46 protein-coding genes (2 of these 46 running past the window's edge) are annotated in these 57671 nt (G+C 70.5%); 19 read left to right on the forward strand and 27 right to left on the reverse strand.

Going from position 1 to position 57671, the window contains the following annotated elements; translation table 11 throughout:
• Together VZL07_RS26175 and VZL07_RS26180 are read right to left on the reverse strand one after the other, a co-directional pair.
• Positions 1-395: the 5' portion of a hypothetical protein gene (locus VZL07_RS26175; protein ID WP_426750425.1), read on the reverse strand. The gene continues 1909 nt to the left of window position 1, outside the view; the window shows 395 of its 2304 coding nt (coding positions 1-395); the start codon lies at positions 393-395; its stop codon lies off the left edge, out of view.
• A gap of 56 nt (positions 396-451) precedes the next feature.
• Positions 452-922, reverse strand: a complete 471-nt coding sequence (locus VZL07_RS26180; RefSeq protein ID WP_426750426.1) for an FBP domain-containing protein — start codon at positions 920-922, stop codon at positions 452-454.
• A gap of 213 nt (positions 923-1135) precedes the next feature.
• Here VZL07_RS26180 and VZL07_RS26185 point away from each other — a divergent pair, with 213 nt between their 5' ends.
• The 3 genes from VZL07_RS26185 (at position 1136) to VZL07_RS26195 (ending at position 4720) form a co-directional block, all read left to right on the forward strand.
• Positions 1136-2623: a flavin-containing monooxygenase gene (locus VZL07_RS26185; RefSeq protein ID WP_426750427.1), complete on the forward strand. Its 1488-nt coding sequence runs from the start codon at positions 1136-1138 to the stop codon at positions 2621-2623.
• A 219-nt stretch (positions 2624-2842) separates the two neighbouring features.
• On the forward strand, positions 2843-3931 hold the full coding sequence (rsgA, locus tag VZL07_RS26190) for a ribosome small subunit-dependent GTPase A (RefSeq protein ID WP_426750428.1): 1089 nt from the start codon (positions 2843-2845) through the stop codon (positions 3929-3931).
• Between the two features lie 597 nt (positions 3932-4528).
• Positions 4529-4720: a DNA methyltransferase gene (locus VZL07_RS26195; protein ID WP_426750430.1), complete on the forward strand. Its 192-nt coding sequence runs from the start codon at positions 4529-4531 to the stop codon at positions 4718-4720.
• A 76-nt stretch (positions 4721-4796) separates the two neighbouring features.
• Here the strand turns inward: VZL07_RS26195 and VZL07_RS26200 are convergent, their stop codons facing one another.
• Positions 4797-5216, reverse strand: a complete 420-nt coding sequence (locus VZL07_RS26200; protein ID WP_426750432.1) for a hypothetical protein — start codon at positions 5214-5216, stop codon at positions 4797-4799.
• A 51-nt stretch (positions 5217-5267) separates the two neighbouring features.
• Entirely contained in the window at positions 5268-5492 is a 225-nt protein-coding gene (locus VZL07_RS26205) for a hypothetical protein (RefSeq protein ID WP_426750434.1), read from the reverse strand.
• A gap of 763 nt (positions 5493-6255) precedes the next feature.
• Between VZL07_RS26205 and VZL07_RS26210 the strand changes: the two genes are divergently transcribed.
• The gene (locus tag VZL07_RS26210) at positions 6256-7623 is read left to right on the forward strand and encodes a TAXI family TRAP transporter solute-binding subunit (RefSeq protein WP_426750436.1); all 1368 of its coding nucleotides are present in this window, start codon (positions 6256-6258) and stop codon (positions 7621-7623) included.
• A 137-nt stretch (positions 7624-7760) separates the two neighbouring features.
• Here the strand turns inward: VZL07_RS26210 and VZL07_RS26215 are convergent, their stop codons facing one another.
• The 7 genes from VZL07_RS26215 to VZL07_RS26245 form a co-directional block, all read right to left on the reverse strand.
• A complete protein-coding gene (locus tag VZL07_RS26215; RefSeq protein WP_426750438.1) occupies positions 7761-9827 on the reverse strand; it encodes a spermidine synthase in 2067 nt (688 codons plus the stop codon).
• A gap of 542 nt (positions 9828-10369) precedes the next feature.
• The gene (locus VZL07_RS26220) at positions 10370-10867 is read right to left on the reverse strand and encodes a hypothetical protein (protein ID WP_426750440.1); all 498 of its coding nucleotides are present in this window, start codon (positions 10865-10867) and stop codon (positions 10370-10372) included.
• Between the two features lie 13 nt (positions 10868-10880).
• The gene (locus tag VZL07_RS26225) at positions 10881-12503 is read right to left on the reverse strand and encodes a carboxypeptidase-like regulatory domain-containing protein (RefSeq protein ID WP_426750442.1); all 1623 of its coding nucleotides are present in this window, start codon (positions 12501-12503) and stop codon (positions 10881-10883) included.
• A 124-nt stretch (positions 12504-12627) separates the two neighbouring features.
• Positions 12628-15087 carry a bifunctional aspartate kinase/homoserine dehydrogenase I gene (gene thrA / locus VZL07_RS26230; RefSeq protein WP_426750444.1) on the reverse strand — a complete coding sequence of 820 codons (2460 nt, stop codon included), beginning with the start codon at positions 15085-15087 and terminating at the stop codon, positions 12628-12630.
• 404 nt (positions 15088-15491) lie between these two features.
• A complete protein-coding gene (locus VZL07_RS26235; protein ID WP_426750446.1) occupies positions 15492-16517 on the reverse strand; it encodes an anion permease in 1026 nt (341 codons plus the stop codon).
• 1 nt (position 16518) lies between these two features.
• Entirely contained in the window at positions 16519-17145 is a 627-nt protein-coding gene (locus VZL07_RS26240; RefSeq protein ID WP_426750448.1) for a DUF47 domain-containing protein, read from the reverse strand.
• A 213-nt stretch (positions 17146-17358) separates the two neighbouring features.
• Complete coding sequence (locus VZL07_RS26245) at positions 17359-18369, reverse strand: zinc-dependent alcohol dehydrogenase family protein (RefSeq protein ID WP_426750450.1); 1011 nt, start codon at positions 18367-18369, stop codon at positions 17359-17361.
• 231 nt (positions 18370-18600) lie between these two features.
• Between VZL07_RS26245 and dusA the strand changes: the two genes are divergently transcribed.
• Positions 18601-19599 carry a tRNA dihydrouridine(20/20a) synthase DusA gene (gene dusA / locus VZL07_RS26250; protein WP_426750453.1) on the forward strand — a complete coding sequence of 333 codons (999 nt, stop codon included), beginning with the start codon at positions 18601-18603 and terminating at the stop codon, positions 19597-19599.
• Between the two features lie 301 nt (positions 19600-19900).
• Here dusA and VZL07_RS26255 read toward each other — a convergent pair whose 3' ends face one another.
• Both VZL07_RS26255 and VZL07_RS26260 read right to left on the reverse strand, forming a co-directional pair.
• Positions 19901-20617 carry a tetratricopeptide repeat protein gene (locus VZL07_RS26255; protein WP_426750455.1) on the reverse strand — a complete coding sequence of 239 codons (717 nt, stop codon included), beginning with the start codon at positions 20615-20617 and terminating at the stop codon, positions 19901-19903.
• Between the two features lie 10 nt (positions 20618-20627).
• Complete coding sequence (locus tag VZL07_RS26260) at positions 20628-22157, reverse strand: acetyl-CoA hydrolase/transferase C-terminal domain-containing protein (RefSeq protein WP_426750457.1); 1530 nt, start codon at positions 22155-22157, stop codon at positions 20628-20630.
• A 168-nt stretch (positions 22158-22325) separates the two neighbouring features.
• Between VZL07_RS26260 and VZL07_RS26265 the strand changes: the two genes are divergently transcribed.
• Positions 22326-24542, forward strand: a complete 2217-nt coding sequence (locus VZL07_RS26265; protein ID WP_426750459.1) for a M3 family metallopeptidase — start codon at positions 22326-22328, stop codon at positions 24540-24542.
• A 47-nt stretch (positions 24543-24589) separates the two neighbouring features.
• Here the strand turns inward: VZL07_RS26265 and thiD are convergent, their stop codons facing one another.
• Both thiD and VZL07_RS26275 read right to left on the reverse strand, forming a co-directional pair.
• Complete coding sequence (gene thiD, locus VZL07_RS26270) at positions 24590-25408, reverse strand: bifunctional hydroxymethylpyrimidine kinase/phosphomethylpyrimidine kinase (RefSeq protein ID WP_426750461.1); 819 nt, start codon at positions 25406-25408, stop codon at positions 24590-24592.
• 39 nt (positions 25409-25447) lie between these two features.
• Positions 25448-27220: a glycosyl hydrolase family 18 protein gene (locus VZL07_RS26275; RefSeq protein ID WP_426750463.1), complete on the reverse strand. Its 1773-nt coding sequence runs from the start codon at positions 27218-27220 to the stop codon at positions 25448-25450.
• Between the two features lie 208 nt (positions 27221-27428).
• Here VZL07_RS26275 and VZL07_RS26280 point away from each other — a divergent pair, with 208 nt between their 5' ends.
• From VZL07_RS26280 to VZL07_RS26290, 3 genes are all read left to right on the forward strand, one after another.
• Positions 27429-28889 (forward strand): M20 family peptidase, encoded by a 1461-nt coding sequence (locus VZL07_RS26280; protein ID WP_426750464.1) that lies wholly within the window; start codon positions 27429-27431, stop codon positions 28887-28889.
• Positions 28890-29093: 204 nt separating this feature from the next.
• A complete protein-coding gene (locus VZL07_RS26285) occupies positions 29094-30845 on the forward strand; it encodes a DUF4215 domain-containing protein (protein WP_426750465.1) in 1752 nt (583 codons plus the stop codon).
• 186 nt (positions 30846-31031) lie between these two features.
• Positions 31032-32486, forward strand: a complete 1455-nt coding sequence (locus VZL07_RS26290; protein ID WP_426750467.1) for a tetratricopeptide repeat protein — start codon at positions 31032-31034, stop codon at positions 32484-32486.
• Positions 32487-32537: 51 nt separating this feature from the next.
• Here the strand turns inward: VZL07_RS26290 and VZL07_RS26295 are convergent, their stop codons facing one another.
• The 3 genes from VZL07_RS26295 to VZL07_RS26305 form a co-directional block, all read right to left on the reverse strand.
• The gene (locus VZL07_RS26295) at positions 32538-33260 is read right to left on the reverse strand and encodes a hypothetical protein (protein ID WP_426750469.1); all 723 of its coding nucleotides are present in this window, start codon (positions 33258-33260) and stop codon (positions 32538-32540) included.
• A gap of 152 nt (positions 33261-33412) precedes the next feature.
• The gene (locus tag VZL07_RS26300) at positions 33413-34222 is read right to left on the reverse strand and encodes an SAM-dependent methyltransferase (protein ID WP_426750471.1); all 810 of its coding nucleotides are present in this window, start codon (positions 34220-34222) and stop codon (positions 33413-33415) included.
• Positions 34223-34248: 26 nt separating this feature from the next.
• The gene (locus VZL07_RS26305; RefSeq protein WP_426750473.1) at positions 34249-35349 is read right to left on the reverse strand and encodes a Kelch repeat-containing protein; all 1101 of its coding nucleotides are present in this window, start codon (positions 35347-35349) and stop codon (positions 34249-34251) included.
• 101 nt (positions 35350-35450) lie between these two features.
• Between VZL07_RS26305 and VZL07_RS26310 the strand changes: the two genes are divergently transcribed.
• Positions 35451-37736: a fused MFS/spermidine synthase gene (locus VZL07_RS26310; protein ID WP_426750475.1), complete on the forward strand. Its 2286-nt coding sequence runs from the start codon at positions 35451-35453 to the stop codon at positions 37734-37736.
• Position 37737: 1 nt separating this feature from the next.
• On the opposite strand, the gene VZL07_RS26315 is transcribed toward VZL07_RS26310, so the two are convergent.
• Both VZL07_RS26315 and VZL07_RS26320 read right to left on the reverse strand, forming a co-directional pair.
• Complete coding sequence (locus tag VZL07_RS26315; RefSeq protein ID WP_426750477.1) at positions 37738-38763, reverse strand: methyltransferase; 1026 nt, start codon at positions 38761-38763, stop codon at positions 37738-37740.
• A gap of 104 nt (positions 38764-38867) precedes the next feature.
• Positions 38868-39896, reverse strand: a complete 1029-nt coding sequence (locus tag VZL07_RS26320; RefSeq protein ID WP_426750479.1) for a kinetoplast-associated protein — start codon at positions 39894-39896, stop codon at positions 38868-38870.
• 261 nt (positions 39897-40157) lie between these two features.
• Between VZL07_RS26320 and asnS the strand changes: the two genes are divergently transcribed.
• The gene (gene asnS / locus VZL07_RS26325; RefSeq protein WP_426750481.1) at positions 40158-41558 is read left to right on the forward strand and encodes an asparagine--tRNA ligase; all 1401 of its coding nucleotides are present in this window, start codon (positions 40158-40160) and stop codon (positions 41556-41558) included.
• Between the two features lie 53 nt (positions 41559-41611).
• Here the strand turns inward: asnS and VZL07_RS26330 are convergent, their stop codons facing one another.
• Complete coding sequence (locus VZL07_RS26330) at positions 41612-43360, reverse strand: CotH kinase family protein (RefSeq protein ID WP_426750482.1); 1749 nt, start codon at positions 43358-43360, stop codon at positions 41612-41614.
• A gap of 153 nt (positions 43361-43513) precedes the next feature.
• Positions 43514-44185: an abortive infection system antitoxin AbiGi family protein gene (locus VZL07_RS26335; RefSeq protein ID WP_426750484.1), complete on the reverse strand. Its 672-nt coding sequence runs from the start codon at positions 44183-44185 to the stop codon at positions 43514-43516.
• Positions 44186-44490: 305 nt separating this feature from the next.
• Here VZL07_RS26335 and VZL07_RS26340 point away from each other — a divergent pair, with 305 nt between their 5' ends.
• On the forward strand, positions 44491-44787 hold the full coding sequence (locus VZL07_RS26340) for a hypothetical protein (protein WP_426750485.1): 297 nt from the start codon (positions 44491-44493) through the stop codon (positions 44785-44787).
• Between the two features lie 3 nt (positions 44788-44790).
• On the opposite strand, the gene VZL07_RS26345 is transcribed toward VZL07_RS26340, so the two are convergent.
• On the reverse strand, positions 44791-46167 hold the full coding sequence (locus VZL07_RS26345; RefSeq protein WP_426750486.1) for a cytochrome P450: 1377 nt from the start codon (positions 46165-46167) through the stop codon (positions 44791-44793).
• A 148-nt stretch (positions 46168-46315) separates the two neighbouring features.
• On the opposite strand from VZL07_RS26345, the gene VZL07_RS26350 reads away from it, so the two are divergent.
• The 4 genes from VZL07_RS26350 (at position 46316) to VZL07_RS26365 (ending at position 50477) form a co-directional block, all read left to right on the forward strand.
• Positions 46316-46729: an energy transducer TonB gene (locus tag VZL07_RS26350; protein ID WP_426750487.1), complete on the forward strand. Its 414-nt coding sequence runs from the start codon at positions 46316-46318 to the stop codon at positions 46727-46729.
• A 72-nt stretch (positions 46730-46801) separates the two neighbouring features.
• Complete coding sequence (gene deoD, locus VZL07_RS26355; protein ID WP_426750489.1) at positions 46802-47521, forward strand: purine-nucleoside phosphorylase; 720 nt, start codon at positions 46802-46804, stop codon at positions 47519-47521.
• Positions 47522-47766: 245 nt separating this feature from the next.
• Positions 47767-49500, forward strand: a complete 1734-nt coding sequence (locus VZL07_RS26360; RefSeq protein ID WP_426750490.1) for a penicillin-insensitive murein endopeptidase — start codon at positions 47767-47769, stop codon at positions 49498-49500.
• Between the two features lie 95 nt (positions 49501-49595).
• On the forward strand, positions 49596-50477 hold the full coding sequence (locus VZL07_RS26365; protein ID WP_426750492.1) for an alpha-ketoglutarate-dependent dioxygenase AlkB: 882 nt from the start codon (positions 49596-49598) through the stop codon (positions 50475-50477).
• Positions 50478-50495: 18 nt separating this feature from the next.
• Here VZL07_RS26365 and VZL07_RS26370 read toward each other — a convergent pair whose 3' ends face one another.
• Positions 50496-51752, reverse strand: a complete 1257-nt coding sequence (locus VZL07_RS26370) for a DEAD/DEAH box helicase (RefSeq protein WP_426757379.1) — start codon at positions 51750-51752, stop codon at positions 50496-50498.
• Positions 51753-51878: 126 nt separating this feature from the next.
• Here VZL07_RS26370 and VZL07_RS26375 point away from each other — a divergent pair, with 126 nt between their 5' ends.
• Complete coding sequence (locus tag VZL07_RS26375) at positions 51879-52352, forward strand: PIN domain-containing protein (protein WP_426750494.1); 474 nt, start codon at positions 51879-51881, stop codon at positions 52350-52352.
• 44 nt (positions 52353-52396) lie between these two features.
• A complete protein-coding gene (locus tag VZL07_RS26380; RefSeq protein ID WP_426750495.1) occupies positions 52397-53050 on the forward strand; it encodes a hypothetical protein in 654 nt (217 codons plus the stop codon).
• A 79-nt stretch (positions 53051-53129) separates the two neighbouring features.
• On the opposite strand, the gene VZL07_RS26385 is transcribed toward VZL07_RS26380, so the two are convergent.
• Positions 53130-54662 carry an NADase-type glycan-binding domain-containing protein gene (locus tag VZL07_RS26385; RefSeq protein WP_426750496.1) on the reverse strand — a complete coding sequence of 511 codons (1533 nt, stop codon included), beginning with the start codon at positions 54660-54662 and terminating at the stop codon, positions 53130-53132.
• Positions 54659-55663: a multiheme c-type cytochrome gene (locus VZL07_RS26390; RefSeq protein WP_426750497.1), complete on the reverse strand. Its 1005-nt coding sequence runs from the start codon at positions 55661-55663 to the stop codon at positions 54659-54661. Before VZL07_RS26390 ends, VZL07_RS26385 begins: the two co-directional genes overlap by 4 nt.
• A gap of 52 nt (positions 55664-55715) precedes the next feature.
• On the opposite strand from VZL07_RS26390, the gene VZL07_RS26395 reads away from it, so the two are divergent.
• On the forward strand, positions 55716-56729 hold the full coding sequence (locus VZL07_RS26395) for a zinc-dependent alcohol dehydrogenase family protein (protein WP_426750498.1): 1014 nt from the start codon (positions 55716-55718) through the stop codon (positions 56727-56729).
• A gap of 21 nt (positions 56730-56750) precedes the next feature.
• On the opposite strand, the gene VZL07_RS26400 is transcribed toward VZL07_RS26395, so the two are convergent.
• A protein-coding gene (locus tag VZL07_RS26400) for an RIO1 family regulatory kinase/ATPase (protein ID WP_426750499.1) crosses the window boundary here: on the reverse strand, positions 56751-57671 show its 3' end. 1269 nt of this gene lie beyond the right edge of the window; 921 of the gene's 2190 nt are visible here — the last part of the coding sequence; the start codon falls outside the window, past its right edge — the gene reads right to left on this strand; it ends in the stop codon at positions 56751-56753.

Here is a 57671-nt window from a genome sequence, read left to right on the forward strand (position 1 = left end):
GGCTGGCCGGACCAGGCGACGCCCACGTTCAGGAGCCCCACGCCCCGCAGCTCCAGCCGGCCTTCGTCCGGATAGAACGAGGTGCCCGACGCGTCGATGCGAGGCAGCGGGCCGGTGGCAATCACAGTGACGGTCTTCTCACTCGTCGCGCACTGCGCGGGCGTATCCGCGACCTTGAGGTCCAGCGTTCGCGCGCTCTCGTCCGGCCTGCCGGGCGGGTGGATGGAGCGCGCATCCGGGCCCAGGCTCCAGCCGTTGCGGACCGGTCCGCAGATGACCCCCTGGGTCAGCACCTCGACGGGCCTGCCGCCTTCCGGCACTTGCACGACGGGAGCGGCGGCGGCGAGCCCCGAGGCCAGCAACGAAGTGAGGACGAGGAGGCGGACAGGGCGCATCACTTCGCTAAAGAGCGAAGGATGTCGCCTCGGTCAAGCCCGATTGCCCTCGTGTATCAGGCGGCGGGCTGTGCCTCGATGCCCAGGGCCTCATGAGCGAACCGGAACATTCGCTCATTGAGCTTTCCAAGAAACTCGAGCGGGTGCCGGCCCGCGCGGTCGGCCGCGTCCTCCAGCTTCTCCTTGCACCGCAGGTCGGCGCAAAGGTTCACCCCCACGCGCCGCTTGTTGTCCACGGCTGTGGTGAGCAGGCACACCTCATGGGCCGAGCCCGAGGTGTGGCACCACTCGCACATGCGGGTGACGGGCTCGCCGCCCAGGGAGTCGCGGCGGAAGATGATGCCAATGGGCCTGCGACTGCCCGGCGCGGAGAAGATGAGGTACACGCGTGCGCCGGACGTCTCCGTCCAGGCGAGGTAGTCGCGCACGAAGAGCGGGAAGGTGATGCCCTCGGGCATCTCGATGACGCGACGGTCTCTCGGGCGGAAGGACTCGATGAGCGCCCGGTCGTTTTCGAATCGGAACACGGCTGCTCCTTGGCGAACGTGTGCCCCTAACAGCCACGCAGCGCCGATTCCACCTGAACCCACCTGCGAAGCAAGTGCCCGGCCGGTTGCACGGAGCGGCTTCCACGCGTCGACCCGGTGCGGCACGATTGCACGGTGGGTGAGCCAGCGCGCCCGGGCACCTGGGACACGGGCGTCCAGGGCCCCTGTTGCATCGGGGTGAGGGAGAGTCCCGTGACGCGTCCGCAGCAGCCTCCTCACGTGCGTATCGCCATCGTGGGCAGCGGCTTTGGTGGCCTGGGAATGGCCATCCGCCTCAAGCAGGAGGGCATCGAGGATTTCCTCGTCTTCGAGCGGGCGGGCTCGCTCGGAGGCGTCTGGCGCGACAACACGTATCCCGGGTGCGCGTGTGACGTCCCGTCCCACCTCTACTCGTTCTCGTTCGCGCCCAATCCCGACTGGTCCCGTGCCTACTCGCCCCAGCCGGAGATTCAGGCCTACCTGCGTGCCTGTGCCGACCGCTTCGGCCTGGCGCCCCACCTGCGCTTCGGACATGCGCTCGTCGAGGCGGCCTGGGACGAGCGCGCGCAGCGTTGGCGCCTCCAGACGTCCGCGGGGCGCTACACCGCGGACATGCTCATCACCGCCGTGGGCGGGCTGAGCGAGCCCGCCGTGCCGGACCTGCCTGGGCTGGCCTCATTCCAGGGCAAGGTGATGCACTCGGCGCGGTGGGATGCCGACTACGCGCTGGCGGGAAAGCGGGTGGCCGTCATCGGGACCGGGGCCTCCGCCATCCAGGTCGTTCCGAGCATCCAACCCCAGGTTCAGCGATTGCTGCTCTTCCAGCGCACGCCGGCGTGGGTGTTGCCGCGGAAGGACTACGCCCTGGGGCCCCTGGCCCGGTGGCTCTTCCGATGGGTGCCGGGAGCACGGTCGCTGCTGCGCGGAGCCCTCTACGTGGTGCGGGAGGCCTCGGTGTTCGGGTTCTTGAACCCGTGGTTCCTGCGGCTCGCCCAGCGCCAGGCGCTGCGGCACCTGCGCCGCTCCGTGGCGGACCCCGCCCTGCGCGAGAAGCTCACGCCCCGGTACGTCATGGGCTGCAAGCGCATCCTCCGTTCGGATGACTACTTCCCGGCCCTCGCGCGGGAGAACGTGGAGGTCCTCACCTCGGGCATCCGGGAGGTGCGCGAGCACGCCATCGTCACCCAGGACGGCCACGTGCATCCGGTGGACGCCATCATCCTCGGCACGGGGTTCCGCGTGACGGACATGCCCATTGTCCACCACATCCGGGGACGCGGCGGGCGCACGCTCGCCCAGGCCTGGGCTGGCTCGATGAAGGCGCACCTGGGGACCACGGTGAACGGGTTTCCCAACCTCTTCATGCTCCTGGGGCCGAACACCGGGCTGGGCCACACGTCGGTCATCCTGATGATGGAGAGCCAGATGGAGCACGTGCTCGGCGCGCTCCGCTATGTGGAGGGCCGTGGGCTGGCGGCGGTGGAGCCATGGGCCGAGGCCCAGGCCCGGTATGTCCAGCAGCTCGACGCCCGGATGGCCGGCACCGTGTGGGCCACCGGGGGCTGTGTGAGCTGGTACCAGGATGCCACCGGCCGCAACTCCACCCTGTGGCCGGGCTCCACGCTGTCGTTCCGCCGCCGCGTGGCGTACTTCGAACCTTCCGACTACGTGGCCATTCCCCGCCGGCCCGAGGCGGGGTAGAAATGCCGTGCCGGGCGGTGATGGACACCGCCCTTCGACCCTCTGGAGGCTTTGTGGATACGCCCCTTGTGCTTGCCGCGGTGGAAATCCTGTTCGCCTCGGGGGCGCAGGCCGCCTAGCCGGCCACGAAGGTCCCGCACAGCGCGGTGCCGTGCTCCTCGGGGTGCCCTGAAGAACCAGGTGCGCCACTGGCACCGTTGTGTCCGGAGTCCTTCAACCATGTCGCTCGAGTCCCTCGGCTGGGGTCCAGCCTTCATCCACGCCTTCACGTCCCTCGCCTCGCAGTCCACGCTTCCCCTCGTGCCTGGCCGCGTCGTGCGCCAGCAGCGAGGCCTGCTCACCGTCCAGACCCAGTCGCGCGCCCTGCTCGCGCGCACCGCCGGACGGCTCCTCCATCAAGCGCCCAGCGCCGAGGCTCTGCCCACCGTCGGCGACTGGGTGGCGCTGCAGCTCCCCGACGGGGAGGGCGAGGCGCTCATCCACGCGGTGTTGCCACGCCAGAGCGTGCTCGCCCGGCGCGAGGCCGGCAGCGAGCGCGACGGCCAGCTCATCGCCGCCAACCTCGATGTCGTCTTCCTCGCCGCGGGCCTGGACGGCAACTTCAACCCCCGCCGCATCGAGCGCGCGCTGGCCCTGGCCTGGAGCAGCGGCGCCTCGCCCGTGGTGGTGCTGACCAAGGCGGACCTCCACCCCGACGCGGCCTCGCTCGTCGCCGAGGTGGAGGACCTGGCGCCGGGCGTCCCGGTGCTCGCGCTGAGCGCGTGGACGGGCGAGGGCCTCGAAGCGCTGTACGCGTGCCTCCCCGCCGGGAAGACGGGGGCGCTGGTCGGCTCCTCCGGCGTGGGCAAGTCCACGCTGGTCAACCGGCTCCTGGGCGAGGCGCGGCTGGTCACCCAGGCCGTGCGCGCGGAGGACGACAAGGGGCGCCACACCACCACGCATCGGGAGCTCTTCGTGCTCCCGGGAGGAGGGCTGCTCATCGACGGGCCCGGTATGCGCGAGCTGGGGCTCCTGGGCGGCGAGGACGAGGGCATCCAGCAGACGTTCTCGGACATCCTCGAGCTGGCCGCGGACTGTCGGTTCTCCGACTGCCAGCACCAGCGTGAGCCGGGCTGCGCGGTGCGTGCCGCCGTCGCGTCCGGAGTGCTCTCTCAGGAGCGGCTGGCCAGCTATGAGCGGCTGCAGCGCGAGCAGGCATTCCATGCACGTCAGTCGAGCGTGTCCGCCGAGCGCGACCAGCGGCGGTTTGACCGGAGCCGGACGCTGATGGGGTGGGAGGCCACGCGCTCCAAGCGCCGCCGCGACTGAAGTCCGGTAAAGACGGGAGGCGGGTGGCGCCCCGGCGAATCTGCGCCACCACCTCCGTCTGGATGGCATACGTCAGCGAAGTGGCTGGCCCGTGGAGCTTCGCGGGCCGGCCACGCTTGCGCTGGTCGTGTCCCTATAAGTGTGCAGATGGCGAGGAGGGACGAGCGGGAAATAGGGAAGCTCCTCGGTGAAACCAACCGAGACGGTCCTCCTTTGGCGAGGAGGCCGAGGAGTTCCCCGACGTGATGGCTCCCGTCAGGGCATGCGGGTGCTGCGCCAGGCGCTCTCCGCGCCGAGCACGGCACTGGCCCCTGACGCCCACGCCTGCGTGTATTTCCACTGGGAGAGCTGGCCGGACTTCTACGACGCGGTGAGCGCCCACCTGCGCATCAAGGGGGCCTTGGTGTGGTGGAAGAACCGTGGCGGCATGGGCGACTGCACGGCCTCCTACGCCCCGGACTACGAGGTGGTGCTCCATGCGGCCGGGCCGAAGCGCCGGCCGCTGGTGGGCAAGCGCATGGGCGCCGTCCTCGCAGGCTACGAGCCGGTGCCGCCCCAGCAGCGGACGCACCCGAGGGAGAAGCCCGTAGCGCTGCAGTGCCTGCTGATCGCTCGTGCCCGGAGGGCGGCCTGGTGCTGGACCCGTTCGCGGGCACGGGCGCCACCCTCGTCGCCGCGCAGCTGCTCGGCCGGCGCGCGGTGGGCGCGGATCTCGAGGAGCGCTACTGCGAGGCCGCGCCCCGGCGGTTGGAGCAAGCCCAGCGCGAGGGCCTGGGCGAGGCTGCGTGACGCATCCGGTGGGGCGGCTGCGCGCGGCTGCCCCGCCGGGCCATGCCGGCATCCCCGGCGGCGACTCCTTGCGCGACTACTCCTGCACCGCGAGGATGCGCCAGGCGTTCACGTCAACCGCATAGGTGGCGCCTCCCTCCAGGGTGGGCGCCGTGCCGATGTCGCACTTTTTCGGGTTCGGGATGATGCTGACGAGCACAACCCCGGGGGAGGCCGGCGCTGTTGCGACCTCGTAGGACTCGCGGCGGTTGAGGCACTCATAGAGCGGTGTGGCGTCCTTGGGCAGCTTCCGGTCCCAAGGAAGGTAGTCCTCCATGGCGAGCTGGATGGCGCGCAGGGTGGTGCCGCTGATGACTTGCAGCCCCTCGGTTGGCATCGCGAGCGGGATTGCGAAGGCGGCAGCCTCTTCCGGCGGCGCATGCACCGGGCGCGGCGGCCGTTGGAACAGGGCGCATGCGGGCAGCACGCAAAGAAGGGGGAGCAGAACGCGCTTCATGGGGCCTCCGTGCGGGCCACGATTTCGGATGTGCATCGACACGCTCAGCCTTCAGTCATCCACCGTAGTGACGAGCCCGAGGGCCTTGTTCTCGTGCTTGATGATGCCCACCAGCTTCCAGTGCTTGCGTTGTCGGAGGTAGACCTCTCCGGGTTGTTCGCTGCCGAGATTCGGCACGAGCTTGGTGATAGTGCAGGCGCGGTCGAACTGGATGCGGATGGTCCAGATTTGCGTCTCGGCAAGCCGGTCCACGAGCGACAGTGGCGAGGGGCCCACGGGTGGCTGTGGAAGTCCGCGAGCACTATCGCCCGCCCTCTGGAATCGGCGACGTAACGAGGTGGGATGCACTTCTTCCTCTTCGAGGGGCCAACCGGTTCGGGCTCGCCCAGAGGTGAGGGCATGCTGGCGTGGTAGATGCCGTCTCCCAGCGAGTAGATGGCGCCGCAGTACTCTTGCCCATAGTCGCGCTCCATCGCGCGCGGCAGTTGCATGACGGCAGGACAGAGTTGGTCGATGACCTCGTCAACGTCGGACGACGGGGTGACGGCTGCCCAGGGGCCCCGCACGTGGACGTGAGGGCCTGAGCGCCAATAGTCCTTCGTGCCACTCGGTTCAGGCGCCCCGGCACAGCCAATGGCCACGCTGAACGCCGCGACGCGTCCCAGCCGAACTGCTGACATGGCCCCCCTGCCCTAAATCGTGAATTAGAGCCCATATAGGGAAATCTCCAAGTCATGACAATTCGGCTTGCCGCTTTGGGAGGATTTGCGCCCAAGGGGAACCAGGCCGGGCCGGCAGGGCCCGGGCAACGGCGCCCGCGCGGGAGGGAGGGCCGCCCTCCCGCACGGATGGCGCCGGACGCCAGCGCCGTGAGAACAACCCCGCCGGAGTGAAGACCGTTGCGGAGGGAGCCGGCCTTTCTTGGTGGCGCCGCCCTGGAGGAAGCGGGGGGAATGACCGCCTCTCGACTCCCCGGCCGTGGAGCTTGCGGCCGGGCGCCGTCTTCAGACGGGCGCCGCGTCTATACTCCGCGCCCATCATGAAGAAGGATTCGTTCAAGGCCCAGCTGCGCCGAACGTTGCGGTGGGACCTCTGGCTGACGGTGGGCCCCGCGGCCGTCATCGTCAGCATCGCGTTCGCCGTCACGTTCTACTTCGTCAAGCCCGCGCCGCCGAAGACGCTCGTCATCGCCGCGGCGGGAGACGAGGGCGGCTTCCGGTACTTCGCGCGCAAGTATCAGGAGTACCTCGCCAAGCACGGCGTCACGGTGGAAATCCGGCCGACGGAGGGTTCGCTCACCAGCATCAAGCTGCTGGAAGACGCGGGCTCGGGCGTGGACGTTGCCTTCGTGCAGAGCGGTACGTCCGACGCCACGAAGGCCCCCCACGTCGTCTCGCTGGGGAGCCTCTCCTATATCCCGCTGTGGGTCTTCTATCGGGGAGAACCGCTGCGCGATCTGAATGAGCTCCAGGGCAAGCGCATCGTCGTGGGCCCCGAGGAGAGCGGCACGCGGGAGCTGGCCATGAAGCTGCTGGCGGCCAACCGCGTGGGCGCCGCGCCCACGGAGTTGCTCACCTTGGGGCGCGACGAGGGCATCGAGTTGCTCAAACAGGGCAAGGTCGACGCGGTCTTCATCGTATCCCCGGCGGAGTCTCCGCCCATCCAGCGGCTGGCGGGCGTGCCGGACGTGCAGGTCCTCAGCTTCTCGCGCGCGGAGGCCTATGTCCGCCGCTTCCCGTTCCTGTCCAAGCAGCTGCTGCCGCGCGGCGTCTTCGACCTGGGCGCGGATGTTCCGGACCACGACGTGATGCTCCTGTCCCCCACCGCGAACCTGGTGGCGACGGACTCGCTCCACCCGGCGCTGGCGTACCTGCTGATGCGCGCCGCCAGCGAGGTGCATGGCAAGGCGGGCATTCTGGACCGCACGGGCGAGTTCCCCGCCGCGCTGGAGGCGGGCTTCCCGCTCAGCAGCGAGGCGCGCCGCTACTACGAGTCCGGCGTCCCGCTCCTGCACCGCTACCTGCCGTTCTGGGCGGCCAACCTGGTGGACCGGCTGTGGGTGATGCTGGTGCCCTTCATCGCCGTCCTGGTGCCGCTGGGGCGCGTGGCGCCGGCGCTGTACCAGTGGCGGGTGCGCTCGCGCATCTTCCGCTGGTACGCGCGGCTGAAGGAGATCGAGCTCCAGCTCGAGGAGAGCCCGGCCCGGGAGATGCTCGACGACATGCTGCGGCGGCTCGACGAGGCGGAGCGCGAGGTGAACCGCATCCCCATGCCCCTCGCCTACGCGGAGAACCTCTACTTCTTCCGTGAGCACGTCGACGTGGTCCGCCGCCGGCTCATCCGGCGCATCGCCGACTCGGGCGACACCGTCCCCGCGGCCATGTTGACGGCGGAGAAGACGGCGTAGCCACGCGCCCCGCCATTCCTCCGGTGCGGCGTCAGGGCCTCGCAGGTCGCCGCTCCTGGGCCCTGGCTGCCGTGCCTGTCCGGTGCGGCGTCAGGGCCTCGCAGGTCGCCGCTCCTGGGCCCTGGCCGCCCCGCCCGTCAGTTCGCGAGCGCGTGCAGGAGGTTGACGTAGCTGTCGGTCCAGACGCGCCGGTCCAGGACATCGGGAGGTGCTTGCACCTGCCGGAAGGGCAGCTCTCGAGTGAGGTGCGCGACGACGTCCGGAGCCGGGCTCATGGCGAACCAGACGCTGGGTGAGCGGCCCGACGCCAGCTCCTCGGGGGTGAGGCGCTCGGTCTGGCTCACGAGCCCCTGGACCCGCAGCTCCGCGCTCAAGCGGGTGAGGACGGGGACGAGGTCGAAGAGCCGGCTCGAGACATGGAAGAGCATGAGCCCGTCGGGGCGGAGCTTCTGGAGGTAGAGGGCCAGCGCCTCCCGGGTCAGCAGGTGCGTTGGAACGAAGTCGCTGGAGAAGGCGTCGAGGACGATGACGTCGTAGTGGCCATCCTCGGCCTCCTCCAGACGCAGGCGCGCGTCTCCGGCGAGGACGCGGATGTCCGCTGGGCTCGCGCCGAGCACGCTGAAGTGCTGGCGCGCGAGCCGCTCCACCTCCGGGTCCAGCTCGTAGAAGTCCCAGTGCTCGCCGGGGCGGCCATAGGCCGCGAGGCTGCCGATGCCGAGCCCTACGACGGCGACGCGTTCACGCACGATGCTGTCCGATGACAGCACCCGCCCCACGGCGGAGCCCCGGTGGTAGTACGAGAGCGGCTCTCCGCGCTCATCCGGATGGAGGTTCTCCACGCCATGCACGGTGCTGCCGTGCTGGAACAGCCGCAGGCCCTCCGCGTCCTTGACGGTGTAGAGCCCGTAGAAGGTGCGCGAGCCCTCAATCCGCCCACGAGAGAGCATCCACCCGGAGAGCGCGAGCACCGCGATGACGAACAGCGCGGCGCCCGCCGAGAAGTACGGCGCGACCCTGGACACCGGCAGCCCCTGGCCCCGGCGCATCGCGTCCCGCGCCGCCAGTCCTCCCAGCAGCAGCAGTCCCGTGAGGCCATGGTCCAGATAGGGGAGGGCCAGCGCGCCCAGCGTCAGGGGAACGACGAGGGCCAGCAGCAGGGTGCCAATCAGCCCGCCCAGGGAGACGTGGAAGTAGAACGAGCCCAGATGGCGAGGGTCGCCCGGGCGGCACCAGACGAGGTTGCCGTGCATCAACAAGCAGCCGACCCACAGCACCGCGCTGTGCAGCACCAGTGACGGCAGGGACGTCTGGGCGCGGGCCAGGGCGAAGAGGGCCGCGCCCGCGGCGACGATGAGGCTCCCCAGGGCGAGCCGGTGCAGGCCCCTGGGCGTTGGGGGCCGCTTCGAGAAGCAGACGATGAGCGTGAGCAGATACAGCGAGAGGGGGAGAATCCAGAGCAGGGGGATGGACGCGTCCAGCGTGAGGACGTTGGTGACGGCGAGCAGCAGCGCATTGGCGCTCGCGGACAGCAGCAGCCACGTGACGCGCGACGCGAGCGGGGCACGGGGCGCGGACGCCGCCTGGACATCCGCGGGGGCGCGCGGGGCTCCGTCCGCGAGGGCCGGGTGGACCCGCTGGATGCAGAGCAGCGCCAGGACGGTGAAGGCGCCGTAGCCCAGGTACCAGCACAGCAGCTGCTGCTTCAGGTCGAGCGCTGGCTCTACCAGGAAGGGGAAGGTGAGCATCGCCGAGAGCGCCCCCGCGTTCGACGTGCCGTAGAGGAAGAAGGGGTCGCTTCGCGAGGGGTGGTCCGTCCGCGTGAACCAGCCCTGGGCCACGACGCTGGTCGTCGACAGCGCGAGGAAGGGCAAGCCCAGGGAGAAGGTCAGCGTGAGCAGGATGGCCGCGATGGGATGCAGCTCGAACGGGTGCAGCCGGAACGGGAACACGGCCGCGGCGAGCAGCACGAAGAACACGTGCGTCCAGCGATAGCGGCCCTGGTGGGCCGCCAGCGCGACGCGGCTCGAGTAGAAGTACCCGAGCATCAGGACCGCCTGGTAGAAGACCATGCAGGTCGTCCAGATGGCCGCGCTGCTTCCATACGAGGGCAGCAGCAGGCGCGCGACGATGAGCTCCACCTGGAACAGCAGGAAGGAGCCGAGGAAGACCCACAGGTGGAACAGCGCCCCGGTGTAGGCGTGCATCGATGACTTCGGGGAGGGGGCGGCCAGCGGAGCCACTCCGGCTTGTGGATTCTCAGGGGCAGTCGTCATCGTCTGGCCGGGAGTCAACCCGCTTCCACCTCGGAGACCATCGGCCCGTCGGCCGCGCCAGGCCCGGCGTGGCCACGCGTCCGAGCCGGTCGAGGGGCCGTGGCGCGAGCCGTGGCCCATACGCATCGTGCGTGTGGGGCCTTGTGGGTGAGGCGCGGCTCCAGGCGCCTCGAAAAAAACGCAGGGCCTGCCTCAAGGTTTTCGGCGCCGCGCGTTTTGAATTTCGAAGTGGGGACGGGGAGGAAGCAAGCCCGGGGGGGCTGTTGCTTCTGGAGGGCGAGGGCGCACCTCAGTCGGGGCGCGCAGTCATTGGGAGCACGTCGAGGGGGCGTGCTCCCAGTGTTTTTTCTGGAGCTCTCGTCAGAGTGGCTCACGCGGCGGGGAGTGCGTCGGGGGGCGCGCTCCCCGCTGTGTTTTTCTGGGGTTGGCCGCGTGCCGGGCCCGGTTTCCCGGGCGCCGGCCCGCTGCCGTGGCTACTCGGCGTCGGCCGAGGGGAGCACCTTGATGGGCTGCCCGTCGTCGCCCGTCACCGTGGTGCCCGCGGCCTTCTGCTGCTCGGCCGTGGGCGTGCCGACGTTGAAGCTGGACACCTTCGACAGGTGCGTGCCCCGGAAGACGCCCGTGACGGTGACCACCAGGAGCGAGCGGCCTGCACCCGGAGTGAAGCTCACGTCGAACTCGGACACGGAGTCCTCGGTGAAGCTGCCCGTCACCGGGGTGGGCACGCTCGTCACCTTCAGGCCGTCCACGCCGCTGATGTTGACCTGGACGTCGGTCGCCGGGGCGTCGAAGCGGAGGACGATATGGGCCTGGTTCTCACCCACCTTCGCGTCCACCTGAACGGGGGCAGCGACCTTCTGGGTGTCCCCACTCTCGGCGGGCGTGGGGTTCGACTTCGACTGGGAGGTGCAGGCCACCGGCGCCGTGAGCGCGAGGAGGCTGGACAGGGCTGCGATTGCCTTGAGGTTCATGTGCGCTCCGGAATCACTGGCTGGTGATGGAGAGGGAGGGGGTGTAGTTGGCGGCGGTGTCGGAGAAGCCCACCAGCACCAGGACATAGGGTTCGTCGGCCTGGGTGGCCGCGCTGAAGGTCTCCGTGCCGGAGAGGTACCGGTCGGCGCTGCCGATGACCTCTCCCCGGTGGTAGACCTCGATGCCCACGTCCTCCGTCGGGTGGCTCGCGGTGAAGGTCATCGTCCGGCCCGTGCCGTTGAAGACGAAGTACTGGTTCTGCTGGCGCTTGTTGTAGTCGGTGCCGCCGCGCAGCGTGATGTCGGCGTTGAACGGGAAGTAGGTCACGTTGGTGTAGATGCTCCGCAGCGGGGCGTCTCCATCGCCAAAGTCCGAGGTGATGGAGCCGATGCCGTAGAAGTCCAGCAGCGTGTCCACGTCCGCCGCATTGACGCCGGGCTGGGCCTTGAGCCCGTTGATGAACGAGCCGATGGTGGTCAGCGCCGGCGTCGCCTTCTGCGGCCCCACCAGGACGTCGTAGAGGATGCCGATGTCGTACGACACGCGGTCGTGGGCCTCGCTGTTGCCGGAGTCGTGGAGGTCGTAGAGCAGCCGGAAGACGCTCATCTCGGAGAAGGAGCCCCGCCTCGGGTCATCGGTGGTGGGCGTGGGCTCGCTCTCCGCGTCGAAGCCGAAGGCGTTCAGCGTCGAGCCGTCCCAATACGTGTCGGCGTAGATGGGCTCCGGCAGGATGATGCTGGCGAGCGCGTTGCCATAGCCCTCGCCGAAGGCGAGGCGCGGGTCGAGGACGTCACCGCTGGAGTGCGGCCCGCCCGGGCTGTCCGCGCGCGCCAGGTTGGCCTCGAAGTAGTGCCCCCACTCGTGGACGATGACGTGGGCGTCGAACTCGTCGGTGTCCACGCCCTCCCTGCCGAGCACGTAGATTTCGTTCTCCGAGAACGAGAAGTGCGAGGTGCCAATCTGGCCCAGCTCCTTCCTGCCCGACTGCGGGACGTTGTTCGGGCTCCAGTTCACCTTGAGCAGGGGGAAGTCGACCGGACGGGCCTCCAGGAAGGCCTGCGACGCGGTGTACATGCTGTCGAGGATGGCGAAGGGCGCCGCGACGCGCCGACTCGCCGTGTAGCTGGAGCCGGACCAGCCATGGGTGGCGTGAAGGTCCTTGCTCGTCTCCGACCCGGTGAGGGTATTGCCCACGCCCCAGATGGCGTTGTTGTCGGTGTTGTCCTCGATCTGGATTTCCGGCGTGGTCGTCTTCGCGAGCGCGACCACCGTCAGGTTCCCGGTGCCCGAGGGCGTGTAGGTGAGCGAATAGTGGCCCTGTTCGTCGGTGACCCCGTTGCCCACCACGCGCGTTCCCTGCCGCACCTGGACCACCGCGTTGCGCACGGGGCGCGAGGAGACCCGGGCGAAATCCAGCGTGCCCCGGCGCGAGGAGGGGGAGTACACGGCCGGGACGAAGTCATACGTCACCGTGCCGCTCAGCGTGACCGGCTCTCCCGTCCCCGCGTCGTTGCCGCCACCACCATTGCCACCATCGTCGTCGTCACCGGAGCACGCAGGTGCCAATGCCAGGGTGAAGGCGAGTGCCAGCACCCTGCGGGTGAGGCCTCGCGTCGATTTGCGCGTCACGTCCATTCGGTATTTTCCCCCTTGCCCTCGCGCATTCGAGGGCAGGCGGGGCATTGTCGACAAGTCCGCCGACAACTTCAAACGCACATTGGCGACCTGCCTCGTCGCCTCCGGCGTTGACGTCGCGGGCTCAGGGCAGGGGCCCGTCGACCAGGCGCAGCACATCCGCCAGCACGCCGGCGGCCGTCACCGCGGCGCCCGCGCCATAGCCGCGAATCACCAGCGGTGTGGGGCTGTAGCGCTCGGACGTGAAGCTGAGCGCGTTCTCTCCGCCCTTCACCGCCGCCAGCGGGTGTTCCAGGGGAACCGGGACGAGCCCGACGGAGCAGCCATCCTCCGTGACGCTGCCCACGTAGCGCAGCACCTTGCCCTCCGCGCGGAGCGTCTCCACGCGGCGCTGGAAGGCGGCGTCCACCTGGGGGAGCCGGGCGAGGAAGTCGTCCAGAGGGCCGGTGGCGTCGAAGTCCGAGGGCAGCAGCGAGTCCAGGGCCACCTGCTCCAGCTCCACGGTGCGGCCCAGCTCGCGGGCGAGGATGAGCACCTTGCGCGCCACGTCCGTCCCGTGCAGGTCGTCGCGCGGGTCCGGTTCGGTGAAGCGCTTCTCCATGGCGATGCCCACCGCGCGGGACAGGGGCACGCCCTCCTCGGTGAGGCCGAGGATGAAGGACAGCGAGCCGGAGAGGATGCCTTCCACGCGGACCACGCGGTCGCCGGTGCGCAGCATGTTCTTCAGCGTGTCGATGACGGGCAGCGCCGCGCCGACGTTCGTCTCGTACAGGAAGCGCCGCTGGTGCCGCGAGGCCGTCTCGCGCAGCTTGCGCCAGTGGCTCCACGGGCCGGCGTTGGCCTTCTTGTTGGCGGTGACGACGTGGAGCCCGGCCTCCATCAGCGACGGGTAGGCGCGCGCAATCTCCTCGCTGCTGGTGCAGTCCACGAAGACGGGCCGGCCCGGCCGCTTGGCGCGGGCCCAGTCGCGGAAGGTGTCCAGCGGCGCGCCGTCACTGCTGGCCGCGAGCCGCGCCTGCCAGTCCTCCAGGGGCAGGCCCTCGCTGGCGGCCACGCAGCGCTTGCTGTTGGCGATGACGCACACGCGCAGGTCCAGCCCGTGGGCGCGCAGCTTCGGGGCCTGCTGGCGCACCTGCTTGAGCAGCTCGCCGCCCACGCTCCCCACACCGGCCAGCAGCAGCTCCACCACCTCCGTGGTGCCGAAGCACCGCCCGTGGACGTGGGCCAGGGCGCGCGGGCCGTCTGTCTCCGAGATGACGGCGGAGATGCTGCGCTCGCTGGAGCCCTGGGCGATGGCGGCGATGCTGCAACCCACATCCGCCAGCGCGCTGAAGAAGGTGCCGGCCACGCCCACGCGGTGGCGCATCCCGTCACCGACGATGCTGAGCACGGCGAGCCCGCGCTGCTGCTCGATGGTGTCCACCTTGCCCGCGGCGCGCTCCATCTCGAAGGCCGCCTCCAGGGACTGCACGGCGCGCTCCGCGTCGGCCTGCTGGACGCAGAAGCTGATGGAGCACTCGCTGGAGCCCTGGGTGATGAGCACCACGGAGATGCTGGCGTGGGCCATGGCCTCGAAGACGCGGGCGGCGGTGCCTGGCACGCCCTTCAGTCCGGCGCCGGCGAGGTTGACCAGCGCGATGCCGGGCAGGAAGGACAGGCCGCGCACCGGATGCTCGGGCGGGGAGGCGTCGTCGGTGACGCGGGTGCCCGGGTGCTCGGGACGGAAGCTGTTGCAGACGCGCACCGGAATGCCGCGCTCGCGCGCGGGCGCAATCGTCTTGGGGTGGAGCACCTTCGCGCCGAAGTAGGCCAGCTCCATGGCCTCGTTGAAGCTGACCTCCGGCAGGGGAAAGGCCTCGGGCACTAGGCGCGGGTCCGCGCTGAAGATGCCGTCCACGTCCGACCAGATTTCCAGCAGCTCCGCGTCCAGCGCGGCCGCGGCCAGCGCCGCCGAGTAGTCCGAGCCGCCGCGCCCCAGGCACATCGTCTTGCCCCGGCTGTCACCGCCGAAGAAGCCCGGCATCAGCATCAGCCCCGGGCCGCCTGCCTCCCGGAGCGGCGCGAAGCGCGCGCGGCTCTCCTCCTGGAGCGGCGTGGCCTGGAGCGGGTCGCCCGCGCAGAGGATGACGTCCCGCGGCTCCACCGCGTGGGGGGCCAGCCCGCGCGCGTCCATCAGCGCCCCCAGGATGAGGCACGAGGCGCGCTCGCCCAGGCCGGACAGGTGCGCGAGCACCGACGGGGAGCACTCCCGCAGCAGCCCCACGCCCTGCAGCAGGCCTCGCAGCTCCGAGGACAGGGTGGCCAGCCCTTCCTCCAGCGACCGCTGCCGGGCCTCCCCCAGCTCCGCCGCCAGCTCCCGGACGATGCCGCGGTGGACCTCGTCGAAGCGGCCGTGCAGCGACTCCACCGGCTGGCCCTCCTGCGCCGCCCGGGCCGAGTCCACCAGCAGGTTGGTGATGCCGGACACGGCGGAGGCGACCACCATCACCCGCGTCTCCCGCCGCGCCGCCGCGGCCAGGTCCACCACGCCGCGCATCCGCTCGGCGTTGCCCACGCTCGTCCCTCCGAATTTCATCACCCTCATGGCCGCACCTCGCCGAGCAGGCGGGGGCAGGGGGGCTGCGCTTCGCGGGGCGTCGTCTGGAGGCTGGGCTGCATTCGGGGCTCCTGAGGCGTGTGACAACAAAAAAGCCCCGCGCCGGAGAGCGCGGGGCCGAGCTGGAAACCGATGCGGTTCCGAGGCTAGACCGCCCGCGCCCGGCGGGTCGTCGTGGTCGTGGTGGTGGTCGTGAAGGTGAGGGCGGCCGTCGCGGAGGCGCACGGGCAGGCGGGGAACGTCGTTCCCTCGCACTGCACGGGGTGGCCGTGGACGCCGCTCATGAATCGAAGGCTGACCGAACTTGCCGCGGCAAGTCAAGCAGGGGACCTGGCAGGTCCCCGCGCGTCAGGGCCGGGCTCTCGAGGGTGAACGCGAGCCGGCCCTGGCGTTCAGCTTGCCATCCGCACGACCAGCTGGGTGAGGCCGTAGATGAGCACCGCGGTGAGCGCGGACGCGGGGATGGTGAACACCCAGGCCCAGACGATGCGGCCCGCGACGCCCCACTTCACGGTGCGCCAGCCGCGCGTGGCGCCCACGCCGACGATGGCGCCGGTGATGGTGTGCGTGGTGGACACCGGGATGCCGAGCTGGGCGAGCGCGATGATGGTGACACCGCCGCCCGTCTCCGCGGCGAAGCCGCCGATGGGCGCCAGCTTGGTGAGGCTGTGGCCCATGGTGCGCACGATGCGCCAGCCGCCAAAGAAGGTGCCCAGGGCGATGGCCGCGTGGCAGGAGATGATCATCCACCAGTCGATGTGGAACGGCCGGTCCTTCCAGATGGTGCCGAAGAGCACCACCGCGATGATGCCCATCACCTTCTGCGCGTCGTTGGTGCCATGGCTGTAGGAGAAGATGGCGGACGACACGAGCTGCAGCCGGCGGAACCACGAGTCCACCTTCAGCGGCGTCTGGCGGTGCACCGTCCACGTGCTCAGCACCATCAGCCCGATGCCCAGCGTCATGCCGATGAGGGGCGACAGCACGATGAAGGCGGCAATCTTCGCGATGCCCGAGCCCACCAGACCGGCGAAGCCGAGCACGGGCAGGGTGGCGCCAATCATCCCCCCCGCCAGCGCGTGCGATGACGAGGACGGCAGGCCCCACCACCAGGTCAGCAGGTTCCAGATAATCGCGCCCATCAACGCGGCGAAGATGACGGCGAGCACCGCGTTGGGGCCCTGGGCCCGGAGCATCTCGAAGTTGATGATGCCCTTGCCCATGGTGTTGGCCACGTGGACGCCTCCACCGAAGGCCGCCACGAAGTTGAAGAAGGCGGCCCAGGCCACGGCCAGGTTGGGTGACAGCACTCGGGTGGACACCACGGTGGCGATGGAGTTCGCCGCGTCGTGGAATCCATTGATGAAATCGAAGATGAGTGCGACCGCGACAATGAGGATGACGGCGGCGAGTAGCATCTCAGCTGTGCTCCAGCACCACGCCTTCGATGACGTTGGCCACCGACTGGCACTTGTCGGTGGCCGTCTCGATGAAGTCGTAAATCTCCTTCCACTTGATGATGAGCAGCGTGTCCGCGCCGCTCTTGAAGAGCCGGCCCACGCCCGAGCGCAGGGCCTCGTCCGCCTGCGTCTCCAGGCGCTTGATTTCCTTGCACCCGGCGAGAATCTGCTCCGGCTTCTTGATGAGGCGCAGCGCGGCCACCACCTCCTGCACCTTCTGCGTGGACAGCACCAGCAGGCGCGCCAGCTCCGTGGCGTCCGGCAGGCTCTCCGGGATTTCGTAGTAGTGCAGGCGCGCGGCGGCGGCGTTGGTCAGGTCCAGCACGTCGTCAATGCGGGATAGCAGCGTGTGAATCTGTCCCCGGTCGAAGGGGGTGATGAACTGCTGGTGCAGACGGTTGAAGGCCGTGTGGGTGACCTCGTCCCCGCGGCGCTCCACGTCCTTGAGTGCCTGGACCCGCGCGGCGACGTCGCGGTAGTCACTGAGCAGCTCGTAGAGCATCTTCGCGCCTTCGACGGTGACGGCACATTGCGCATCGAAGTCGTCGAAGAACTCGTCCGACTTCGGCATCAGCTTCTCGAGCATCCGTCCCTCCAGGTCGCCTGGTCGCAGGCGACGCCGTTCATGAGGGCCGGTGGAATGGCGGTCACCGGCCCCTGGCGCGCCCGTGAGTACCCTAAGTGGAGAGAATCTCCAGACTTCCTTTCTGCTTGCCTGCGGCTCCCACCCTCGCTAGGGGCGCGCCCGCTGTCGTCGGGGGGGGGCTCAGGGCTGCTCCCCCGCCCGGCGGCCGGCCGCTCAGACGGCGATGACAATCTTCCCGAAGTGCGCGCCCGACTCCATGTAGCGCAGGGCCTCGCGCGCCTGCTCGAAGGGGAAGCTCCGGTCGATGACGGGCTCGAGCCGGTGCTGGGTGATGAGCCGGTTCATGTCCTCGAACATGGCGCGGCTGCCCACATAGGTCCGCTGGACGTCGAGCTTCTTCGGCTCCACCAGGGCCGGGTCGGGCTTGGCGAAGCCGCCGCTGAGCATGCCGATGAGGGAGATATGGCCCCCGGGCCTCGTGGCCCGGACGGAGTGGGGGAAGGTCTCCTCGCCGGCGACCTCCAGGACGTGGTCCACGCCCTGTCCGCCGGTCAGCGCCAGGACCTGCTCCTCCCAGTTCGGGTGCGTGCGGTAGTTGATGGTGCCGTCCGCGCCAAGCCGCCGGGCATGCTCCAGCTTCGCGTCCTGGCTGGAGGTGATGATGACGCGCGCCCCCAGCGCCTTGGCGAGCTGGAGCGCGAAGATGGACACGCCGCCGGTGCCCTGGGCCAGCACCGTCTGTCCGGGCTGGAGCCGTCCTTCCACCACCAGCGCGTTCCAGGCGGTCACGGCCGCGCAGGGGAGGGTGGCCCCGTCCTCGAAGGACAGGTGGTCCGGCAGGAGCACGAGCCCCTCGGCGTCCACGACGACGTACTCCGCCAGCACGCCGTTCACGCTGCCGCCCAGGGCGTTCTGCGTCTTCTCCGGCGTGGCGGGGCCGTCCGTCCAGGTCTGGAAGAAGGTGGGGGCCACTCGGTCGCCCGGCGTCACGCGCGTGACGCCCGGGCCCACGGCCACCACTTCACCCGCGCCGTCCGACGCCGGAATGAGGGCGTCCGGGCGGGCGCCAGGGTAGCGGCCCAGGGCAATGAAGAGGTCCCGGTAGTTGAGGGACACCGCTCGGATGCGGACCAGTGCCTGGCCCGGGCCGGGCTTGGGCTCCGGCCGCTCCACCTGGACCCAACCGTCGATGCTCCCCGTCTTCTGTAGCTCGTAGGCTCTCATGTGCGCATGACTAGCCACGGACAGTCGAGGCCGCCAGGCAACTGGCGTGGGAAGGGCCCGCCTGTCAGGTGGGTTTGCTCGGAGTGTAATGTTGCGAAGCGCGCCGTTGGAGGGAGCCGGGCCCCGGACGGCAAGGGGGTGGGCATGGGGGTCAAAGCCGGATAGATGCAGGCGGCAGCAGGGGAGCGGCCCGCCGGATGGGACGCTCCCGCCGCTTCTCCGGGTTCTTGCATGATGCCGATTCGACCCACGCCCCTGTCTGTCGCGCCGATGATGGACTGGACGGACCGCAACTGCCGGTACTTCCACCGGCAGCTCAGCCGTCACACGCTGCTCTACACGGAGATGGTCACCACGGGCGCCGTGTTGCACGGGGACCGGGAGCGGCTGCTGGGCTACGACGCCGCGGAGCACCCGGTGGCGCTCCAGCTCGGCGGGTCCGAGCCCGCGGCGCTGGCCGAGTCGGCCCGCATCGGTGAGCAGTGGGGCTACGACGAAATCAACCTCAACGTCGGCTGCCCGAGCGACCGCGTCCAGTCCGGCCGGTTCGGCGCCTGCCTGATGGCGGAGCCGGACCTGGTCGCCCGGCTGGTGGGGGCCATGCGGGAGGCGGTGAGCATTCCCGTGACGGTCAAGTCGCGCATCGCCATCGATGACCTGGAGGAGTGGCCGACGCTGGAGGGCTTCGTCCGGAAGGTGTCGGCCGTGGGCTGCACCCGCTTCATCGTGCATGCGCGCAAGGCGTGGTTGCAGGGCCTGAGCCCCAAGGAGAACCGGGACGTCCCGCCGCTGCGCTACGAGCTGGTCCACCGCCTCAAGGCGGAGTTCCCCCACCTGGATATCAGCATCAACGGCGGCATCAAGACGCTGGACGCGGCCGCGGAGCAGCTGCGTCACGTGGATGGGGTGATGATGGGGCGCGCGCCCTATGAGAACCCGTACCTGCTGGCCGAGGCCGACCGGCGCTTCTTCGGCGCCACCACGCCGGTGCCCCAGCGGCACGAGGTCGTCGAGGCGATGCTGCCGTACATCGAGAAGGCCCGGGGGCGCGGCGCGCCGCTGAGCGCCGTCACCCGGCACATGCTGGGCCTCTTCCAGGGGCTGCCCGGCGCGCGCGCGTGGCGCCGGCACCTGAGCGAGAACGCCCACAAGCCGGGCGCGGGGCCGGAGGTCGTCGTGGCGGCGCTCGCCAAGGTGCGGCGGGAGCCCGAGGCCGACGCCGCGGCCTGACCCCGACACCAGAGGGAACCGCAGGCCGGAGACGCCTCCCCGGGACCCGGCATGCGATTCCCTCTGGCCCACGCCCATCTGGCGGGGCCCGTGCCCGTGCGAGGCCCGCTGGCGGACGGGTGGTCCCCAAGCGCCGCTCCAAGCCGGCGCACTCACCCGGTGTGCAGGCGTGCCTCGGGGCACGACGCCACGCGCGACGTCCCCTCCTCCTCCGGGTGCATCACGCCCGGAGGTGCATGGGCCGCAAAGGCGGCCGTGTGCATGACCCGGGTTGTCGCATGGCGGGCTCGAGCGGTGCCCGTCATGGTTTGCGCATGATTCCTTCACGGAGCGCGTCCAGCAGCGCGGGCGGGTCACCTTCGCGGAAGGCGGCGAGGCCCGCCTGGAAGTCCTCGCGCGCGCCGTCCACGTCGCCTTGCCGCGCGCGCAGCACGCCTCGGGCGTGGAGCAGCTCCGGGTCCACCTCGTCGCCCGTCTGCGACGCCAGCGCCTCGGTCAGGTCCTTCACCGCGTCGTTCAGTCGACCCAGGCGCGCCCTGGCGGCGGCGCGCTGCTGCAGCAGCCAGGGGTTGCCGGGGGCCTCGTCGAGCGCGAGCGTCCAGTCGCGCTCAGCCGCGTCGTGGCGGCCGAGGGCCTCCAGCGCCTCGGCGCGCTTCATGTGGAGCACCAGCGCCTTGCGGTAGCCGGACGCCACGAGGGCGTCGAAGTCCGCCACCGCGTCCTCATGCCGGCCCAGGCGAGACAGGCAGAGGGCGCGGTGCAGCCGACTGGTGAGGTGGCCGGGGGCCAGCGCCAGCACGCGCTCGTACCAGTCGAGCGCCTCGGCGGGGAGGCCACCCCAGATGGCCAGCGTCTGCGCCACCTCCAGCAGCACGCGCGCCTGCCGGGGATGGGCCTCGGCCAGGGCCCGGGCGAGCGCGAGCGCCGACGTGTAGCGTCCGCTCCGCCTCAGGCGGTCCACCTCGCGGAGCTGGGCGGCCAGCTCCGGGGGACAGGCTTCGCGGCCGTTGCGCTCCACGCTCAGCGCCTCACACCGTCTGCGGGAAGGCGCGGGTGGCCGCCTCGTAGTCGCTCCACCAGGACTGGAGGACCTTCATGTCGGTGGCGCGGGGCTCGTCACCGGGGCCCGCCATGTCCAGGTAGGCGTGCAGCAGCGGCCGGAAGTAGGGATGCGCGCACCGGTCGATGATGTCCTGGGCGCGCCGCCTGGGTGAGCGGATGTCCAGGTTGAGCGCGTAGCCCTGCTCGGTGACGACGCACTTGATGTCGTGCTCGGTGTGGTCGATGTGCCGCACGTACGGCATGACACAGCTCACCGTCCGGCCGTCCTTCAGCCGGCGCGTGGACGGCGTGTGGACGATGCTCAGGTACGCGTTGCGGAAGAAGTCCCCCGAGCCGCCCAGGCCGTTGACGATGCGCGAGCCGTCGATGTGCGTGGAGTTGACGTGCCCGTAGATGTCCACCTCGATGGGGGTGTTCATCGCGATGACGAAGAGGCGGGAGATGATCTCGGGGCTGTTGGACAGCCACATGGGGCGCAGCACCAGCCGGTCCTTGCTGCGCTCGAACATGTCGAGGAATCGCTGGCGGCCCTCGGCGGAGAAGGACACCGCGGTGGCGGAGGCGTACTCGAACTTCGCGTCGTCCTCCACGTAGCGCAGCATTCCGTCCTGGAAGACCTCGGTCCAGAAGCGGATCTTCTGGAAGGGCGAGTCGTAGAGCTGGCCGATGATGGCGTTGGCCACGTTGCCCACGCCGGACTGGATGGGCGGCAGTCGCTTGCCCCACTGGTACTGCTCCTTGCAGCGCAGCAGGAAGTCGATGACGTTCTCCGCGATGCGCCTGTCGGTGTCGCCCGCGGCCTTGAAGGGCACCGGATGGTCCGGCGTGCGGGACTCCACCACGGCCACGACCTTGCTCAGGTCGAACTCCACATAGGGCGTGCCGATGCGGTCCCTCACATTCACGAGGGGCAGCGGCCAGCCCACGTGTGGGTGGACGGCGGGCAGGACGATGTCGTGGAAGCCCGTGTAGTCCGGCACCGAGGTGTTGACCTCGAGCACGATTTTCTTCGCGCGGGCGAGCGCCTCCGCGCTGATGCCCACCGACGAGGTGAGGATGACGCTGCCATTCTTGCGCACGCGCGACACCTCGACGACGGCCACGTCGATGTCGCCGTAGAAGCCGTACATCAGGTTGCGCGCGAAGGCGGACAGGTGGACATCCGTGAAGTCCATCTCGCCGGCGTGGATGCGGCGCCGCGAGGCGGCCGAGGACATATAGGGGCCGCGCCTGGCGATGAAGGGCGCCAGGGGGCCCTCCACGTCCTCGGACAGGGACGCGCCCGACAGCAGCGTGATGCGCGACTCCGGCGCCGTCTGGGAGAAGTGCCAGGCGAGCGCAGGGAGGAAGGTCTTCGGCTCACCCGACTTGGTGAAGCCACTGATGGCCACGGTGTTGCCGTGGACGACGTGCTTCACCGCTTCCTCGACGGGGACAACCTTCGCCAGCAGCTCGGCGTTCTCGATCCGGTCCTTCAGCGTGCTCGTCGCGGTCATTGCTCAGGCATCTAACACACCGCGTCTTGTCCGGGGCCGCGGCGTGGGGCGGGAACAGGTGGGCAGGCAGGCGTGTTGGGGCGCCCGCGATTCCGTCCCCCGGTTCGCGGCGGGATGCCGTTAGGCTCCGTCCCTGTTCAGCCCCTTTACTTCGGGAGACATCCCTCGATGCGCAAGCTCATCTTCGCCGGCGCGGGCATGGCCGTACTCGTGTCCGCCGGCTGTGCGACGACCTCGCAGGAGTCCCAGTCCATGGCCACCCCATCCCCCGCGCCCCAGGCCGCCGCCCCCGCCGAGCCTGCCGCCCAGGCCAACCCGCTGCTCGCGAAGTGGGCGGGCCCCTATGGCGGCGTGCCCCCGTTCGACCAGGTGAAGGTGGAGCTGTTCAAGCCGGCGCTCGAGGCCGCGATGGCGCAGACGCGCAGCGAGCTGGCGGCCATCGCCAACAACCCGGAGGCGCCGACCTTCGAGAATACGCTGGTGGCGCTGGAGGCCGCTGGCAAGACGCAGGGTGACGTGGAGACGCTCTACGGCATCTGGAGCTCGTCCATGAGCGGGCCGGAGTTCCAGGCGCTGGAGCGGGAGATGGCGCCGAAGCTGGCCGCCTTCGAGGACGAGATCTTCCAGAACGAGGCGCTCTTCCGCCGCATCGAGGCGGTGTACCAGTCGCCGGACAAGGCGAAGCTGACGCCCGAGCAGCAGCGGCTCGCGTGGCTGCACTACACGCGCTTCGTGCGCTCCGGCGCGAAGCTGGACGCGGCGGCGAAGCAGAAGCTGGCGGCCATCAACCAGCGGCTGGCCTCGCTCTACACGTCCTTCAGCCAGAACGTGCTGGCGGACGAGGAGGGCTACACCGTCGTGCTCGAGTCGGAGGCGGACCTGGCGGGCCTGCCGGACTCCGTGCGCGCGGGCGCCGCCGCCGCGGCCGAGGCGCGTGGCCTGAAGGGCAAGTGGGTCATCACCAACACGCGCTCCTCCATGGAGCCGTTCCTGACGTACTCGTCTCGGCGCGACCTGCGCGAGAAGGTGTGGCGCCACTACGTCAACCGCGGTGACAACGGCGACGCGCGCGACAACAACGCCATCATCTCCGAAATCCTCAAGCTGCGCGCCGAGCGCGCCGCGCTGCTGGGCTACAAGACGCACGCGCACTGGCGGCTGGAGAACGCCATGGCCCGCACGCCCGAGCGCGCCATGGAGCTGATGGAGGCCGTCTGGAAGCCCGCGGTGGCCCGCGTCCACGAGGAGGTCGCGGACATGCAGCGCGTGGCCGACCAGGAGGGCGCGAAGATCAAGATTGAACCCTGGGACTACCGCTACTACGCGGAGAAGGTCCGCAAGGCGAAGTACGACCTGGACCAGAACGAGGTGAAGCCCTACCTCCAGCTGGAGAAGCTGCGCGAGGGCATGTTCTGGGTGGCCGGCGAGCTGTTCGGCTTCTCCTTCACCCAGGTGAACGACGTGCCCGTCTTCCACCCCGATGTGCGCGTCTGGGAGGTGAAGGACAAGGCCAGCGGGCGGCACGTGGGGCTGTGGTACTTCGACCCCTACGCGCGCAAGGGCAAGCGCTCCGGCGCGTGGATGAACGCCTACCGCAGCCAGGAGCGGTTCCGGGGCGAGGTCACCACCATCGTCTCCAACAACTCCAACTTCGTGAAGGGCCAGCCCGGGGAGCCGGTGCTCATCAGCTGGGAGGATGCCTCCACGTTGTTCCACGAGTTCGGCCACGCGCTGCACGGCCTCAGCTCCAACGTGACGTACCCCTCGCTGTCCGGCACGGCGGTGGCGCGCGACTACGTGGAGTTCCCGTCGCAGCTCCTGGAGCACTGGCTGTCCACGCCCGAGGTGCTGAACACCTACGCGCTGCACTACCAGACGGGGAAGCCCATTCCCCAGGCGCTGGTGGACCGCATCGAGAAGGCCTCCACCTTCAACCAGGGCTTCGCGACGGTGGAGTACCTGTCCAGCGCGCTGGTGGACATGAAGCTGCACCTGGCGGGCGCCACGCCCATCGACGCGGACGCCTTCGAGCGCGACACGCTGAAGGCGCTGGGCATGCCGAAGGAAATCGTCATGCGGCACCGCACGCCGCAGTTCGGCCACGTCTTCGCGGGTGACGGGTACTCGGCGGGCTACTACAGCTATCTGTGGTCGGACACGCTGACGGCGGACGCCTACGAGCGCTTCACGGAGGGCAAGGGCGCCTACGACAAGGACGTGGCCGCGCTGCTGCGCAAGCACGTGTTCTCCGTGGGCAACACCCTGGATCCGGCCGACGCGTACCGCGCCTTCCGGGGCCGTGAGGCCGGCATCCAGGCGCTGATGCGCAAGCGCGGCTTCCCCGTGCCCGCCGCGCAGGCCGCGCCGAAGAAGGCCGCGAAGTAGCGGCCAGCGGTGCGCCAGCGAGCCTCGCCCGGTGGGGCGGGCCCGGGCTACCCCTCCAGCGGGAAGAAGTGGCTGAAGGGGCCCGGGCCCTTGCCCAGGGCCAGCGGGTGCTCCAGCGCGGCGGTGACGTAGGTCTTCGCGCGCCGGGTGGCCTCCAGCGGCGGCTGCCCCAGCGCCAGGTGGGCGGCGATGGCCGCCGACAGCGTGCACCCCGTGCCGTGGGTGTTGCGCGTGTCCACCGCGCGCAGGTGGAGCGTCTCCAGGCGCTCGCCGTCGAACCAGACGTCGGTGCCGCGCAGCGCGCCCGTCATGCCGCCGCCCTTCACCAGCACGGCCCTGGGCCCGAGCCGGTGGATGCGGCGCGCCGCCTCCTGCATGTCCTCCAGCGTCTCCAGCCGCATGCCGGCGAGCAGCTCCGCCTCGTGGCGGTTGGGCGTGGCCACCGTGGCCAGGGGCAGCAGCAGCTCCCTGAGCGCGCCCACCGCCGCGTCGTCGATGAGGCGCGCGCCAGCGCGGGACACCATGACGGGGTCCACCACCAGCGGGCCCAGGCCCAGCGCGCGCAGGCGCTGCGCCACGGTGGTGATGATGGCCGGGTTGACGAGCATGCCCGTCTTCACGGCTCCCGCGCCGATGTCGGAGGCCACGGCGTCAATCTGCGCGGCGACGGCCTCCGGGGACAGCACGTCCACGCGGGTGACGCCCTGCGTGTTCTGCGCGGTGATGGCCGTCAGGGCGCTGGTGCCATGGACGCGGTGGAAGGCGAAGGTGCTCAGGTCGGCCTGGATGCCGGCGCCGCCCCCGCTGTCGGAGCCGGCGATGGTGAGCGCGGTGGCCACGGACTTCGAAGTCTCCATGCCCGCCATGGTGCGGGAGCGGACGCCCCGCCGCCAGTGCTTCGAGCGCTACGGGTCCAGGAAGGCGTGCTTCACCGCGTCGAGCAGCGGGTCCCGGTGCCCGTTCTCCGGCTGGAGGAAGTGGCCCTGGCTGATGGTCCAGATGATGGTGCCGCCCAGGTTCTTCTCGCGCGCGTACTGGCCCTTGAGGGCGATGGAGCGCGGGTCCTCGTAGGAGACGTAGTTGCAGAGCCCCGGGCCATGGCCGCTGGGGAACGACAGGTAGGGCACCTGGGCCTCGTCGTCCCAGCGGCTGGCATCCGCCCGGTAGTAGTGCGTCATGATGTTGGCGTAGCTCATGAAGTTGTCGCTCTGGCCCTCGAAGACGCCCTCACGGCCGTCCAGCGGCGTGTGGGGCTCCGTCACGCCGCCCCAGCACGTGCCGAAGAAGCCGATGCCCATGCCCAGCCGCCCCGCGGGGACGCCCGCCTCCAGGTAGCCCTCCACGGAGTGCGAGACGGAGGTGGGGTGGAACTGCGAGTGGCCGTAGAGCGGACTGGAGTGCCAGCTCTCCCAGCCGCCCCAGTGCCCGCTCATCTTGTAGGACATGATGTTGAGCTGGTCGACGCGCGACGCCAGCCGCTTCATGAAGTCCGCCCGGTGCCGGCTCATGGGGAAGTTCGAGTTGAGCCAGTCCACCGGCACCGTGAGGATGATGTCCGGCCGGGCGGCGCGCAGGCCCTCCAGCAGCGCCAGCAGCGGCTCGCCGTCGTCGGGCTGCATGGGCGCGCCCTCCGGGATGTCCGCCGCCAGGATGATGGGCTCCCAGTCCACGTCGACGCCGTCGTAGCCCAGCTCGTCCATGAGCTGGATGATGTTGCGGATGAAGTGCGCGCGCTGGGCCTCGGACGCCGCGTGCACGAAGTTCTGGTGCTCGCCGAAGCCGCCGAGCATGAGCAGCGCCTTGCGCCCCTGCTGGTGGGCGCGCGCCGCCAGGGCCCTGGCCATGGCGCGGCCGTGGCTGTCGTCGAGGTTGGCGTCGAAGTTGGCGTTCAGCGTGCCGTTGGGGTTCGGCTTCACGCGGCCCACCACGAGGTGCGTGATGCCCGCCAGGTCCACCGCGTCCACCGGCTGCATCCCCAGCTGGTAGCCCACGAAGTAGCCCGTCACCCACGCCGTGGGCTCGCCACCCGCGCGAGGCTGGACGGTGTTGGCGGCGGCGGAGGGCCCTTGCCCCTGCGCGTTGGTGGCCGCGACGGTGATGCGGTAGGGCACGCCGTTGACCAGCCCCGGGATGACGGCGCTCGCGGCCGGGGCGTCCACCGTCACCGTGACGCCGCCGGGCTCCGCGGTGAGGCGGTACTGGCTCAGGGGCCTGCCGCCGTAGCTGGCCGGGGCAAGCCAGCTCACGTAGGCGTGCCCGTTGCCGGGCGTGGCGCGGACGGAGCGGGGCTGGCCTGGAACCGTGGGGTTCGCGATCGACAGGCCGGGCTGCGGCGTCACCAGCTCCGTCTGCACCGAGGCGGGGCCTTCCCCGTGGATGTTCACCGCCGACACCTTGAAGGTGTACGCGAAGCCGTTGTGGAGGCCGCGCACCGTCGCCTGGACCTCGTCCGACGTGACGATGGCGCCCCCGCAGGCGGGCTCGCACCGCACGATGTAGTACATGACGGGGTGGCCCCCATCGCGCGTGGGAGGCCTCCACGTCACCAGGGCCTCGGCGTCGGCGGCCTGGGCCGCCGCGTCCTCCGGGGCGCCGGGAAGTCCCGGGTCATCCGCACCACCCCCCGCACAGCCGACCAGGGCCCCCAGGAGCAGGCCAAGCCAGAGCTGATTCCTCACCGCGGACGCCTTTCTCACAGCGAACCCCCTGCGACGAACTGCGTCGTCTACACGACTTGCCCATCGCGGTGAAGGTGGAAAATGTTCACAATGCTGTAAAGCATAGATTCACGGACGAGGTGCGTGGGCGTTGCCAGGCGGCTGGCGAAACCGCGGGGCCTCGGGCGGCGTTTGCTACCGTGATGCGCCCCTTCCGCGAGCCTGTCCGATGAAACGTCTCCTCCTGTCGTTGCTGGTCGTCGTCGTCATCCTCGCGGGGGTGCTCCTCACGAAGGCGGCCCGCTTCACCTCGCGGCAGGTGCAGCCGGAGGCAGCCGCGCCCTTCACTGTGGATGCGGACGCGGCTGCGTCCCGGCTGGGCGGCGCGCTGCGGTTGAAGACGCTGGCCGCGTCGGAAGGCAAGCCCGCGGAGGATGCCGCCTTCGCCGCGCTCCACGCCTACATCCAGGAGCAGTACCCGCGCGTACACCAGACGCTGAAGCGCGAGCCCGTGGGCGCGCACTCGGTGCTGTACACCTGGCCGGGCACCGACGCGTCGCTGCGGCCAGCGATGCTGCTGGGCCACCTGGACGTGGTGCCGGTGGAGCCCGGCACGGAGTCGTCCTGGACGCATCCGCCCTACAGCGGGCAGGTGGCGGACGGCTACATCTGGGGCCGTGGCGCGCTGGATGACAAGGGGAGCGTGTTCGGCATCCTGGAGTCGGTGGAGGCGCTGCTCGCGGCGGGCTTCCAGCCCCGGCGCACGGTGCTGCTCGCCTTCGGTGGGGACGAAGAGGTGGGCGGGCACGAGGGCGCGGAGGCGACGGCGAAGCTGCTCCGCGAGCGCGGCGTGACGCTGGAGTCCGTGCTCGATGAGGGCGGGATGATCATGTCGGGCACCGTGCCCGGGGTGACATCGCCGGTGGCACTGGTCGGGGTGGCGGAGAAGGGCTTCGCCAGCGCCGAGCTCATCGTGGACGGCGAGGGCGGGCACTCGTCCATGCCGCCGCCCCAGACGGCCGTGGGCGTCCTGAGCCGCGCCATCTCCCGGCTGGAGGAATCGCCCATGCCCGCGCACCTGCGCGGCGGCAGCCGGGCGCTCTTCGAGTTCGCCGGGCCGGAGATGGGCTTCGGCATGCGGGTGCTCTTCGCCAACCTGTGGCTGTTCGAGCCGCTGGTGCTGCGGCAGCTCACCGCCAAGGCCACCACCAACGCCGCGGTGCGCACCACCACCGCGGCCACCATGTTCGAGGGCAGCGAGCGCGACAACGTGCTGCCCGCCCGGGCCCGCGCGGTGGTGAACTTCCGCATCCTCCCGGGAGACTCGGTGGAAGGGGTGCTCGAGCACGTGCGGCGCGTGGTGGATGACCCCCGGGTGAAGGTGAGCACCCTGGGCTTCCGCAGCGAGCCCTCGCCGGTGTCGCGCATGGACTCCGAGGCCTGGACCCAGCTCCAGCGGAGCGTGCGCCAGGTGTTCCCGGACGTCGTCGTCGCGCCGTACCTCATGCTGGGTGCGTCCGACTCGCGCTACTTCACCGGGCTGAGCGAGAACGTCTATCGCTTCATGCCCCTGCGCCTGGAGAGCGCCGATTTGTCACGGCTCCATGGCAAGGATGAGCGCGTGTCCGTGCAGGGCTACGCGGACGCGGTGCGCTTCTACGCACAGTACGTCCGCAACGTCGCGAACTGAGGCGGACCGCCGGGCGCCGCCCTCAGAGTTTCCGCGAAAGTGGTGTTTCGCCCGCTGTTATCATGAATGCAAATGTGGGCAGAGTGCGGGGAACACCGGGAAAGTCCGTCCCGCCTGCACATCTGCGTGCCGTCTGCACATGACCTCTGTCGACTTGTCGTGACGCGTTGACAGGCGTGCGAAGCAATTTCAGCATTTGCTCCCATGGTGAACCCCCCTCGCGGAACACGGCTGGCGAGCGCGTTGCTCGCATCTCTTCTCTTCACGTTGGTGGCATGTAGTGGCGGGGGAGGTTCGGCGAAGCCCGATGCCGGCCCGAACCCGGACATCCCGGATGCGTCGACGCCCGATGCGGGCAACGACTGTGGCGATGGCCAGCGCCAGTCCCACGAGGCCTGTGACGACGGCAATACGGCGGACGGCGACGGCTGCAACGCGACGTGCACCGAGGTGGAGGGCGGGTTCCTGTGCGAGGTGCCGGGGCAGCCGTGCGTCCGCCTGATGAACTGCGGCAACGGTCGCGTCGAGGAGGGCGAGGACTGCGACGACCGGAACCTGGTCAGCGGTGACGGCTGCAACGGAAGCTGCCGCATCGAGAATGGCTGGGCGTGCCCGGCGCAGGGCGGCCGCTGCCGCGCCAAGGAGTGCGGTGACGGCATCATCGCCGGTGACGAGGAGTGCGAGGACGGCAACGCCACTCCGGGTGACGGTTGCAGCGAGGTCTGCCGGCTCGAGGACGGCTGGCAGTGCCCGCCGGGGCAGCCGTGCAGCCGCACCACCTGCGGCGATGGTGTCCAGGAGGGCACGGAGCAGTGCGACGACGGCAACACCGTCGTCGGTGACGGGTGCTCGCCGCTGTGCACGCGCGAGCCGCGCTGCTCGGACGGCAACTGCGAGGAGACGTGCGGCGACGGCCTCATCCTCCCCAACAGCGCCACCGAGGAGTGCGACGACGGCAACACGCGCGCCAACGACGGCTGCTCGCCGGACTGCAAGCTGGAGGAGGGCTTCGCGTGCGTGCTCATCGAGCAGGAGCCGCCCGCGCAGGTGTCCATCCCCGTCGTCTACCGCGACTTCCGCGGCTACGACCTGCCGGCCGCCAATGGCCTGCCGCGCGGGCATATCGACTTCGAGAACAAGAACGCCGGTCACGAGCTGGGCATCATGGCGAACCGCCTGGACGCGAATGGCCGCCCCGTCTACGCGAAGGAGGGCCAGCCCTCGAACAACACCAACGGCCGGGCGGCGTTCGACCAGTGGTACCGGGATGAGTCGGCGAGCAACATCAACAGGACGATCGTCGGCAGCCTGGTGCTCGACCGCCAGGGCGATGGCTCCTACGTCTTCGACGACCAGACGTTCTTCCCGCTCGACGATGTGCCGGGCAGCTGGGTGGCGACCGGCGACGAGCCGCTGCGCAACGACAACACGGGCGGGCAGCGCAACTTCAGCTTCACCAGCGAGGCGCGCTACTGGTTCGAGTACAAGGGCTCGGAGGTGCTCACCTTCCGCGGTGACGACGACGTGTGGGTGTTCGTCAACGGCCGTCTGGCGCTGGACCTGGGTGGCGTTCATGGCGCAATGAATGGCACCGTGAACGTCGCGGACCAGGCCAGCTCCCTGGGCCTGCGGGAGGGCGGCATCTACGAGGTGGTGGTGTTCCAGGCCGAGCGCCACACCTCCGCGTCCTCGTACCGCCTCACGCTCAACAACTTCCTCACCGCCCGCACCGAGTGCACCGCCACCTGCGGCGACGGCATCGTGGACGAGGAGGCCGGCGAGGAGTGCGACGACGGCGTCAACGCCGGTGGCTACGGCGAGTGCGGCCGCGGCTGCCTCTGGGGCCCCCGCTGCGGTGACGGCGAGACCCAGGAGGACGAAGGCGAGGAGTGCGACGACGGCAACAACGTCAGCCGCGATGGCTGCAGCTCGACGTGCAGGCTGGAGATTGGCTGAGCGCGCTGTCGTGAGGTGACGGGTGAGGCGCCGCTCCGGAAGAAGGTCGCTTCCGGAGCGGGGCTTTCCTGGAATGATTGAGTTCGGTCCGGGTCCCCACCGACTCCAGGGGGACCTGCCTCACGGGAAACGCAAGGGAGCCGGCAGCCTCCCGCGGACGGGCGTCTGTTATCGTCCGCGCGCCCCATGCCTTCCCGCCCGTTCGAGCGCTGCCTGTGCCTGATGTTCCTCGTGCTTGCCGCATCGGCACGGGGGGCGGTGGTGCCTCCGGCGCTGCCCGCCCCGGAAGACGTCATGGCGACGTTGCGCCAGGTGGAGGCGGCGCGCGCGCGCGGCCGCACCAGCGTGATGGACAGCGAGCTGGAGGAGCAGTCCCGTGCGCGGCCAGGGGACCTCATGCCCCGGCTGTACCGGGCATGGCTGACGTTCCCCTCGGATGGGTGCTGGAACGAGCTGAAGGCCATCTCCACCCTGGACCCGGAGAACCCGTGGCCCTTCGTGGGCATGGGGCTCGTCTACGTGCGCTGGGGGCTGCTGACGGAGGCGCGGGAGCCCATCACCGCCGCGTTGAGGCAGGTGCCCGGCTTCGCGCCGGCGCTCTGGGCGGAGGGGCTGCTGCTCCAGGCGGAGGGCAAGCCCGCGGAGGCCGAGGCGCGGTTCCGCGCGGCGCTTTCCCAGCTCGACGCGCCCCAGATTCGCACGTCCCTGGCGATGCTGCTGGCGGGGATGCCCGAGCGCGAGGCCGAGGCGCGCGCGGAGCTGACGCGGACGGTGGAGGCATGGCCGGAACAACCGGAGGCGCTGCGCAAGCTGGCGCAGCTGGCCCGGGCCGCCAACGACGTTCGCGCCGCGGCGACCGCGGGCGAGAGGCTCGTCGCCCTCAAGCCGCGCGACCGGGAGGCGCACCGGCTCCAGGCCGACCTGTGGCTGGCCGCCTCGGAGAAGGAGAAGGCCGCGCAGTCCCTGGCGCGCTACGCCGAGCTGGGCGGGGTGGAGCCCGCACCGCTGGCGCTGCTGGCACGGCTGTACCGGGAGCTGGCGCGCAAGGACGACGAGGAGAAGGCCCTGGTCCGGCTCGCCGCCGCGGCGCCCGCCGACCCGGAGCCGCTGCTGCGCCTGGCCGAGCTGGCCGAGGCGCGTGGGGATGGCGGGGCGGCCGAGTCCCAGCTCGTGAAGGCCTCCGAGCGCGCGCCCGCTCGCAGTGACATCCACGTGCTGCGGGCGCGGCTGGTGCTGAAGCAGGAGCGCCACCAGGATGCCCTGTCCGCGTACCGGGCCGCGCTCGCGGCGCCGGAGCGCCGGGTGCCCGAGGCGGAGGGCGAGGCCGCCGCGCTCGTGCGGCACTTCCGCCTGCCGTCGCAGCCCGCGCGGGGAACGCAGGAGCAGATCTACAACCGCGTGTCGCTGGGGCTGGTCGCGCTCTACATGAACCGGCTCAAGGAGGCGCCGGGCCTCAAGGGCAACCTCAAGGTCCAGGTCCAGGTGGATGCCTCCGGACGGGCCACCGGCGTGACGGTGCTCTACGACAGCCTGAAGGAGGCGCTCATCTCCGGCCACGCGCACTTCGCCTTCATGGACGCGCAGTATCCGCCTGGCCCGGATGCGCCGGTGTTCCAGTACGTCTTCCGTCCGCCGAAGTGAGGCGAGGGCCCGGCCACGCGTCCTGCGCTGGCCGGGCCGCTGGCCGCGGAATTACGGCGTGTTGCGCTGCTCGAACTCGGTGCCGCTGCCGCCGTAGCCTCGGACCTGGTCACGCAGCCGCTGCCAGTTGGCGCGGGCCTGCTGCTCCTGGCGCTCCTGCGTCTGCACCTTGCGCTGGGCCTCCTCCACCTTGCGCTGGGCCTCGGCCGTGGCGGCGGTGAAGTCCGCCTCGGAGAGGTCCTGGGCGCGCACGTCATCGTTCGCCTTCAGGGCCTCGTACTCGGCCTGGTTGAGCTTGGCTTCGACCATCGCCAGCTCGCTCTCGCGCAGCTCCTTCTGCGCCTCCATCGTCTTGACGTTCTGCTCGCGGTACTGAACCTGGGCCTGGGCCGCGGTCAGGCTCAAGTCCGCGTCCTGCAGCTCGGCCTGGGCCTCGTTGATGTTGTCGCTCTGCCCGGTGGCTTTGGCCGCCTTCAGCGCGGCGTCATGCGCCTCCTTGCGCGACTTGGCCGCGTCCTCATTGCGCTTGGCCACCTCCAGCTCCCGGCGCGCATCGTTGAGGGCCACATCGGACCGGGTGACCGCGTCCTGGGCCATGCGCCGCTGCGTCTGCGCCTCCCGGACGTCATCCAACTGGCCCTCGGGCACGCGGGCCAGCCATGACTCATCCACCTTGGCGGCACGGGACGAGCTGCAACCGGTAGTGCCCATGACCGTCAAGGCCGCCCCCATCATCACGCCAGCGAAAACCCGACGCCTTCTCGACTGAAACATGCTCCCTCTCCTCTCCGTTTGCGCGTGTTGCCTGTCATGACTGTAGTCATGCGTCGCTGGGGAGGCAGACGGCAGGGAGGCGTGTCGAGGTGCCGCCCTGCCAGACATTGGGGAGGGGGCCTGACCGCACGCCCGCCCTGCATGTGGGGGACTCAGCGCTTCTCGAGGACGACGGCGTAGAACTCGATGCCCACGCCCTCGCGGTCCGCGTCGGTGATGTGGTCGGGGGGGAGTCCCAGGAACTCGCTCACGGGGAGCACCTGCGTGGGCCCCTTCGCCCAGGGGCCGCAGAGGTCCAGGGACTCGGGCAGGGAGTAGAGCTGGAAGGACTCGCCCATCTGCCGGAACATGCCTACGAACTGCTCCCACTTCGGCGTGCTGAGGTCCGGTGACTTGGTCTCGAAGGTGGTGAAGAGCTTCGAGCCTGGCGCCGCCCAGTCGTAGAGGTCGCGGAAGAACCTGCGGTTCTCCTCGGCGGAGAGGAACACGGCGATGCCATTGGCGCCGAAGGCGACGCGGCGCTGTCCCTCCAGGAAGGCGTCCACGTCCGGCCGGCGCAGGAAGTCGCCCGCCTGCCGGATGTCACATTCCAGGTAGCGGACGTTCGGCGTGTTTCCCAGCAGGTGCTGGGCGGTGGTGATGGTGAGCGGGTTGATGTCGCTGTAGAGCACGCGCGCGCCGGGCAACACGGCGTGGACATGGTCTTCCGTCGGGAGGCCGGAGGCGAAGTCCACCCAGTGGTGGAAGCCGTCGGCCGCCAGGCGCTGCGCCGCGGTCCGCAGGCAGGCGCGCAGCATGCGCACCCACTTCCGCGTGGAGGGCAGCAGCGAGAACATGTACTCCGCCGCCTGCCTGTCCGCTTCGAAGTGGTGCGTCCCGCCCAGCGTGTAGTCGTAGATGCGGGCCGCGTTGGGGACATTCGGGTTGACGCCTGGGATGCGCGCGAGTGCCTCGGAATCCATGTGCCTTCTCCTTGGGGACTGCTCGTTCAGGGGCTCCACACCGTGGATACGGACTCCGGCATGCCGTCGGGTCCGGTGCGCATGACGCCGACGACCAGGAAGGTGCCGTCGTCCTGGCGGGTGACGTGGTGGTCGGAGACGGCGGCGCGCATGGGCGGACCGGGCGTCCAGGTGCCGGTGTCCGGCGACCAGAGCTCGACGGTGGCCGACGCCGCGAGTTCCTTTTGCCCGAGCCCGCCGAACGCCGCCGCCCGTCCGTCCGGGAGGGCGGTCAGCACGAAGCCGGAGCGGAGGTCGGTGAGCGCGCCGGTGGGCGTCCATTGTTCGGTGGTGGGGCTCCAGACCTCCGCGGTCCCGACGCGCTCGCCCTGGCTCCGTCCTCCGACGACGAGGATGCGCCCGTCGGCGAGGGTGACGCCCACATGGTCGTCGCGCGACGCCGCGAGCGGTGGGCTCGACCGCCAGGCGCGCGTGCTCAGCTGCCAGACCTCGGTGCTCGGGTCGAGCGGCGGCGCGAAGTGGGTGCCCTCGACGATGGCGAAACCCAGGCCGTTGTCCCGGCCCCCGGCGATGACCACGCGCTCATCACTCACGCACACCGGGCCCGGGTGGAACAGGCGCACCGTTTGACCCGCGGGCTCCCAGGCCTCCGCGCCCGGCCGGAGCAGCTTTGCCCGGGTTCCCCGCTCCAGGTCCTGGTCGTCATGGTCGGCGCCCAGCACGAGCACCGAGCCATCCGCCAGGGCCACCGCCACGGGCCGGTCCCTCTCCGCGCGCAGCGGGGGGCCTTCCCGGAACCCTCGCGCCTCCGGCTCCCAGAAGAGCGTGCTCGCCAGCGCCATGGCGGTGTGGTTCCTCCCGCCGATGATGAGCACGCGTCCGTCGGGCAGGGGCACCGCGGCGTGGCCCTGCCGTGGCTGCGGCATGGGGGAGAGCGTCTCCCAGGTCCGCGTCTTCGCGTCCCACCGCAGCGCGTTCGCCACCGTCGCGGACGTGGCACCCCCGCCTTCGGCGCGCCACTCCTGTCCACCCACGACGAGCGCGCCGCCAGGGACGGCCGTCAGGGTGAAGGAGTCGAGCCAGAGTCCTGCGTAGGGCAGGCGTTGGACGGCCGCGTTCGAAGCCATGGCCGGAGCGTAGCCGCCGGCCAGGCGTGCTCGCACCACGCGTGTTTCAGGGGCGTACGGCTCGTCGCTTCGGACGGGGGTGGTAGAGTCGCCGCCACTGCATGGCTCCTCCCACCGCGTCTCGTCTGGATGTGCTTCGCGCTGCCCTCCTCGTGCTGGTGACGAGCTGCGCCACCCTGGTCCTGGAGCTGGCCGCCGCCCGGCTCCTGGCGCCCTTCATCGGCGCCTCGCTTCACACCTGGACGAGCATCATCGGCGTGGTGCTCGCGGGCATCAGCGTGGGCAGCTACGCCGGGGGGCAGCTGTCGCAGCGGGGCGCGTCGTTCCGCTGGCTCGCGGGCCTCACTGCGCTGGGGGCGGCGCTGGCGCTGCTGCCGCTGGGGTGGGTGGCCGTGCTGGGAGATGGCGCGGGGCTGCGGGCCATCCCCGTGCTGCCGCGCACCTTCCTGCTGACCTTCCTGGGCTTCTTCCCCGTCAGCTTCGTGCTGGCCATGGTGACGCCGCTGGCGCTCCGGCTGCTGCTCCCGGACCTCGGACGCGCAGGGCGCATCGGCGGCCTGCTGTACGCGCTGGGGACGCTGGGCGGCCTCGCGGGCAACTTCCTCACCGGCTTCGTGCTGGTGGCGTGGTTCCCCGTGCCCACCATCGTGCTCACCGTGTCCGGCGCGCTGCTCCTCTGCGCGCTCCTGGCGCTGCCCAGGGCCTCCGTGGCGGCGCCGCCCGTCCAGGCACCGGTGGCGCGGCAGGGGAGCGCCTCCGAGCCCGCCGCCCGGGACGTGGCGGAGGCCGCGCCGGGCGCTGAGGTGGACCCGCGTACCGGAGACATGGCGGAGGCCGCGCCGGGCGCTGGGGTGGACCTGCGCACCCGTCCCGCGCTGGCGTGCTTCCTGGTGGCCTGCGCGAGCTTCTGCACGCTCGCCATCGAGCTGGCGGCCAGCCGCATCCTGGCGCCCACCGTGGGGGTCTCGCTGCTGAGCTGGACGGGCATCATCGGCGTGGTGCTCACGGGGATGGCGCTGGGCAACCTCGTGGGCGGCCACCTCGCGGACCGGTGGCCGCGCCAGGATGTCCTCGCCGCATCCATGCTGGTGGCTGCCGCGAGCTGCCTGTTGATTCCCCCCGTCCACCAGTGGCTGGTGCTGACGGGCCTCTTCGACGGACTGGGGCTCCAGGCGCGCATCGTCGCGTATACGGCCGCGGTGTTCCTCGTGCCGGTGACGGCGCTGGGCACGCTGTCCCCGCAGGTGCTGCGGCTGGCGCTGGCGGACGTGGGGCAGGCGGGGCGCATCGTGGGCCGGCTGTCCGCGTGGAGCACCGCGGGGGCGCTCCTCGGCTCGTTCCTCACCGGCTGGTGGCTCATCGCGAAGGTGGGCGTCTACCCGCTGGTCGCGGGCGCCAGCCTGGGGCTGGTGGCGCTGGCGGCCTTCGTGGGGCAGGTGTGGCGGCGTCCGCGCTTCTTCGGCGCCACCGCGGGGGTGCTCGCGCTGGCGGGCGTCTTCGGCTCGCTGGGCCTGTTCGCGTCGCCCTGCACCGAGGAGACGGACTACTTCTGCATCAACATCAACCAGGTGGAGCACGACGGCCGCAAGCTGCTGGCCATGCAGCTGGACCACCTGACGCACACGATGGTGGACCTGGAGGACCCGTCGTACCTGGGCTACCCGCATGGCTACATCCACTCGGAGGTGGTGCGGCACGTGGCCGCGCGCACCGTCGAGCCCCGCGTGCTGGTGATTGGCGGTGGCGGCTACGTGGTGCCGCGCTGGGTGGAGACCTACGTCCCGCAGGCCCGGATGGAGGTGGTGGAGATCGACCCGGCCGTCACGCGCATCGCCCTGGAGCGCTTCGGCGTGAAGCCCGACACGCGCATCGCCTCGTTCAGCCTGGACGGGCGGCAGTACCTCCAGGAGATGGCGGAGCGGGGGGCCTACGACCTCATCATCCAGGACGCCGTCAATGACCTGTCGGTGCCCTACCACCTGATGACGCGTGAGTATGACGAGCTGGTGCGCTCGCTGCTCAAGCCGGACGGCATCTACCTGCTGACCGTCATCGACGAGATTCCCCGAGGCGCCTTCCTGCGCGCGGCCATCCGGACGGTGCAGGAGGTGTTTCCCCACGTGGAGCTGCTCCACGATGCCCGCAGCGGCTCGAAGGGGCAGGGCGTGTACATCGTCGCAGGCTCGGTGCGGCCCATGGAGCTGGAGCGCCTGCCGGAGCTGCTGAAGGGCCTGGGCATCGAGAAGCCCCGCACGGGCCGGGTGCCCCGCGCGGAAATCGACGCCTACCTGTCCGCGGGCCCCGCGCTGCTGCTCACGGATGACTTCGCCCCGGTGGACAACCTGCTCGCGGAGCTCTTCCTCCTCCGGGAGCAGGTCGCGCCGTAGCTCAGGCCTTCACCGCCTCGATGATGCTCGACCCGCTCCGGGTGGGGAGGATGCGCTCCACCTTCCAGGAGGTGGCGGCGAGCAGGGCGTGGAACTCGTCACGGGTCCGCTCCCGGCCATCCGCGAGCACCAGCATGTTGAGGTCCAGCAGGTGGGACGGGTCGGGATGCCGGTTGTCCGGAATCACCATCTCCACCACGAAGAGCCGGGCCCCCGGCGGCGCCGCCGCGTGGAGCTGACGCAGGATGTTGGTGGACGCCGCGTCATCCCAGTCATGGAGGATGTGCTTGAGCAGGTAGGCCTCGGCGGCGGGCACCCCGGGCTCGAAGAAGCTCCCGGCCACCACGTCCACCCGGCTGGTGAGGCCCTGGGCGTCCAGGTGGGACTTCGCGCCTTCGACGACGTGAGGCAGGTCGAAGAGGATGCCCCGGCAGGACGGCTGGGCGCGAAGCACGTGCGCGAGCAGCGCACCATGGCTGCCGCCAATGTCCGCCACCCGGGCGAAGGGGGCGAAGTCGATGAGCTGCGTCAGCTCGCTGGCCACCAGGGCGGACAGATTGCCCATGGCCTGGGCGAAGTGCGTCGCTTCGTCGGGATGACGGGCGAAGTGCTCCCAGATGTCGCCCCCGAGCGCCGTCCTGACGGTCGACTTCCCAGTGCGAATCGCCTCGGGCAGGTGCCCCCAGGGCCGCCAGTGGGACGCGTCGCTCTGGGTGATGGCCGCCTCCCGCAGCGAGCCCGGCACGCCCGTGCGCAGCCCTTCGCCCATGGGCGTGAGCGCGAAGGTCCGGTCCGCGATGGAGTGAAAGATGCCCGCGGTGATGCCGCCCCGCATCAGCCGGAACAAGGCGTCCGGGGAGACGCCGAGCTCGGCCGCGAGCGAATCACTGTCACGCGCCCCGGCCGCGAGCAGGTCCGCGATTCCCAGACGGGCCACGGTGCCAATGACCTGGGTGGTCCAATAACCAGCGATGCGCTCATAGAGCTGCTGCGTGGGAGAGGGCTTCCCCTCGGACATGATTTTCATGCCAGGAGTCTATCCCTGTTCAATGGCTGTCATCACTGGGCGTGAAGCGTTGCGGCCGGGGAGTCGGGCCGCCCCGGTGGGGTCGGGGCGGCACCCCAGGGGGCCTACTTGCCCTTGGCGTAGTCCCGGCTGGCGATGACACCCTGGACCTCGGCGAGCGCGCGGGCGCCGGAGGCGGACTCGAGCGCCTTCTCGGCGATGGCCTGGACCTGGCGCTTGGCCTCGGCCAGCTCCGCCTGGAGCGTCTGGAGGGACTGGGCCTGCTTCGTGGCCGTCTCCTTCAGAGAGGCAATCTCCATGGCCGCGACGCGCTGCGCCGTCTCCGCGTCCTTGGTGGCGAGCGTGAGCTTCAGCTCCCACTCGGCCTTCACCCGGTTGCCGGTGACGGCCGCGGCGGCGTCCGTCTCCTTCTTCAGCACCAGCGGGAAGTCCGCCACCTGCTTGCGGAGGTCCTCCAGCTCCTTCTCGCGCTGCTTGAGGGCCTCCTCACGGGTGGCCCAGTCCTTCTCCAGCTTCTCCTTGCGGTCGCGCTCGGTGGCGGCCTGCAGGCGAAGCGACTCGGCGAAGGCGTCCTGCTCCTTCTTGCGCTGGAGCTGGGTGTCGTAGGCGTACTCCTCCTCGGCGCGCTTGCGGGCCACCTCGGTGGCCTGGCGCTCGGCGGCCAGGTCCGCGTCCGCCTTCGCGCGGGTATCCTCGATGTCCTTGCGCAGCCGCTCCATCTCCGCCTCGAGCTCCGCCTTCTGCTTGTCATACTCGGCGACGAGCACGTCGATGGCGCTGGCGGCGACGTCCTTGCCGTGCAGGCCGTTCAGCTCCTCCGTCTTGAGGTGGATGGCCTCGTCGAGCTGCTTCAGCTCCTCCACCAGGGAGATGACCTGCTCGTTGATACCGGCCAGCGTCTTGTTGATGGTGAGGCCGGCCTCGGTGACCTTCTTCACCGCGGACTCGGCGGTGAGGCTGGCCACGTCCGCGAGGACGTTCCGGGCATGGGCGTCCTGCGCGTCCTGCTCCTTGGTGGAGACGATGGGCTTGTTGCGCGCCTTGCGAGCCAGCTCCCCGAAGGCGGCCTTGGTGGCCTCGGTGGAGCGGTTGCGGGCGACGACGTTGCGCTTGGACGTCTTGCGAGTAGCCATGTGACTCTCCGGGTAGGGCACGGCCAGGGCAGGCCGCTGGGCCTGCGAGGGACATGCGGGTTTCGTGGAATCGCTGGCGCCCTCTCCGGGCGACCATGAGCAAAAGATACCTATGGGGTCTGACATGGCTGGCCGGGTTTCAGGCGGCCAGGAGGGTCGTTGGAGGCCCCAGGAGCCGCGCCGGGGGCCACAGCGCCCTTGTCCTCGGGCCCGGTGCCCGGCTAACTCGCAGTCCCCGAAATGGCTCAAGGGAGAGCGTCAATGCAGGTCGTCAGTGTGAAGAAGGCCCTCGCGGGAGGGGTGGAGGCGGGGACGAAGGTGGAGGTCCGCGGCTGGGTGCGCACGCGCCGCGACTCCAAGGCGGGCATCAGCTTCGTCAACGTCAGCGACGGGTCGACCTTCGACCCCATCCAGGTCGTCGCCCCGAATGCGCTGCCCAACTACGAGAAGGACGTCCTGCACCTCACGGCGGGCTGCTCGGTCATCTGCCGGGGCACGCTGGTGAAGTCCCAGGGCAAGGGGCAGGCCTACGAGGTCCAGGCGGACGAGGTCCAGGTGCTGGGCTTCGTGGACGACCCGGACACGTACCCCATCCAGCCCAAGCAGCACACGCTGGAGTTCCTGCGCGACGTGGCCCACCTGCGCGTGCGCACCAACACCTTCAGCGCCGTCACGCGCGTGCGCCACCGCGCGGCCCAGGCCATCCACCGCTTCTTCGACGAGGAGGGCTTCTTCTGGGTGAACACGCCCATCATCACCGCGAGCGACGCGGAGGGCGCCGGGCAGATGTTCCGCGTCTCCACGCTGGACGCGGTGAACCCGCCCCGGACGCCGGATGGGAAGATTGACTGGCACAAGGACTTCTTCGGCAAGGAGGCGTACCTGACGGTCTCCGGCCAGCTCAACGTGGAGGCCTACGCCCTGGCGATGTCCAAGGTGTACACGTTCGGCCCCACCTTCCGGGCGGAGAACTCCAACACCACGCGGCACCTGGCCGAGTTCTGGATGATCGAGCCGGAGATTGCCTTCGCGGACCTCAACGAGGACGCGAACCTGGCCGAGCGCTTCCTCAAATATGTCTTCAAGGCGGTGCTCACCGACTGCGCGCCGGACCTGAAGTTCTTCGAGGAGCGGGTGCAGAAGGGCGTCATCGAGCGACTGGAGAAGTTCATCAACTCCAGCTTCGAGCGCATCGACTACACCGAGGCCGTCGACATCCTGAAGAAGGCGAAGAAGAAGTTCGAGTACGCGCCCGAGTGGGGCAAGGACCTCCAGACGGAGCACGAGCGCTACCTCACCGAGGAGCACGTGGGCCGGCCGGTGGTGGTGATGAACTACCCGGAGGCCATCAAGTCCTTCTACATGCGCCTGAACGACGACGGGAAGACGGTCGCCGCCATGGACGTGCTCGCCCCGGGCATTGGCGAAATCATCGGTGGCAGCCAGCGCGAGGAGCGCCTGGACGTGCTGGACCAGCGCATCGAGAAGTTCGGCCTCAAGCCGGAGGGGTACCAGTGGTACCGCGACCTGCGGCGCTACGGCACCGTGCCGCACGCGGGCTTCGGGCTCGGCTTCGAGCGCCTCATCGTCTACATGTGCGGCCTGCAGAACATCCGCGACGCGATTCCGTACCCGCGCGTGCCGGGCTCGGCGGCGTTCTAACCCGTGCCGTGGCGCCGGTGTCTCCTCTCGGGAGAGGGGACACCCGGCACCCGTCATGGGAGCCGCTCTTCCAGGGCGTCCCAGCGGGTGCGAACCCACTGGCGCACGTACTCGACTTCCTCCTCGTAGGAGTTGAAGTCCTGGCGCGTGTGCCAGTGGGGGAAGTTCCCGGACCCGCCCCACGGGTCGTTCGGGTCGCCGAAGTTGCGATGCTTCTCGCCCCATTTCGCCCAGTCCCGCCGCGCGGAGGGCGCCGTCTCCTGGACGTAGCGGTCGATGAGCGCCATCACCACGTCCACCTTCAGCGCGTCGCGCAGCAGGGCCCGGTAGCGCTCGCGCATGGGGCCGGCGAGGGCGGGGTCGTCCAGCAGCCGCTGGAAGATGAGGTTGTCTTCCCGGAACGTCGGCCGCGCGGTCGGCGAGGTGCGTCTGGTGTCGTACATCTGGCCGAAGCTCGCGTCCAAATCCCATGGGATGTAGCGCCAGGGGCCGCCGGTGGTCGGGTCATAGGCGTGGTAGGCATTCTTCGCCTGTGAGTCCGTGCCCAGGATGAGCGTGTTGAAGATCCACCAGTCCTGGTAGTCCTGGGTGTTCATCCGCTGCGCGAAGCCCGTGCGGAAGGTGTCCGCGTCCGAGTCCGCGACGAAGGCGGTGATTTCCTCCAGCGTGGCGAACGCGCCGGGCTCGCCTTCCTCGGGCGTGCCTTCCGACTTCTCGAAGCCCTCGTAGAGGTTGCCCTTGGGCGTGCCGTCCTTGCGGAGGCGGGAGAAGTTGGCGCGGTGGTCCTCGGCCTTGAAGACATCGCTGTCCTTGTCGAGGCCGTGCGCGGCCACCAGGCGCTTGTTGACGTGGTCCGCCACGGTGAAGAGCCCGACGTATTCGTTGTTGGCGTAGAGCACCGCGCTGTACGTCCGGATGTGGATATGGGCCGGGCTCATCCGGCTCCACACGTCGAAGGCGAGCCGCGAGCGCAGGTAGGAGTTGTCATTGAACGTGGTGATGAGCACCACGCGCTTGCGGTCCTTGAAGCCGTTGCCGAAGACGGGCTCGGAGAACAGGTCCTCGTCAGGGAACTTCAGCGTGAGGCTGCGCTTGGGGAACACGCTGGAGGTGGCGCCCCGGTACTTCGCCTCGAGGTTGAAGCGCTTGCCCCGGTAGACGAGCTGAACCGGCCGGTGGCCGCCCGCGGTCAGCTTGCCCTCGTAGGAGAGGTGGAATACCGGCAGTCCGAACTCCTCCGTGTAGGCCGCCGGGTCGACGATGGGGACGTTGCCGGGCGCGGACTCGTTCTCCGCCACGCCCACCTTGAGCGTGCCCGTCTCGCCGGTGGTCTGCTCGCGCAGGGTGAGGTGCCACACGGCGGCCTGGTCCTTGCCGGGCGTCCAGCTCAGGGTGCCGGTGGTTTCATCGAAGTGGGCGCCTGGAGGCAGGTTGTCCACGGCGAAGCGGAGGCCCGCCGCGGCGTGGCCGGTGCCGCACGTCACGGTGGCGGAGACGGGCTCGCCTTCGAGCACCCAGCGCGCTTCGCCCGCGGTGGGCGCGCACACGGTGGGCTGCTCAGGCGGAGGCCCGCCGTCGGGCGCACCGCCATCGGGCGTTCCATCCGGAGGCCCCGCGTCCGGCGTTCCTCCGTCGTCCCCGCCCGGGGGAGGCAATCCCGCGTCGGGACGGTTTCCCGTGTCGGGAGACTCCGAGGCGGGGCCAGGGGCCTCCGCGTCGCTGGAGGCGCCGCCGCACGCCACCACCAGCCCTGCGAACCCAGCCAGGAACCACCTCGACACGCGTTTCCCACCCACCGGCATCCTCCCCCCACGAACGCTCCGACACGCTGGGCAGGATTAACCATGCTGTGACATTCGGGAAACTGGCGGGGGTGCAGTCCGTTGTCGGTTCGCGGGTGTGGGTGAGCCGCGCACAGTGAGGTGGGGGTGGGACACGCGGTGTCGGCGTGGTGGCTAGCCGGCCTTGAGGTGCACGGTGTTCTCGGCGTGCTTCGCGAGCGCCTCGGCGATCTGCTCCGCCTTCCACAGCGGGTCCAGGCAGGGGCAGAAGTAGCCGGGGCCCTGCTTCTCGCGCACGGCCCACTCGAAGAAGCCGCGGGCGGTGGCGTGGAGCTCCTCGGGGAGGAAGAGCGCGGCGACGTCATACTCGGTGAAGCGCAGCAGGCCCGGGACGCGCCACTCGCGCTCCCAGTCGAAGCGGTAGCTGTAGGGCGCGTTGTGCTGGTCGCCCTGGATGTCCACGAAGGGCGTCATGGACCAGATGGGTTCCGTCTGGGGCGAGGGCGCCGCGAGCGCGCGCTCCACCTGTTGCTTCAGGGCGAGGTGCGCCGGGGAGGCGTACTGGACGTACCAGACGGGGCCGCCGCCTTGCGAGAGGATGTAGCTCTTGGTGAAGCCAATGCCATACAGGCTGCGGCGCTGGACGAGCCGGGAGAGCTGGTCGAGGGGAATCTCGCTGAAGCACACCGAGCGGTGGCGCTCGGCGACGGCGGGCTCGCGGCGGGCGATGCCGAAGCCCTCGGCGCCGGGGATGAGCGTCCGGGTGCCCAGGATGCTCATCATGTTCTGGTAGGCGTCGTGATAGGGCGGTCCCGGCTTCGTGAAGTGGACCACGAAGTCAGACATGTCTCGCCACTGTGGATTCGCCTGGTAGCCGAGCATCATCCCTACTCCGGGAGCAATGTCCCGGACGAGGCGAGGGGATGCAACCCGAACGGCATGCGGTGTTCCGGGCCTGCTTGTCTTGCATTCAGCCGGGCGGGGCCGTGGCTGTCGGAAGACCTACGAAGCTTCCCTGCGAGTAAGAATGATGGGCCGCGTCGGGGGCACGCTGGCCGGAGGGTAGGGGAGGCGCCTGGAGGGCAGGTTTGTCTCCGATTGCTGTGTATGCTCCAGGGCTTCCCAGGCAGTTCGCTCACGGAGGTCCGCACATGAAGCTGCTCGACATGTCTCTGCTGTCCATGGCCGCGGGGCTGATGATGGCTTGCGGTGGTCCCGCCCCGGAGGAGGGCGCCGAGATGACGACGCAGGAGGCGGAGCTGACGACGTGTGGTTTTGTCTCGGGGCCGGAGTCCTACGTCTCCGCGGAGGAGGCCTGTGAGATGGCGCGCCACTTCGCGCCAAACTTCTGCTCGGGGCTCGGTGGCGTGCAGTCCATCAACGCGCATTGCCTCATCACGAATGGGCCTCCCTGGCACGCCTCCGTCCGCGTCTGCTGCAATCAGTAATCGTCAGCGCCGCGTCGCGGTGACCCGGACGCCGGGTTTGGGCCGCAAGGTGATGGCCGCGGCAGGGCGGATGACCTGGCCCGGCGTCAGGTTCAGCCGCACGCGCTGGAGCAGCGTGGCCAGGACCAACACCAGCTCCATCAGCGCGAACTGATTGCCGATGCACTGTCGTGGCCCGCCCCCGAAGGGGAACCACGCGAACCGCGGCCGCGCCTGCTCCCGCTCGGGCAGGAAGCGGTCCGGGTCGAAGCCCTCGGGGTTGTCCCAGACATGCGGGTGCCGGTGGGTCACCCAGGGGGACAGCAGGATGTAGGAGCCCTTGGGGATCCGGAAGCCGCTGACGACGTCGTCCTGGAGGGCGACCCGGGAGAGGCTCCAGGCCGGAGGGTAGAGGCGCAGCGACTCGTCCACCACGCGGCGGGTGAGGTCCAGCCTGGGGAGGTCGTCCTGGGACGGCGGGCGGCCCCCGAGCTCGCGGGCGAGCTCGGCCTCCAGGTCCCTGCGCACGGATGGATGGCGTGACAGCAGCATGAGGGTCCAGGCCATGGAATTCGCCGTCGTCTCGTGTCCCGCCAGCAGCATCGTCAGGACCTCGTCGCGGAGCTGGGCATCCGTCATCCGCTCGCCGGTGTCCTCGTCATGCTGCTCCAGCATCATCTGCAACAGGTCGTGATGCTCCCCCGTGTCGCGCCGGCGCGCCTCGATGATGCCGCGCACCACCCTCCCGAGTGTGCGCACGTCACGCTCGAACCGCCGATGGGCGGGCAGCGGCAGCCCTCGTGGAAGAGGCACCGACTGCGTGAGCCGTTGGTAGGTGAAGACTTGCACCCGGCCCAGTGCCTCCCCGATGTCGCGCGCCGCCCCGCTGACGTCCGTCCCGAAGAGCGTGCTGCTGGCGATTCGCAGCGTCAGGCGGGTGCAGTCCTCGGCCACGTCGAAGGTGGCGCCGCGATCGGCCCGGGCTTCCAGCTCGCTGGCGAGGTCCGAGGCCGCGTCCACCATCGTCCTCGCGAAACCCGCCAGCCGCTGACGATGGAAGGCGGGCTGGGCCAGCCTCCGCTGCCGCAGCCAGAAGTCGCCTTCGCTGGTGAGCAACCCCTGACCCAGAAGCTCGCGCAGCACCGCGTAGCCACGGGTCCGTTTGCCGTAGTGGCGCGCATGGTCCTGGAGGATGTGGCGCACGCCATCCGGGTGCGCCACCAGGGTGAGGCAGGCCGGGCCGCTGCCGAGGCGCACCACGTCGCCGTATTGAAGCAGCTGGGCCTGCAGGAAATGGAGCGGGTCGCTTCGCATGGCCCGCACGTGCCCGAGCAGCGGCGCTCCAGGAGAACGGGGTGGGAGGGGGGCGGCGGTGGAGGCGCCCGCTGGATGGATGGACATGGCCAGGCACTCCCTTCGATGCAGGAGACCTCACTCTTTGCACCCGGAGTCCGACCCCGGTAGGGGAGGTGCCTGGGCGTCGTGCCCGCCCGTTGGAGGCCGCACGGTGCCGGGCTACCATTGGCTGCTTCTCGACGAGGATACGCCTTTGGAAACCCTGTTCCGAAAGGGCCGCCTGGCCCTCACCGCCGTGCTCTTCCTGGCGCTGGCGCCCGTGGCCCTGGCCGCTTCGGGCAGCCCGCAGCTCCAGGCCTTCTTCCAGCAGGACCTCACCAGTGTGGACTACCAGCAGAAGGTCTACTCGCGCGTGGCCGGGAAGTGGCGGCAGCCCGGCGCGAAGGGCAGGCCCGCCCTGGGGAAGAAGACGGTGGTCCGGGCCGTGATTGGCCGGGACGGGAAGCTCCTCTCGACCGAGGTCTCCACGGAGTCTGGCTCCAAGGCGTGGGACGCCGCCGCGCTGTCGGCCGTGAAGAAGGCGGCGCCCTTCCCACCGCTTCCGGCGAGCTTCCCGCTGGCCACGCTGGATGCCCACTTCCACGTGGCCTGGGTCGCGGGGCCGTAGGGCCGCAGGTGGCGCCCGCGCAGGCGAATGGGGAGGACGCTCCCGGGCGGGCACGCGGTATATGGTGCGCCCATGGCAACTCCTCATATCTCCGCTGCCCCCGGTGACTTCGCTGACGTGGTGCTCATGCCCGGCGACCCGCTCCGGGCCCGTTACATCTCCGAGCGCTTCCTGGAGGGGGCCCGCGAGGTCACCTCCGTGCGCAACATGCTGGGCTATACCGGGACCTTCCGGGGCCGCCGGCTGTCGGTGATGGGGCACGGCATGGGGGTTCCCTCCATCTCCATCTACGCCACCGAGCTCATCAAGACGTACGGCGTCCGCGTCCTCATCCGCGTGGGGAGCTGCGGCGCGCTGAGCACCGACGTGAAGGTCCGGGAGGTCATCATCGCGACGGGGGCCGGCACGGACTCGAACGTGAACCGGATGCGGCTGCTGGGGCACGACTTCCCCGCGGTGGCGGACTTCACGCTCGCGCGCCGGGCCATGGAGGCCGCGGAGCGGCGCAACAAGCCTGTACGCGCCGGGCCCGTCTTCACCTCCGACCTCTTCTACCACCCGCAGGAGCAGCTCAACGCCACCCTGGCGCGCATGGGCATCCTGGCCGTGGAGATGGAAGTCGCCGGGCTCTACGGCGTCGCCGCGGAGTCGGGGGCGCGGGCCCTGGGGCTGCTCACCGTGTCGGACCACATCATCACCGGCGAGAAGCTCACCCCCCAGGAGCGGCAGACGACGTTCGACGAGATGATTGAGCTGGCGCTGGACGTCGCCGTCGCCGAGCCCGCCCCGTAGCACGCCTCGGATGGGCAGGCGGGCCGGTGTCGGGGCCGGCCTGTCCGCTCTGGAGGTACGAGAGGGCCGCTCTCGGAGCGCTTTCATGCGCCGGGGGCGGCCAGATTTCCCGGACGGTGCTTTGTGCCCAGCAGGATTCCGGGCCATCCTCCGCCCCGGTGCGTTACCCAATCTGGCTCCTGCTTGTCTGCGCCGGCTGTGCCGCGCGCGTATCTCCCCATGCTGGCCCCGCGCCGGCCGCCGCCGTGCGTGCCCAGGACTCCGTCCCGGTGGCCGCCGCCGAGCCGTCGCCGGACGCGACGCCGCCCGTGTCACCGTCCGCGGAGGCCGCGCCGGTGACGGCGGAGGCTCCGGCCACGCAGACCGAAGCGGTGCCCACTCCTGCCGTGGAGGGGTGCGCGGTCAGCGCCGAGGACCTGGCGTCCGACGAAGAGGAGCTGGCCGAGGGCGAGGGCGACGACGGCGAGAAGGAGACGCCGGACGCGGCGGCCTCGGGCGCGGTGCCGGACGGGCCGCTCTACACGGCGGACATCTCCGACGAGGAGCTGGCGAGGCGGTGGAAGGACGAGATTGCCTCGCTGGGGTCCATGGCCGTGGGCTTCGCGCACAGCGGCCGGCTGGTGAACGGCAAGCAGTTCCCGCAGGGCGACGACTGGATTGTGGTCACCCCCGCGGGCGCCTGGGCCACCGAGGAGACCGTCAACTACCTGGCCGAGGCCATCCGTGACGTGCGCGCCCGCTTCCCGAACGCGCCTCCGCTCCGCGTCAACGGCATGAGCCACAAGGAGGGCGGCTACATGCGCCCCCACAAGAGCCACCAGAACGGCCGCGACGTGGACGTGGGCTTCTACTACCCGACGGTGGACCCCATCCGGACGCGCGCGCGCGAGCACGTCATCGACGTGGGCCTGAACTGGGCGCTCATCCGCTCGCTGCTCATCAAGACGGACGTGCAGCTGATTCTCGTCGACCGCCGCGTGCGGAAGGTCATCTACGACTACGCGGTCCGGGCGGGTGAGGACAAGGCGTGGCTGGACTCGATTTTCAACGACGGCCCCACCGGCATCGTCCGCCACGCCCGCGGCCACCGCGACCACTTCCATATCCGCTTCCACAACCCCCGGGCCCAGGAGCTGGGGCGCCGCGTGCAGCCGTTCCTGGCGCTCCAGCCGGAGCACAACGTCACCACGCACCGCATCCGCCCCGGCGACACGCTGGGCGGCATCGCGCTCAAGTACGGGTCGACGATTGCGCTGATCAAGAAGGCGAACCGCATGCGCAGCAACTTCCTGCGCGCGGGGAACCGGCTCTCCGTGCCCCTGCGTGGGCCGTGCACGCATTGCCCCGTGCCCCCGCCGTTCGTGCTGCCGCCGCGGCGGCTGCCGCCGGATGCGGTGGCGCCCGCGCTGGTGGCCTCGGCCTCCAAGCCCTCGGCGACGGACTGCGCCCCGGCTGCCGCGGCCGCAGCGCCCGCGGTGGGGACGGCCTCCGTCGATGCAGCGGCGACGACGATGCCGGCGGTGGCTGCTGGTCGCGTGGCCGCTGCCGCGAAGCCCGCTTCTGGCACCTCGGCGGACGTCGCGCCCGTGGTGGGGGCGGCCTCGGTCGACGCGGCTGCCGCGGTGCTGCCCGCCGGAGGGGCTGGCAGCGTGGCCTCGGCGGCGAAGCCGGCTTCCGGTACTTCCATGGACGTCGCGCCCGTGGTGGGGGCGGCCTCGGTCGAGGCGGCTGCCGAGGTGATGCCGGCCTCGGTCGGCGCTCCTGCGGCGGTGAAGTCCGCCTCCGGCACCGCCGTGGATGTGGCTGCTCCGGTGAAGCCGGCTGCCGCCGTCAATGTTGCTTCGACGGTGGTTCCCGCTGCGACCGAGGCTCCGGCGCTGAAGTCTGCCGCCGCCGAGCCCACCCCCGCCGTGAAGCCGTCCGCTGCGCCCGTGCGGGAGTCGGAGCAGGGGGCCGCGGGCATCAGCCACGGGCGCTGACCCTCGGCCGCTCCCCGTGCGGGCCCGGGCCCCGTGTCACCCTCGCGGCGACACGGGGCTCGTTCGTTCCGGACTGTGGTAGCACGGGGCCGTCCATGGCGTTTTCCCCGCACAAGGGGCGCTCCCTGGCCCACAAGGCCCGTCAGCGCTCACCCGGCCACCACTACAACGCGAGCTTCATGTCCGCCGTCGACCGGGCGGAGACCCTGCGCTGGCTCGCGACGCTCCACCCGCTGTGGGAAGAGCGTTATTCCAAGCACTTTCCACCGCCGCCCGGGCAGTCCCAGCGGCGGCTGCTGCGGCCGGTGTACTGGCTCGGCAACTGGCAGTTCGCGTGCCTCGACTACTACCACCCGCCCAAGGGCGTGCTGAACAGGTGCGTCCAGGCCGAGCCCTTTCCCGCCGTGCTCCAGCGCCAGGTGGCGAAAATCGAGGAGCTGGCGCGGCGGATGTACCGGGGGCCGGACATGCCTGCCCGCTGGCACCTCAACACCTGCCTGGTGAACTTCTACGGCAGTCGCCTGGAGGACGGCCGCTGGGTCGACACCGCGCGCGTGGGGGAGCACAAGGACTTCGAGCCCGGCCCGGTGGCCTCGCTGTCCTTCGGCGAGCGGGCCCTCATCCAGTTCGTCACCTCCACACGCCCGGGGGAGCGTGACGCGGTGGTGCTGGAGCAGTGGCTGGATGACGGCTCGCTCCAGCTCTTCGGTGGCGCGCGCTGGAAGGAGCAGACCTTCCATCGCGTGCAGCGGGTGGACACGCGGACCGGCAAGACGCTGGCCCCCGAGCTGCCGGACTTCCGCACCCGCCGCATCAACCTCACGTTCCGCTACGTGCCGGACGAGCACGTGGTGCCGTTCGCGGCGCTGTCCCCGGAGGCCCGGGAGGACGTGCGGCCCTACGTGGCGCAGCTCGCGAAGGGCAGCGCTTTCTTTCGGGACGCCCTGGCGCGAGAGGCGGCGGGGGCGCAGGGCTGAGGTCCGGCGCCCGCTCGACTACGGGCGGCGCTTGCCATGTGTGCGTGCGTGCCGTCCCGGGGCCTGTTCCGGCGCGCGCTTCGACTGGCCGTGGTCCTTCTGCGGAGGACCGGGGTCCCGCTGGGCCGCGAGGAACTGCGCCCACGCTTCCTGGAAGACGGGGTCCTCGCGAGGCACGGGCACGCGGGGAATCTCCGCGCGCATCAGGTGCTCGATGCGCGTGATGACCTGTCCCTCGCGCGTGGTGGCGAAGGTCGAGGCGATGCCGCTCGCCGCCGCGCGCGCCGTGCGGCCGATGCGGTGCACGTAGTCTTCGGGGGCATGGGGCAGGTCGTAGTTGATGACGTGCCCCACGTCCTCCACGTCGAGCCCGCGCGCCGCGATGTCGGTGGCCACGAGGCAGCGATACGTGCCATCCCGGAAGCCCGTCATCGCCTGCTTGCGCTGGTTCTGCGTCCGGTCCGCGTGCAGCACCGCGGCCCGGTGCCCCGCGCGTTGCAGCGCCCGCTGCACCTTGTCCGCACGCTCCTTCGCCCGGGTGAACACCAGCGCCGTCGTCGAGTCCCGCGCCAGCAGCGTGAGCAGCAGCGGCGTCTTCTCCTCGGGGCGGAGGAAGTACAGCCGTTGCTCGGCGCGCTCGGCGGGCGTGCCGCTGCGAGTGACCTCCAGGCGCACGGGCTTGTACAGCCGGCCCCGGGCGAAGCGGCTGACGTCCGGGCCCAGCGTCGCGGAGAACAGCAGCGTCTGCCGGCGACGGGGGAGGAAGTCGAGGATTCGCTCGAGCTGCGGCAGGAAGCCCATGTCGAGCATCCGGTCCGCCTCGTCCAGGACGAGCGCTTCCAGCTGGGGGAACCGGACGGAGGCATTCTCCATCAGGTCCACCAGCCGCCCCGGTGTGGCGACGACGAAGGAGGGCTGGGCCTTCAACGCCTGGACCTGCCCACCCATGTCCTCGCCGCCGATGACCACGGTGTGCGTGAGGCCACGGGGCTCCGCGAAGAAGCGCACCGGCTCCGCGATCTGCTGCACCAGCTCCCGCGTGGGCGCGAGCACCAGGGCGAGGGTGCCCTTCCTCCCCGCGAGGCGCTCCACCAGGGGGAGCACGTAGGCGGCCGTCTTGCCCGTCCCCGTGGCCGCGCAGCCGATGACATCCCGGCCCGCGAGGGCAGGAGGAATGGCTTGTTGCTGGATGGGCGTGGGCTGCGTGAAGCGCGCGCGGCGCAGGGCGCCCAGCGTCTCCCGCGAGAGGCCCAGTTTTTCGAAGGTGTCGCTCACCGCTCCGGGGTACCACGCCAACGGGCCTCGTGGGAAAGGCCCTGGTTGGGCCGTGTCCTCCACCTGGAGTCGGTCGCCGTGATTCCCGCCCGCGAGGAGGGCATGATGCCCGCCCTGGAACGTCTCATGCCCGCTTCGGTTGACTCTTCGCCTGCTTCGCCACTCCCCGTGGTGCTCGACACCAACGTGGTCCTGGACCTGGTCGTCTTCGATGACCCGCACACCCGCCCGCTGGCCGCGGCGCTGGAGGCCGGGGCACTCGCCGCCTGGACGGACGAGGAGACGCTGGCGGAGCTGGGCTACGTGCTGGCCTCGCGGAACTTCCAGCCCGGCCTGGCCGCCCCCGCGCGGAGCGCCGCGTTCGAACGCTACCGGGCGCAGGTCCGCATGGCCCCGGGCGCAGGTGGCGCGCCAGCCCTGGCGTTACCTCGATGCCGGGACCGGGATGACCAGAAGTTCCTGCACCTGGCCGCGCGCGCGGGCGCAGCGTGGCTGGTGAGCAAGGACAAGCGCGTGCTCTCCATGGCGGACCGTGCGGGCTTGCCGTTCCTCATCCTCACGCCACGGCAGGCGGTGCAACGCATACCACCTGGGAGGTAGATACAGATTGCCAGCGCCGGAACATCTTTCGCGGCGAGCTGCGAATGCACTCGAACCCCAAGCGAGAGAACATGTTCCGGATTGCATTGGTCGTGACGCTGGCCCTGTCCGCACTCGTTGGTTGCGGAGGCGATGACGAGAACCCGGGGGGCTCGCCCCAGAAGCTGGACTGCAACGCCTCGAACTGCGCGGGCTGCTGTTTGAACAATGTCTGCCAGACGGGGACGACGGCCTCGGCCTGTGGAAAGGCCGGCGCCGCATGCCGTGCGTGCGACAGTGTCCAGGTGTGCAAGGCGGACCAGACCTGTGGCGTGGACCCGAATGGTGTCTGGCGCGTGCAGCCCGTGTCGGCGCAGATCGCAGCCAGCAACAACGGTGAGTCCTGGGACGCGGAAGGCTCGCCGCCGGACGTGTTTGTCGAGATGGCCTGCCCGGGGGCGACTGTCGTGACCACCACGGAGGAGTCGGAGAGCTACACGCCTGTGTGGCGGACTGGTGGGTGCACGGCGCGGGCGGGCCAGTTGTTGGCGGAGCCGTGGGTCATCCAGGTGTGGGACAGCGACGTGGCGAGCGATGACACCATCACCGACGTCCTCACGGCTCGCTTCACCGAGCAGAACTTCTCCGCGGGCACCGTCACCTTCGGCGCCGCCGGAGGCATGACGTCGCTGACGGTGCAACTCCAGAAGCAGCCCTGAGCCCCACGTCTGGAGTGCCGGCATCGCGCGAGCCCGGACGCCGATTCCGGGCTCGCCGCGGGTGGTGCCCCACCGAAGCTCAGGCGCGTGTCGCGGGCCGGTAGCGCAGCACCCGGACCATGTTCTCGTTGACGATGAAGGTCGTGATGGCGGCCAGGCTCGCCTTGCCATTCGCTTCACGCCAGTCGAGGACATGGACGCGCAGGGGCGAGCCGTCCTCCAGGTACATCTCCGAGTGGTCATACGTGAGCACCACGTCCGCCTTGTCACCCGTGTAGGTGACGAGCGTCTGGCGGAAGGAGTACCAGGCCTCCCGGCTGCCGGAGAGCTCGGACTTGCCGCGCAGGAAGGCGGTCGGGCGCGCCAGCGAGCCCAGGAGGAACTCTCCGCCGGTGAGCTGGTGCGTGAGCTTCTCGGAAGCGGGATGCAGGGGCTCGTAGCAGCCCAAGCATTCAGCGGCACAAGGGCAGTCATAGCTGCGCTCCGGCTTGCCCGCGGCCTTGCGCCGCTTCTCGCACTGGCTCACGCAGACCTTCGCCGCCTGGGCCTCCTGCTTGCTGAGCTTCTCGATGTCCGCGAGCATTTTCGCCTGGCTCGCATCGGCTTCGAAGAAGGACGCGTCCCCCAGGTGCAGCAGGCCCGCGATGCGCACGAGGCTGTCGTCTTCCATGGCGGAGAGGGCCGCTCGCGCCGAGGCGGCCTGGGACCGGAGCTGCGCGGGCTTCACGCGCGTCCACTTCGCGCGGGCCTCCGAGTCCTGGCCCTCGTAGTCGAGGTTCGCGCGGTCGAAGAGCTCGGCCGCCTTCTTCGCGCGAGCCAGTGCCGCCTTGTAGCTGTCCTTCTCCGGCACCGTGGCGAACTGGCCGACGGCGAAGGTCATTCCCCGGGGGCGCTCGCCCTCTTCGTCGGAGCGGTTCCGGCTGAGGAGCGTCTCCACTTCGTAGCGGGGTGCCCACTCCACCTTCGCCTGGCTGTCGCTGCGTGCGGCGGCCTGCTTCCGTTCCAGCGCGAAGGACCGGACCTGCTCGAAGGCGGCGGCCTCGGCCTCGGGCTTGTAGGGGTCCTCCCCCTCCACGTACACGCGCAGGTCGCTGAGGCAGGTGTCGTCGTAGGACGTGCCGGGATACGTGGAGACGAGCGTGAGTCGTACGCCCTGGACCTTGTTCGGGACGGGCAGGCGGACCTCCTGCCAGCCGAGGACGTCCTTGAGCTCCGTCTCCAGCGCGGTGCCCGTCACCTGCGGGCCCGTCTCACCCTGGACCAGCGGTTCCAGCTTCACCTTGCGGGGCCGGGCATTGGCGCGGAAGAGCTTCGCGGACTTCTGGAAGCCGTTGCGAAGGAACAGGCGATACGTCTTCGCGCGCGAGAGCTCCGGGCCCCACCACTCCAGGGCCTGGCCTTCCCCGCGCCCCTTGGCGCCTTCCACCCAGGCGGTGGCCGGGTCGTCATCCGCGACGTAGAGCGGCAGGTAGTTCTGCGCGTGTTTGTTCCAGCCATTCTCCAGGAAGGAGGAAGCCGTCACCCGGCGGGGATGGAGCCGGTGGGCCGAGCCCGCATCGGGCTCGAGCAGGACGGGAGGCGTCGCGGCGAGGAGGAGCGACAGGAGAATCATGGCGTGCGTTCCTTCGGGGTGGGGGACGACGGAAGGGGTTGGAGGGGCGAAGCCCACAGCACCAGCCGCGACAGGCCCGGTGGGTAGAGGCCCGACTCTTCCTGCTCGCGGGACACGAGGTGGTAGACGACGCGCGCGTACCGGGCCTCGGAGGGCAGCGGGACGTGGCGTGTCTCTCCTGGCAGCAGGCGTGTGTCTTCCACCGCGCCCAGGTGGGGAAGCGGCTCGTGAGGCCATTCCCGGACCGCCAGCGTGCGGCCGAAGGTGGCCACCGTGCGGGGGGATTCGAAGAGCGGCTCCTCGGAGACCTCCACGCTCACCCAGCGCATGACATCCCCGGTGGGGAAGGCGTGGCCCACGTCGCGCGTGGAGACGCGGAGCGACGCCCCGGCTTGCTCCACCCGGAGCGCGGCCTTGAGGGACTCCGTGCGCCGCGTGCCCCCGAAGCCGTGGTCGCCGCCAGGCATGTGGCAGGACGTGCAATGGCGCGCATCTCCGTGCTGCGTCTGCCAGCGGCGCCACTCGCCCACGGTGTCTTGTTGAAGTTGCGTCGAGGACAGCCGCACCCGCTGCCCCGCGCTCGTCACCACGGGGAAGCCGAACTGATGACAGCCCGCGCAGGGCATGCCGGGGACCTTGGCTTCATCTTTGATGGGCGCGTGGCAGCCGGCGCAGGTGACACCGTGCTCCTCGGGCGGACTGTCCTTGGGGAGTGGACCCCGCTCCAGGTTCCTGGCGAGCGGCGCATGACATTGCACGCACCAGCCGGGACGGTCCTCGGTCAGCGCCACCTGGAAGACGTCGTCCACGCGCGCATTCGCATGGCCACTGTGCCGCCAGGCCTCGACCTGGACGGCGTGGCATTCCTCGCACCGTTGAACGCTCCAGCCTGGCAGGCCATGCGGCGCCGGGCCCACGTCCATGAGGGCAGTGCCCTTGGGGAAACGCGCGGTGGGCGCCGTGGCGAGCAGCGAACAGGTGAAGAGGACGAGCGCGGACACGTTGGCCCCACACTGTAGGCGCGATGGGAGGGCGCGCGGTACAACCCCCGGCATGCAAGCGTATGAGATTCAAGCGGGGTTCGGGCTGGACAAGTTGGTGCGCGTCGAACGGCCGGACCCGACGCCGGGGCCCATGCAGGTGCGGGTGCGCGTGAAGGCCACGAGCCTCAACTCCCGCGACCTGATGATGGTGGAGGGGCGCTACAACCCCCGTCAGAAGTTGCCGCTCATCCCGAACTCGGACGCGGCGGGCGTGGTGGATGCGGTGGGGCCTGGCGTGACGCGGGTGAAGCCCGGGGACCGGGTGATGAGCCTCTTCGCCCAGGCGTGGAGCGCCGGGGAGCCGACGCGCGCCGCGCAGGTGAGCACGCTGGGCGGCCCGTTGGACGGGGCGCTCGCGGACACGGTGCTGCTGCATGAGGACGGCGCGGTGCCCACGCCCGCCTATCTCTCCGACGAAGAGGCGGCGACGCTCCCGTGCGCGGCCGTCACTGCGTGGAGCGCGCTGGTCACCTACGGGGCGCTCAAGGCAGGCGACACGGTGTTGCTTCAGGGGACGGGCGGCGTCTCCATCTTCGCGTTGCAGATTGCCAGGTTGATGGGCGCGCGAATCATCATCACCTCCAGCCGTGACGAGAAGCTGGCGCGGGCCCGCGACCTGGGGGCGCATGAGACCGTCAACTACGTGACGACGCCGGACTGGGAGAAGGCGGCGCGCGCACTGACGGGCGGCGTGGGCGTGGACCACGTGGTGGAAGTGGGCGGCGCGGGGACGTTCGAGAAGTCGCTGCGCGCGGTGCGGCCCGGAGGCACGGTGTCTGTCATTGGCGTGCTCAGCGGTGGCGCGGGCGCGGTGCCCCTGACGCCCATCCTGATGCAGAACCTGCGGGTGCAGGGCATCTTCGTGGGGCACCGTCAGGGATTCGAGGCGCTCAACCGGGCCTTCACCCAGCACCAGGTCCGCCCGGTGGTGGACCGCGTCTTCACCTTCGACGAGGCGCGCGCCGCCTTCGAGTACCTCAAGAGCGGCGCGCACTTCGGCAAGGTGGTCATCCGGGTCGGGTGAGCCGCCGGGCCACCGGTTCGCTCAGGAGCCCGTTTCGTGCGGCTCCTGCTCGGAGGACGTCGCCGGCCGGGCGACGTAGGAGACCTGCGGCCCACCTGAACGAGGGGGGCGCGGCCCTCCGCGCCCTTGAGGCGGGCGCGGAGGCCGAGGCCCATTCCCATTCCCCGCGCTACCTGGGCGGGGCTCGCGGAGCACGTTCTGGGAGGCCTCGGAGGACATGCCCACCACGGGGCGGGTCTCCACCAGGGGCTGGGGCCTGCCATTGGGTCCGCCGCGCCGCTCGGAGCGAGGCCCGCCTCCGCGAGGGCCCTGCTCGCCCGTGGCGGAGAAGGGGGCGCCAGGGTTGCCGGGGCGAGGCGGACGGCCATTGCCGTTGCCGCCTGGGGCGCCGCGGCCCTGTCTCGACTCGTTGGGCCCCTGGCGGCCGAAGCCATCGCCTCCCTGGCGCGGCTCGTCGGGGCCCGAGCGGCCGTTGCCTCGGTTCCCCATCCGCTGCGCATCCTGACCGGTGCGGCCGTCGCCGCCGGTGCGTGGCTCGTACGGGCCCGCGCGGCCATTGCCTCCCAGGCGGGGTTCATACTTGCCGGGGGGGCCATTCGCGCCGCGCTCCCAACGCGGCTCGTTCGCGCCGGGATGCCCATTGGCACCGGCATCTCCCTGCGGCCCGTTCGCGCTGGGGCGCCGGTTGGCGCCGCGCTCCCAACGTGGCTCGCTCGCGCCGGGGTGCCCATTGGCACCGGCATCTCCCTGCGGCCCGTTCGCGCCGGCGCGCCGATTGGCGCCGCGCTCCCAACGTGGCTCGCTGGCGCCGGGGTGCCCATTGGCGCCGACGCCCACCTGCGGTTCGCTTGTGGCGGGGTGCCCATTGGCGCCACCGCCCCACCGCGGCGCGTTGGGACCTGAACGGCCAGGGCTCCCCATGCGCCGCTCGTTCTGGCCCGG

Origin of the sequence: Pseudomyxococcus flavus (assembly GCF_050038885.1) — a bacterium.
GTDB classification, from domain to species: domain Bacteria; phylum Myxococcota; class Myxococcia; order Myxococcales; family Myxococcaceae; genus Myxococcus; species Myxococcus flavus.

Bases quoted from the DNA above. Each gene is read 5' to 3' on its own strand.
- rsgA (WP_426750428.1), top strand. From the start codon at position 2,843: ATGTCGCTCGAGTCCCTCGGCTGGGGTCCAGCCTTCATCCACGCCTTC.
- VZL07_RS26200 (WP_426750432.1), bottom strand. From the start codon at position 5,216: ATGAAGCGCGTTCTGCTCCCCCTTCTTTGCGTGCTGCCCGCATGCGCC.
- VZL07_RS26210 (WP_426750436.1), top strand. From the start codon at position 6,256: ATGAAGAAGGATTCGTTCAAGGCCCAGCTGCGCCGAACGTTGCGGTGG.
- VZL07_RS26215 (WP_426750438.1), bottom strand. From the start codon at position 9,827: ATGCACGCCTACACCGGGGCGCTGTTCCACCTGTGGGTCTTCCTCGGC.
- VZL07_RS26220 (WP_426750440.1), bottom strand. From the start codon at position 10,867: ATGAACCTCAAGGCAATCGCAGCCCTGTCCAGCCTCCTCGCGCTCACG.
- VZL07_RS26225 (WP_426750442.1), bottom strand. From the start codon at position 12,503: ATGGACGTGACGCGCAAATCGACGCGAGGCCTCACCCGCAGGGTGCTG.
- thrA (WP_426750444.1), bottom strand. From the start codon at position 15,087: ATGAGGGTGATGAAATTCGGAGGGACGAGCGTGGGCAACGCCGAGCGG.
- VZL07_RS26235 (WP_426750446.1), bottom strand. From the start codon at position 16,517: ATGCTACTCGCCGCCGTCATCCTCATTGTCGCGGTCGCACTCATCTTC.
- VZL07_RS26240 (WP_426750448.1), bottom strand. From the start codon at position 17,145: ATGCTCGAGAAGCTGATGCCGAAGTCGGACGAGTTCTTCGACGACTTC.
- VZL07_RS26245 (WP_426750450.1), bottom strand. From the start codon at position 18,369: ATGAGAGCCTACGAGCTACAGAAGACGGGGAGCATCGACGGTTGGGTC.
- dusA (WP_426750453.1), top strand. From the start codon at position 18,601: ATGATGCCGATTCGACCCACGCCCCTGTCTGTCGCGCCGATGATGGAC.
- VZL07_RS26260 (WP_426750457.1), bottom strand. From the start codon at position 22,157: ATGACCGCGACGAGCACGCTGAAGGACCGGATCGAGAACGCCGAGCTG.
- VZL07_RS26265 (WP_426750459.1), top strand. From the start codon at position 22,326: ATGCGCAAGCTCATCTTCGCCGGCGCGGGCATGGCCGTACTCGTGTCC.
- thiD (WP_426750461.1), bottom strand. From the start codon at position 25,408: ATGGCGGGCATGGAGACTTCGAAGTCCGTGGCCACCGCGCTCACCATC.
- VZL07_RS26280 (WP_426750464.1), top strand. From the start codon at position 27,429: ATGAAACGTCTCCTCCTGTCGTTGCTGGTCGTCGTCGTCATCCTCGCG.
- VZL07_RS26285 (WP_426750465.1), top strand. From the start codon at position 29,094: ATGGTGAACCCCCCTCGCGGAACACGGCTGGCGAGCGCGTTGCTCGCA.
- VZL07_RS26290 (WP_426750467.1), top strand. From the start codon at position 31,032: ATGCCTTCCCGCCCGTTCGAGCGCTGCCTGTGCCTGATGTTCCTCGTG.
- VZL07_RS26295 (WP_426750469.1), bottom strand. From the start codon at position 33,260: ATGTTTCAGTCGAGAAGGCGTCGGGTTTTCGCTGGCGTGATGATGGGG.
- VZL07_RS26300 (WP_426750471.1), bottom strand. From the start codon at position 34,222: ATGGATTCCGAGGCACTCGCGCGCATCCCAGGCGTCAACCCGAATGTC.
- VZL07_RS26305 (WP_426750473.1), bottom strand. From the start codon at position 35,349: ATGGCTTCGAACGCGGCCGTCCAACGCCTGCCCTACGCAGGACTCTGG.
- VZL07_RS26310 (WP_426750475.1), top strand. From the start codon at position 35,451: ATGGCTCCTCCCACCGCGTCTCGTCTGGATGTGCTTCGCGCTGCCCTC.
- VZL07_RS26315 (WP_426750477.1), bottom strand. From the start codon at position 38,763: ATGAAAATCATGTCCGAGGGGAAGCCCTCTCCCACGCAGCAGCTCTAT.
- VZL07_RS26320 (WP_426750479.1), bottom strand. From the start codon at position 39,896: ATGGCTACTCGCAAGACGTCCAAGCGCAACGTCGTCGCCCGCAACCGC.
- asnS (WP_426750481.1), top strand. From the start codon at position 40,158: ATGCAGGTCGTCAGTGTGAAGAAGGCCCTCGCGGGAGGGGTGGAGGCG.
- VZL07_RS26330 (WP_426750482.1), bottom strand. From the start codon at position 43,360: ATGCCGGTGGGTGGGAAACGCGTGTCGAGGTGGTTCCTGGCTGGGTTC.
- VZL07_RS26335 (WP_426750484.1), bottom strand. From the start codon at position 44,185: ATGTCTGACTTCGTGGTCCACTTCACGAAGCCGGGACCGCCCTATCAC.
- VZL07_RS26340 (WP_426750485.1), top strand. From the start codon at position 44,491: ATGAAGCTGCTCGACATGTCTCTGCTGTCCATGGCCGCGGGGCTGATG.
- VZL07_RS26345 (WP_426750486.1), bottom strand. From the start codon at position 46,167: ATGTCCATCCATCCAGCGGGCGCCTCCACCGCCGCCCCCCTCCCACCC.
- deoD (WP_426750489.1), top strand. From the start codon at position 46,802: ATGGCAACTCCTCATATCTCCGCTGCCCCCGGTGACTTCGCTGACGTG.
- VZL07_RS26365 (WP_426750492.1), top strand. From the start codon at position 49,596: ATGGCGTTTTCCCCGCACAAGGGGCGCTCCCTGGCCCACAAGGCCCGT.
- VZL07_RS26375 (WP_426750494.1), top strand. From the start codon at position 51,879: ATGCCCGCTTCGGTTGACTCTTCGCCTGCTTCGCCACTCCCCGTGGTG.
- VZL07_RS26380 (WP_426750495.1), top strand. From the start codon at position 52,397: ATGCACTCGAACCCCAAGCGAGAGAACATGTTCCGGATTGCATTGGTC.
- VZL07_RS26385 (WP_426750496.1), bottom strand. From the start codon at position 54,662: ATGATTCTCCTGTCGCTCCTCCTCGCCGCGACGCCTCCCGTCCTGCTC.
- VZL07_RS26395 (WP_426750498.1), top strand. From the start codon at position 55,716: ATGCAAGCGTATGAGATTCAAGCGGGGTTCGGGCTGGACAAGTTGGTG.